Source organism: Stutzerimonas stutzeri (assembly GCF_000952685.1).
In the GTDB taxonomy this organism is placed as follows: domain Bacteria; phylum Pseudomonadota; class Gammaproteobacteria; order Pseudomonadales; family Pseudomonadaceae; genus Stutzerimonas; species Stutzerimonas stutzeri_E.
The window spans coordinates 170,106-227,776 of record NZ_JYHV01000014.1 but is presented as its reverse complement, the minus strand read 5'-3'; the positions used below and the strand labels follow the sequence as shown (position 1 = coordinate 227,776).

The 57,671-nt window shown below is 58.9% G+C and carries 49 protein-coding genes (2 of these 49 cut by a window edge); 7 read left to right on the top strand and 42 right to left on the bottom strand.

Annotated elements, in window-relative coordinates:
- Positions 1–289: the 3' portion of a 3-hydroxyacyl-[acyl-carrier-protein] dehydratase FabA gene (gene fabA / locus UF78_RS07850; RefSeq protein WP_045161538.1), read on the top strand. 227 nt of this gene lie to the left of the window's left edge; the window shows 289 of its 516 coding nt (coding positions 228–516); its start codon lies off the left edge, out of view; it ends in the stop codon at positions 287–289.
- An 11-nt stretch (positions 290–300) separates the two neighbouring features.
- Complete coding sequence (gene fabB, locus UF78_RS07845) at positions 301–1,518, top strand: beta-ketoacyl-ACP synthase I (RefSeq protein WP_045161537.1); 1,218 nt, start codon at positions 301–303, stop codon at positions 1,516–1,518.
- A 76-nt stretch (positions 1,519–1,594) separates the two neighbouring features.
- Here the strand turns inward: fabB and sstT are convergent, their stop codons facing one another.
- The 18 genes from sstT to sdhC all read right to left on the bottom strand — a co-directional run bounded on the left by sstT (position 1,595) and on the right by sdhC (position 24,214).
- Entirely contained in the window at positions 1,595–2,833 is a 1,239-nt protein-coding gene (gene sstT / locus UF78_RS07840) for a serine/threonine transporter SstT (RefSeq protein WP_045161536.1), read from the bottom strand.
- A 202-nt stretch (positions 2,834–3,035) separates the two neighbouring features.
- Positions 3,036–4,661: a methyl-accepting chemotaxis protein gene (locus UF78_RS07835; RefSeq protein WP_045161534.1), complete on the bottom strand. Its 1,626-nt coding sequence runs from the start codon at positions 4,659–4,661 to the stop codon at positions 3,036–3,038.
- A gap of 181 nt (positions 4,662–4,842) precedes the next feature.
- The gene (locus tag UF78_RS07830; protein ID WP_230623583.1) at positions 4,843–5,859 is read right to left on the bottom strand and encodes an amidohydrolase family protein; all 1,017 of its coding nucleotides are present in this window, start codon (positions 5,857–5,859) and stop codon (positions 4,843–4,845) included.
- Between the two features lie 230 nt (positions 5,860–6,089).
- Positions 6,090–7,997, bottom strand: a complete 1,908-nt coding sequence (gene htpG, locus UF78_RS07825) for a molecular chaperone HtpG (protein WP_045161532.1) — start codon at positions 7,995–7,997, stop codon at positions 6,090–6,092.
- Positions 7,998–8,138: 141 nt separating this feature from the next.
- Complete coding sequence (locus UF78_RS07820) at positions 8,139–9,389, bottom strand: hypothetical protein (protein ID WP_045161531.1); 1,251 nt, start codon at positions 9,387–9,389, stop codon at positions 8,139–8,141.
- A gap of 48 nt (positions 9,390–9,437) precedes the next feature.
- On the bottom strand, positions 9,438–9,884 hold the full coding sequence (locus UF78_RS07815) for a PaaI family thioesterase (protein ID WP_045161530.1): 447 nt from the start codon (positions 9,882–9,884) through the stop codon (positions 9,438–9,440).
- Entirely contained in the window at positions 9,881–10,339 is a 459-nt protein-coding gene (locus UF78_RS07810) for a PaaI family thioesterase (RefSeq protein WP_045161529.1), read from the bottom strand. Before UF78_RS07810 ends, UF78_RS07815 begins: the two co-directional genes overlap by 4 nt.
- 56 nt (positions 10,340–10,395) lie before the next feature.
- Positions 10,396–11,121 carry a DUF599 domain-containing protein gene (locus UF78_RS07805; protein WP_045161528.1) on the bottom strand — a complete coding sequence of 242 codons (726 nt, stop codon included), beginning with the start codon at positions 11,119–11,121 and terminating at the stop codon, positions 10,396–10,398.
- Between the two features lie 49 nt (positions 11,122–11,170).
- Complete coding sequence (brnQ, locus tag UF78_RS07800; RefSeq protein WP_045161527.1) at positions 11,171–12,520, bottom strand: branched-chain amino acid transport system II carrier protein; 1,350 nt, start codon at positions 12,518–12,520, stop codon at positions 11,171–11,173.
- Positions 12,521–12,795: 275 nt separating this feature from the next.
- Entirely contained in the window at positions 12,796–13,683 is an 888-nt protein-coding gene (sucD, locus tag UF78_RS07795) for a succinate--CoA ligase subunit alpha (protein WP_045161526.1), read from the bottom strand.
- On the bottom strand, positions 13,683–14,849 hold the full coding sequence (gene sucC / locus UF78_RS07790; RefSeq protein WP_045161524.1) for an ADP-forming succinate--CoA ligase subunit beta: 1,167 nt from the start codon (positions 14,847–14,849) through the stop codon (positions 13,683–13,685). The genes sucD and sucC overlap by 1 nt, the downstream gene beginning before the upstream one ends.
- Positions 14,850–15,027: 178 nt before the next feature.
- Entirely contained in the window at positions 15,028–16,464 is a 1,437-nt protein-coding gene (gene lpdA / locus UF78_RS07785; protein ID WP_045161523.1) for a dihydrolipoyl dehydrogenase, read from the bottom strand.
- A 95-nt stretch (positions 16,465–16,559) separates the two neighbouring features.
- On the bottom strand, positions 16,560–17,786 hold the full coding sequence (gene odhB / locus UF78_RS07780; RefSeq protein WP_045161521.1) for a 2-oxoglutarate dehydrogenase complex dihydrolipoyllysine-residue succinyltransferase: 1,227 nt from the start codon (positions 17,784–17,786) through the stop codon (positions 16,560–16,562).
- Positions 17,787–17,854: 68 nt separating this feature from the next.
- Entirely contained in the window at positions 17,855–20,686 is a 2,832-nt protein-coding gene (locus UF78_RS07775; RefSeq protein ID WP_045161520.1) for a 2-oxoglutarate dehydrogenase E1 component, read from the bottom strand.
- A gap of 288 nt (positions 20,687–20,974) precedes the next feature.
- Positions 20,975–21,679: a succinate dehydrogenase iron-sulfur subunit gene (locus UF78_RS07770; protein WP_045161518.1), complete on the bottom strand. Its 705-nt coding sequence runs from the start codon at positions 21,677–21,679 to the stop codon at positions 20,975–20,977.
- 10 nt (positions 21,680–21,689) lie between these two features.
- Positions 21,690–23,462 (bottom strand): succinate dehydrogenase flavoprotein subunit, encoded by a 1,773-nt coding sequence (gene sdhA / locus UF78_RS07765; protein ID WP_045161517.1) that lies wholly within the window; start codon positions 23,460–23,462, stop codon positions 21,690–21,692.
- A 3-nt stretch (positions 23,463–23,465) separates the two neighbouring features.
- Positions 23,466–23,834 (bottom strand): succinate dehydrogenase, hydrophobic membrane anchor protein, encoded by a 369-nt coding sequence (sdhD, locus tag UF78_RS07760; RefSeq protein WP_045161516.1) that lies wholly within the window; start codon positions 23,832–23,834, stop codon positions 23,466–23,468.
- Positions 23,828–24,214, bottom strand: coding sequence for a succinate dehydrogenase, cytochrome b556 subunit (sdhC, locus tag UF78_RS07755; RefSeq protein WP_196298642.1), 387 nt, complete (start codon positions 24,212–24,214; stop codon positions 23,828–23,830). Before sdhC ends, sdhD begins: the two co-directional genes overlap by 7 nt.
- 350 nt (positions 24,215–24,564) lie before the next feature.
- Here sdhC and gltA point away from each other — a divergent pair, with 350 nt between their 5' ends.
- On the top strand, positions 24,565–25,836 hold the full coding sequence (gltA, locus tag UF78_RS07750) for a citrate synthase (protein ID WP_045161514.1): 1,272 nt from the start codon (positions 24,565–24,567) through the stop codon (positions 25,834–25,836).
- Between the two features lie 198 nt (positions 25,837–26,034).
- On the opposite strand, the gene UF78_RS07745 is transcribed toward gltA, so the two are convergent.
- Together UF78_RS07745 and UF78_RS23095 are read right to left on the bottom strand one after the other, a co-directional pair.
- Positions 26,035–26,652 (bottom strand): START domain-containing protein, encoded by a 618-nt coding sequence (locus tag UF78_RS07745; protein WP_045161743.1) that lies wholly within the window; start codon positions 26,650–26,652, stop codon positions 26,035–26,037.
- Between the two features lie 28 nt (positions 26,653–26,680).
- Complete coding sequence (locus tag UF78_RS23095) at positions 26,681–26,932, bottom strand: YkgJ family cysteine cluster protein (protein WP_080890569.1); 252 nt, start codon at positions 26,930–26,932, stop codon at positions 26,681–26,683.
- Positions 26,933–27,083: 151 nt separating this feature from the next.
- Between UF78_RS23095 and UF78_RS07740 the strand changes: the two genes are divergently transcribed.
- A complete protein-coding gene (locus tag UF78_RS07740) occupies positions 27,084–27,425 on the top strand; it encodes a DMT family protein (protein ID WP_045161513.1) in 342 nt (113 codons plus the stop codon).
- A gap of 115 nt (positions 27,426–27,540) precedes the next feature.
- Entirely contained in the window at positions 27,541–27,822 is a 282-nt protein-coding gene (locus UF78_RS07735) for a pyrimidine/purine nucleoside phosphorylase (protein WP_045161512.1), read from the top strand.
- A gap of 138 nt (positions 27,823–27,960) precedes the next feature.
- Here the strand turns inward: UF78_RS07735 and fliT are convergent, their stop codons facing one another.
- From fliT to moaA, 21 genes are all read right to left on the bottom strand, one after another.
- Positions 27,961–28,254 (bottom strand): flagellar protein FliT, encoded by a 294-nt coding sequence (fliT, locus tag UF78_RS07730; protein ID WP_045161511.1) that lies wholly within the window; start codon positions 28,252–28,254, stop codon positions 27,961–27,963.
- Between the two features lie 74 nt (positions 28,255–28,328).
- Complete coding sequence (fliS, locus tag UF78_RS07725) at positions 28,329–28,715, bottom strand: flagellar export chaperone FliS (RefSeq protein ID WP_045161509.1); 387 nt, start codon at positions 28,713–28,715, stop codon at positions 28,329–28,331.
- A gap of 132 nt (positions 28,716–28,847) precedes the next feature.
- On the bottom strand, positions 28,848–30,269 hold the full coding sequence (gene fliD, locus UF78_RS07720) for a flagellar filament capping protein FliD (RefSeq protein ID WP_045161508.1): 1,422 nt from the start codon (positions 30,267–30,269) through the stop codon (positions 28,848–28,850).
- 65 nt (positions 30,270–30,334) lie between these two features.
- Positions 30,335–30,694 carry a flagellar protein FlaG gene (locus UF78_RS07715; protein WP_045161506.1) on the bottom strand — a complete coding sequence of 120 codons (360 nt, stop codon included), beginning with the start codon at positions 30,692–30,694 and terminating at the stop codon, positions 30,335–30,337.
- 72 nt (positions 30,695–30,766) lie between these two features.
- Positions 30,767–31,930, bottom strand: coding sequence for a flagellin (locus tag UF78_RS07710; protein WP_045161505.1), 1,164 nt, complete (start codon positions 31,928–31,930; stop codon positions 30,767–30,769).
- 504 nt (positions 31,931–32,434) lie between these two features.
- Complete coding sequence (locus UF78_RS07705) at positions 32,435–37,618, bottom strand: glycosyltransferase (protein ID WP_045161504.1); 5,184 nt, start codon at positions 37,616–37,618, stop codon at positions 32,435–32,437.
- Positions 37,619–37,677: 59 nt separating this feature from the next.
- Entirely contained in the window at positions 37,678–38,424 is a 747-nt protein-coding gene (locus tag UF78_RS07700) for a cephalosporin hydroxylase family protein (protein WP_045161503.1), read from the bottom strand.
- Positions 38,421–39,128 (bottom strand): metallophosphoesterase family protein, encoded by a 708-nt coding sequence (locus tag UF78_RS07695; protein ID WP_045161502.1) that lies wholly within the window; start codon positions 39,126–39,128, stop codon positions 38,421–38,423. The genes UF78_RS07700 and UF78_RS07695 overlap by 4 nt, the downstream gene beginning before the upstream one ends.
- On the bottom strand, positions 39,125–40,111 hold the full coding sequence (locus UF78_RS07690) for an ATP-grasp domain-containing protein (protein WP_045161501.1): 987 nt from the start codon (positions 40,109–40,111) through the stop codon (positions 39,125–39,127). The genes UF78_RS07695 and UF78_RS07690 overlap by 4 nt, the downstream gene beginning before the upstream one ends.
- The gene (locus UF78_RS07685) at positions 40,101–40,976 is read right to left on the bottom strand and encodes an NAD-dependent epimerase/dehydratase family protein (RefSeq protein WP_045161500.1); all 876 of its coding nucleotides are present in this window, start codon (positions 40,974–40,976) and stop codon (positions 40,101–40,103) included. The genes UF78_RS07690 and UF78_RS07685 overlap by 11 nt, the downstream gene beginning before the upstream one ends.
- Positions 40,976–41,701, bottom strand: coding sequence for a class I SAM-dependent methyltransferase (locus UF78_RS07680; protein WP_045161499.1), 726 nt, complete (start codon positions 41,699–41,701; stop codon positions 40,976–40,978). Before UF78_RS07680 ends, UF78_RS07685 begins: the two co-directional genes overlap by 1 nt.
- Positions 41,698–42,426: a WbqC family protein gene (locus UF78_RS07675; protein WP_052679279.1), complete on the bottom strand. Its 729-nt coding sequence runs from the start codon at positions 42,424–42,426 to the stop codon at positions 41,698–41,700. The genes UF78_RS07680 and UF78_RS07675 overlap by 4 nt, the downstream gene beginning before the upstream one ends.
- A complete protein-coding gene (locus UF78_RS07670; RefSeq protein WP_045161498.1) occupies positions 42,423–43,547 on the bottom strand; it encodes a DegT/DnrJ/EryC1/StrS family aminotransferase in 1,125 nt (374 codons plus the stop codon). Before UF78_RS07670 ends, UF78_RS07675 begins: the two co-directional genes overlap by 4 nt.
- Positions 43,544–44,767: a class I SAM-dependent methyltransferase gene (locus UF78_RS07665; RefSeq protein WP_045161497.1), complete on the bottom strand. Its 1,224-nt coding sequence runs from the start codon at positions 44,765–44,767 to the stop codon at positions 43,544–43,546. Before UF78_RS07665 ends, UF78_RS07670 begins: the two co-directional genes overlap by 4 nt.
- On the bottom strand, positions 44,764–45,321 hold the full coding sequence (gene rfbC, locus UF78_RS07660; RefSeq protein ID WP_080890568.1) for a dTDP-4-dehydrorhamnose 3,5-epimerase: 558 nt from the start codon (positions 45,319–45,321) through the stop codon (positions 44,764–44,766). Before rfbC ends, UF78_RS07665 begins: the two co-directional genes overlap by 4 nt.
- Positions 45,312–46,388, bottom strand: a complete 1,077-nt coding sequence (gene rfbG / locus UF78_RS07655; protein ID WP_045161496.1) for a CDP-glucose 4,6-dehydratase — start codon at positions 46,386–46,388, stop codon at positions 45,312–45,314. The genes rfbC and rfbG overlap by 10 nt, the downstream gene beginning before the upstream one ends.
- The gene (rfbF, locus tag UF78_RS07650; protein WP_045161495.1) at positions 46,385–47,155 is read right to left on the bottom strand and encodes a glucose-1-phosphate cytidylyltransferase; all 771 of its coding nucleotides are present in this window, start codon (positions 47,153–47,155) and stop codon (positions 46,385–46,387) included. The genes rfbG and rfbF overlap by 4 nt, the downstream gene beginning before the upstream one ends.
- Positions 47,156–47,353: 198 nt before the next feature.
- Entirely contained in the window at positions 47,354–49,705 is a 2,352-nt protein-coding gene (ligA, locus tag UF78_RS07645; protein WP_045161494.1) for an NAD-dependent DNA ligase LigA, read from the bottom strand.
- Positions 49,706–49,882: 177 nt separating this feature from the next.
- Positions 49,883–50,698, bottom strand: a complete 816-nt coding sequence (gene zipA / locus UF78_RS07640) for a cell division protein ZipA (protein ID WP_045161493.1) — start codon at positions 50,696–50,698, stop codon at positions 49,883–49,885.
- A gap of 180 nt (positions 50,699–50,878) precedes the next feature.
- Complete coding sequence (gene smc / locus UF78_RS07635) at positions 50,879–54,367, bottom strand: chromosome segregation protein SMC (protein WP_045161492.1); 3,489 nt, start codon at positions 54,365–54,367, stop codon at positions 50,879–50,881.
- A 389-nt stretch (positions 54,368–54,756) separates the two neighbouring features.
- Positions 54,757–55,752, bottom strand: coding sequence for a GTP 3',8-cyclase MoaA (gene moaA, locus UF78_RS07630; protein WP_045161491.1), 996 nt, complete (start codon positions 55,750–55,752; stop codon positions 54,757–54,759).
- Between the two features lie 233 nt (positions 55,753–55,985).
- Here moaA and UF78_RS07625 point away from each other — a divergent pair, with 233 nt between their 5' ends.
- Both UF78_RS07625 and UF78_RS07620 read left to right on the top strand, forming a co-directional pair.
- Entirely contained in the window at positions 55,986–56,837 is an 852-nt protein-coding gene (locus UF78_RS07625) for an ion transporter (RefSeq protein WP_045161490.1), read from the top strand.
- Between the two features lie 148 nt (positions 56,838–56,985).
- Positions 56,986–57,399, top strand: coding sequence for a CopD family protein (locus UF78_RS07620; RefSeq protein ID WP_045161489.1), 414 nt, complete (start codon positions 56,986–56,988; stop codon positions 57,397–57,399).
- A gap of 68 nt (positions 57,400–57,467) precedes the next feature.
- Here UF78_RS07620 and UF78_RS07615 read toward each other — a convergent pair whose 3' ends face one another.
- Positions 57,468–57,671, bottom strand: partial view of a DUF2231 domain-containing protein gene (locus UF78_RS07615; protein ID WP_045161488.1) — the 3' end only. 261 nt of this gene lie beyond the right edge of the window; 204 of the gene's 465 nt are visible here — the last part of the coding sequence; its start codon lies beyond the right edge, outside the window; the stop codon is at positions 57,468–57,470.

Sequence of the window (57,671 nt, the reverse complement as noted above, 5' to 3'; positions counted from 1 at the left end):
CATGCCCGGCTGCCTGGGTCTTGACGCCATGTGGCAGCTGGTCGGCTTCTATCTCGGCTGGCAGGGCAACCCCGGCCGTGGTCGTGCGCTGGGTTCTGGCGAAGTGAAGTTCTTCGGCCAGGTCCTGCCGACCGCCAAGAAGGTCACCTATAACATCCATATCAAACGCACCATCAGTCGCTCTCTGATCCTCGGCATCGCCGATGGTACCGTCAGCGTAGATGGTCGCGAGATCTACAGTGCCGAAGGTTTACGCGTCGGCCTGTTTACATCTACCGATAGCTTTTGAAGGACTTCCGCATGCGTCGCGTCGTGATCACCGGCCTGGGTATCGTTTCCTGCCTCGGCAATGACAAAGACACCGTTTCCGCCAACCTGCGCGCCAGCCGCCCTGGCATTCGCTTCAACCAGGCTTATGCGGACATGGGTCTGCGCAGCCAGGTTTCGGGTTCGGTCAATCTGAACCTCGAAGAGCTGATCGACCGTAAGGTTCTTCGCTTCATGGGCGATGCGGCGGCTTATGCCTATCTGGCCATGCAGCAGGCGTTGGAAGATTCCGGCCTCAGCGCTGATGATATTTCCAATCCGCGTATCGGCCTGATCGCCGGCTCAGGTGGCGCTTCGACCATCAACCAGATGGAAGCCATCGATATCCTGCGCGACAAGGGCGTCAAGCGCATCGGCCCATACCGCGTGCCGCGCACCATGAGCAGCACGGTATCCGCCTGCTTGGCCACGCCGTTCCGGATCAAGGGCATCAACTACTCCATCGCCTCGGCTTGCGCCACCAGCGCGCATTGCATCGGCCATGCGATGGAGCAGATTCAAATGGGTAAGCAGGACGTTGTTTTTGCCGGTGGCGGCGAAGAAGAACATTGGAGCCAGAGCTGCCTATTCGACGCCATGGGCGCGCTCTCCAGCCAATACAACGCAACGCCGGAGAAGGCTTCGCGGGCCTACGACTCCAAGCGTGACGGTTTTGTCATCGCGGGCGGCGGCGGCATGGTCGTGGTCGAAGAGCTGGAACACGCGCTCAAGCGCGGGGCCAAGATCTACGCGGAAATCGTCGGTTACGGCGCCACTTCAGACGGCTACGACATGGTTGCACCAAGTGGTGAGGGCGCGTTGCGCTGCATGCAGCAGGCTATGGCGACGGTCGATGGCGACATCGACTACCTCAACACCCACGGTACCTCCACACCGGTGGGCGATGTCGCCGAGAGCAAGGCCGTGCGCAACATGTTCGGCGACAAGGTCCCGGCCATCAGCTCGACGAAGAGCCTCTCCGGTCACTCACTGGGCGCCGCAGGTGTTCACGAGGCGATCTACTGCATGCTGATGATGCAGGGCAACTTCATCGCAGGCTCGGCCAACATCGAAGAGCTGGATCCGGAAGTTGCTGACATGCCGATCGTTCGTGAAACTCGTGAAGATGCCAAGATCGACACCGTCATGAGCAACAGCTTCGGTTTCGGTGGCACCAACGCCACGCTGGTCCTAAAGCGCTGGAAAGGCTGATCGACAAGCGGTTAGAACAACGGCGCCTTAGGGCGCCGTTGTTGTTTGTGCGTTCTGTTGCCGATTTCAGGTCCGATCAGGGTCGTGCTCCGTCTTCACCCACATCACCATGAGCGATACATGAAGCGGCGGTGAACAGCGCGTCGGTGGATGAGTTCAGCGCAGTTTCGGTCGAATCCTGCACCACGCCGATGATGAATCCGACCGCCACCACCTGCATGGCCAGATCATTGGAGATGCCAAACAGGCTGCACGCCAGCGGAATCAGCAACAGCGAACCGCCCGCCACGCCGGATGCACCGCAGGCGCAGATGGCCGCGAGCAGGCTGAGCAGGATGGCAGTGGGTATATCGACGACGATACCCAGCGTATGGACGGCCGCCAGGGTCAGCACCGTGATAGTGATCGCCGCCCCGCCCATGTTGATGGTCGCACCCAGTGGGATCGACACCGAATAGGTGTCCTTGTGTAGCCCGAGACGCTCGCAAAGCTGCATGTTGACCGGGATATTCGCTGCCGAACTGCGTGTGAAGAATGCGGTGATCCCGCTTTCACGCAGGCAGGTCAACACAAGCGGATACGGGTTCTTGCGAATCTGCCAGAACACGATCAGCGGATTCACGACGAATGCCATGAACAGCATGCTGCCGACCAGCACCAACAGCAGTTGCAAGTAGCCGGCCAGTGTCGTGAAGCCGGACTCAGCGAGCGTCCCGGCGACCAGGCCGAAAATGCCCAGCGGTGCGAAGCGAATTACAACCTTGACGATCAGCGTCACCCCTTCCGATATATCAGCAATCAGATCGCGCGTGCTTTCGCGGGCGTGGCGAAACGCGACACCTAGACCGATGGCCCACGCCAGGATGCCGATGAAGTTGCCTTCGATAAGCGCGTGCACCGGATTGTCCACCACGTTGAATAATAGGGTTTGCAGAACGGCGCCGACCCCGGACGGTGGCGCGACGTCGTTGGCCTGACTGATCAATGTGAGGCTGGTGGGAAACAGCGTACTGGCGATAACCGCTACCACGGAGGCGCTCAAGGTTCCCAGCGCATAGAGCACCAGGATCGGCCGGATGTGCGTTGGCTGTCCGCGTTTATGGTTGGCCAGAGACGCGGTTACCAGCACGAAGACCAGAACTGGTGCAACGGCCTTCAAACCCGACACGAACAGATCTCCTAGCAGGCTGACCGAGTTCGCGGTTTGTGGAGACAGCCATGCCAGCAGGCAACCGGCGACCAGCCCGACAACGATCTGCGTCACCAGACTGACACGGTTATAGGCTCTAAAAAGGCGACTTGAGAGGTTGAGCATTGGTAGTCTCGGCGTAAGAGGCTGGACCGGGCGCAACGCCTTGACGCTGATGAGCGCTACGGCGATGGCCGATTAAAAACGCCGGATAGTACGCATATCAGTCCCCAATGCCCAGCACCGAGGCAAACGGAACGCTGCCGCAATGGCGCTAACAGCGCCATACAGCTCGCCCCGAACAACGGGGCGCGCTGTTGGTTCACCGTCAGATACGGAAGCGCGCCACCAGCTCGTTCAGGCTGACAGCCAGCCGCGCCAGTTCCTGGCTCGCGACGCTGGTCTGATTGGCACCCGCCGAGGACTGCAACGACAGGTCTCGAATGTTGATCAGGTTACGGTCGACTTCACGAGCCACTTGAGCCTGTTCCTCCGAAGCGCTGGCGATAACCAGGTTGCGCTCGCTGATCTGACTGATCGCTCGTGCGATGTCATCAAGCGCTTCACCGGCAGTACGCGCGACACCCAGCGTGCTACGTGCCCGCTCGTTGCTGGCTTGCATGGCTTGTACCGCTTTATCGGTGCCCTGGTGAACGTCCCCGATCATCTGCTCGATCTCCTGAGTAGATTGCTGGGTGCGGTGCGCCAGCGCCCTCACCTCATCGGCTACCACCGCAAAACCGCGGCCAGCCTCGCCAGCACGAGCCGCCTCGATGGCAGCGTTGAGCGCCAGCAGATTGGTCTGCTCGGCAATCGAGCGAATCACATCCAGAACCTTACTGATGTCCCGTACCTGACCGGCCAGTTGCTCGACCTGATTAGCGGTAGTGGTGACATCCTCTGCCAGCAGATCTATCGACTCGACGGTTCTGATCACCTGCTGGCGACCATGTTGCGCCGTCGTGTCCGACTCACGTGAAGCCTCGGAAGTCGCCACCGCATTGCGGGCTACCTCGTCCACAGCCGCCGTCATTTCATTCACCGCCGTGGCGGCCTGCTCGATCTCATGGTTCTGTTGATGCAGTCCGCGAGTCGAATCCTCGGTAACGATGTTGAGCTCTTCAGCCGCCGAAGCCAGCTGATTGGACGAATCGGCAATGCCCTGGATGGTATTGCGCAGATTTGTCTGCATGGCCTTCAGCGCAACCAGCAAGCGCGCCGGCTCGTCGTTGCCTTCTATGGCAAAGTCCCGAGTGAGATCACCAGCAGCCACCGCCTCGGCCACTTCGACCGCCTGATTCAAAGGCCGAACGATGCTCTTGGTGAACAGAACAGCCAGCGCCACAGTCACAAGCGCCGCCATGATGATGGTGATAATCACCCAGCTGAACGCCGTTTCGTACGCCGTCAGCGCGCGGCCCGCGGCAAGACCCGCTTCGTCGGCATTGATGCGCTGCAGATCGGCCAACGCTTTGGTCATTGCATCAGCATGCTCGCTGATGCTGCCGTTCATGACATCCAGTGCTTGCTCCCGCGCACCCCGGATGGCGAACTCGACCACCTTGCTCTGCTCAACCATGTACTGAGCCTGAGCGGTTCTAAAGCGTTCATATGCCGCCTTTTCATCTGCTGTCGTCAGCATCCGTTCGTATTCGGCTTTCATCGAACCGACGTCATCGGTCAGCTTGGTAAGCATCTGACTGGTCGAGGTACGTGCTTGGTCGGTGTTCAACATGATCAAGCGCATCGTCAGCGCACGCGTACGTTGCATGCCGGCGTTCAGGTCCCCCAGGCTGACGAGGCTCGGCAGCCAATTCTCGTCAACTTCACGGGATTGCTTGCGCATCTCGGCCATCTGGTTCACAGCGAACAAGCCCAGGGCCAGAACCATGAGACCAATCAAGCCGAAGCCAACTGCAGAGCGGCTCGAAATATTCAAACGTCGGATCGACATAGGACCTTGTACTCCAAGAGATGTGCTGCACTCATCGCAGCAGTAACAGCCCTGATATCGGAGTCGGAACCAATAGCTTGAACAATTGACGTCAAAAAACAGCGCTACACGGCGGAGTTTCGACGAATGGCAAAATACCTAGCAGATAGCCACTAATGCCCGCTGATTTCTGCGCGCTCAGCTATTTCTGATGCGATTTGCGAGGCAAGACAGCCAAAAAGTTTTCGCGTGCGACCTGATGAGCAACAGGCTCAGGCAAGGCATCAAGGAACGGATCGAACGCATGGATGTTTTCGGCCAAGCCATCGAACCGTCCAACCACGTCAGTACCGATCATGAAGCGCGTGGGATGGCGCTCGATCAGTGCCAACCAATCCTTGTCCGGCACGCCAGCCTCGTCCATGAGATAGGGCCTGAGCATCGTCCAGGACAGATCGATGTATAGATTGGGATAATCATCTAGCAGACGGCTGACCGTCGGAAGCAAGAACTCGAGCTTTTCCTGATGTCGGTGCAGCTCCATGCTGGTGCCGGCATGTGCCCAGATGAAGCGGGTATGAGGGTGATTGCGCAGTGGCTCTTCCAGCTCTGCCAAATAGAGAGGATTGCGCTCGCGCTTGGAGGTGATGTTGGAATGCAGCATCACCGGTAGATCGAACTCGGCTGCCAGGTGATAAACCCGGGTCAGCGCCTCGTTGTTGGCGCGAGGCGTATCGCCTTCGGTCAAGGCGGTCACGTCGTCGTGACGAGTGAATACCTCTCCCAGCCCCTGCCAGAGACCCGGATCAAGATCGAGCATTCGCCGGATGTGCGCATCGGCATTCTTGTCGTTGGGATTGAAGCCAGACAGGAACGGATGGAATCGGCGACGTTGCTCTTCGTTCAGCTCCTTCAATGCCGCAGCAACCACCACATCGGTTGCGCTGTACCAATAAACCGGCGCGTCGTCACCGGCATAGTAGCGAGGTCGCTTGGGCTCGTTCTCATGCCATTTCTTGGCAACCGGAATACCGCTGATCATTACATGATCGATATCACCGGCGTCCATGGCCTTGAGCAAGTTGGCCATGCCATCGCTTTCTTGAAAGAAATCAACGAAATGCAGATGCGCATCGCTGTAGTGATAGTCGCGCGCATACGCCGGTGCACTTGAAGCAACCAGGCACAACGCGACAAAACAGTTTCGTAAGGTGAACAACCAATGACCTCCTGACAGCCAAGCGGATAGACCGCCCCGCCGCATGGCGGTTCAGTAGTCGCTGTCGTTTCGCCTGTGTATTGGTGACTGAACCTGTTTTGCCAATCGCCTCTTGCCAGTCGTATCGAGAGCGTATCGGCGCTACCGGCTGGCCCAAACTCACGGTGAGAACGTCGGGCTAAACGCAAAAGGGCCCGTCATTGACGGGCCCTTTTGCGAGCGGCTGCAAGTTACGCAGAAAGCTCAACAAGCAGTTTGTTCAGACGCTGTACGTAGGCAGCTGGATCTTTGAGGCTATCGCCAGCGGCCAGCGCAGCCTGATCGAAGAGAATGTGCGACAGGTCGGTGAAGCGGTCCTCATCCGGCTCAGCGTCCAGCTTCTCGATCAGTGGGTGTTGCGGGTTGATCTCGAAGATCGGTTTGGACTCAGGCACCTTCTGCCCGCTCGCCTCGAGAATCTGGCGCATCTGCAAGCCCAAGTCCTGTTCACCGATAGCGAGGATCGCCGGTGAGTCGGTCAGCCGGTGCGATACCCGCACCTCGGCCACGACGTCGCCGAGCGAGGTCTTGAGACGCTCGACCAAGCCTTCCTTGGTCTTGGCGATTTCCTCCTGGGCCTTTTTGTCCTCTTCGGTGTCCAGCTTGCCGAGATCCAGATCCCCACGTGCGACATCCACGAACTGTTTGCCGTCGAACTCGGTGAGATAGCTCATCAACCATTCGTCGATGCGATCGGTCAGCAGCAGCACCTCGATACCCTTCTTACGGAAGACTTCCAGGTGCGGACTGTTCTTGACCTGAGCATAGGATTCGCCCGTGAGGTAGTAGATCTTGTCCTGACCTTCCTTGACACGTCCGAGGTAGTCGACCAGCGATACGCTCTGCTCGCCCGAGGCGTCATGGGTGGAGGCGAAGCGCAGGAGACCGGCGATTTTGTCCTTGTTGGCGAAATCTTCTGCCGGGCCTTCCTTGAGCACCTGGCCGAACTGCTTCCAGAAGTTTTTGTAGTCCTCAGGCTTGTCTTTGGCCAACTTGTCCAGCATGTCCAGAACACGTTTGGTAAGAGCCGACTTCATCGAGTCGATGATCGGGTCTTTCTGCAGGATCTCGCGCGAAACGTTCAACGACAGATCATTTGAGTCGATCACGCCCTTGATGAAGCGCAGATACAGCGGCAGGAATTCGTCCGCCTGATCCATGATGAAAACGCGCTGCACGTAAAGTTTGAGGCCCTTGGGTGCTTCGCGCTGGTACAGATCGAACGGCGCGCGGCCTGGTACATAGAGCAATGAGGTGTATTCGAGCTTGCCCTCGACCTTGTTGTGGCTCCAGGCCAGCGGATTCTCGAAATCATGGCCGACGTGCTTGTAGAACTCCTGATACTCCTCGTCCTTGATCTCGGTACGAGGACGCGTCCAGAGCGCGCTGGCGCGGTTGACGGTCTCCCATTCAGGCTCCGCCGGCTTGTCTTTCTCTTCGCCATGAAACTCTTTTGGCAGCTCGATCGGCAGGGCGATATGGTCGGAGTACTTCTTGATGATGTTGCGCAGACGCCAGCCATCGGCAAATTCTTCTTCGCCCGACTTCAAGTGCAGCACGATGCGGGTGCCGCGCTCCGGTTTGTCGATAGTGGCGACTTCGAACTCACCCTCGCCTTTAGACGCCCAGTACACGCCCTCAGCGGCAGGCGTGCCCGCGCGACGGCTGAATACCTCGACCTGGTCGGCGACGATGAATGCGGAATAGAACCCCACACCGAATTGACCGATCAGGTGCGAGTCTTTTTTCTGGTCACCCGTGAGGTGCTTCATGAACTCGGCGGTACCGGATTTGGCAATAGTACCGAGGTGGGTGATGACATCCTCACGGTTCATGCCGATGCCGTTATCGTCGAGGGTGACGGTCTTGGCGTCCTTGTCGAAGCTGACACGGATCTTCAGCTCGGCACCGCCCTCGAGCAGTTCGGGCTTCGCCAATGCCTCGAAGCGTAGTTTGTCAGCCGCATCCGAGGCGTTGGAAATCAATTCACGAAGAAAGATTTCCTTGTTCGAGTACAAGGAATGGATCATCAGATGAAGCAGTTGCTTCACCTCGGTCTGGAAGCCCAGGGTTTCTTTGTTTTGAGTCTCCACACTCATCGTCTTGCAAACTCCACATCGTCAATGGCACGGACCGCGACTGCGGTGATGTCAAGCAGATGGGGGCTTGATGCAGGAATTCAAGTGCGCCGGCTTACCAGCACTGCACTCCGTCGAGCCGGCCGTTCGAGCTGCTCGACGCTATGGTTCGAGCAGCTCGAGCAAAACGATATCGCTCGGGGCGAGATTGTAAGTGGCCTCTCCCGGCCCCTTGAGCATGCGCCGGATGGCCACGTTACCGTCACGATCAATGCCGACGAAACGCCCTTCCGCCACCCCGCCACGCTCCGTATGCGCCCGCACCAGCAAATGTTCATAGCGCGCCGGATTGCGCAGCAACAGCGCCAGGGAAAACCGCTGTCGACGATCGACACGAGGTGATGGCGCACTGTCTGGGAGAGATTCCGGCTGGACGGCGATTACCTTGGCTGGCGTTTCGATCGCCTCAGGCAAAGGTGGGTAGCTGTCGTCGTCTACCGCCCAGCCTTGGTCGCCCTTGTGAACATCCATCTCGAATTGGCCTGGCGTACCCTTTACCTTCGCCTGCACCCTGAGTTTCATGGCAAAAGCGGGAAAATTCACCGGAGCCAGCGATTCGATGGTTACCGCTCGCGTCTCGAAGCGTCGCTGCAAATGGTCCCTGGCCAGATGAATGAGCGTATCCGCCGAGTCGTGCGTCAGATCTACTTGACCTGAGCGATAACGTAAGTCGTCGGTGAATAGCTCGACATGGCCGCTGAGGCTGGTGTGGTAGTGCGCTGGCAGGACCAGATGAAAGTCGCCAGCCAACTTGTTCGGCGGAACCGGTTGCAGATCCAGATGCAGGGTATAGCCGCTACTGACTCTGCGTGCTTCGGGCAGTTCCTGCTCGGGGCGCATCCAGTTGATTTCCACCTCCGGTACCGGGCTGACATCCTGGGGCAGCACGTCGACCCGTAATGCACCGGGAGGGGTCGTGCCGAGGCGAATGCGGACTTCTTGCCTGGCGAACAGATCGTCCCCTTCACGTAGTGTCAACACGCCATTCATGAAACTGCCGACCCGTGGGCTGAATGGGCGTCCATCGAGCTCCCCCCGTAGCCCTATAGCCAGATGGCGGCTCTGCATCTGCTCGTCCGGCTCGAGCCACTGCAAGCTGGCGATCGCCGCCAGCCGCTCCGGCTGTTGGCTGGCAAGCATCGTGAATCCGACAATCAAAGGGATGAACCCCAACCCTGACAAGCCAATGGCCTTTCGGGCGACACTCCAGTGTCGAACGACGAAGAGCAAGGTAACGGGAGGAAGCAGGCTTCCGACGCCCCACAACAAGCCCTTACTGAAAGCCAGAACGATCAACCAGACGAGGCCCGCCCCTATCAGCAGCAGCCCGCCCAGTATCAGCAACGCATCCATTCAACACCCTTGAAGCAACTACATTGAGGAGTGGTAGCCGCCGGACGATCAGGGCTCGTTGACTTTGAAGTGGCAACGGGCAGTGGCGATGGGCTCGGCCTGATTCGTTTGCCAGGCCGTAACCGCGACGTTTGCTACACGGCGCCCCTGGCGCCAGACCTGGCAGGCGGCAAAGGTGTCACGATAGTGACCCGCCCGAAGATAATCTATCGAGAAGTCGATGATTTTGGGCAAATGTGGCGCGCCCATGAACATCAATAAATGGAGCATCGCCGCGTGCTCCATGAAGCCGGCGATCACCCCACCGTGGATCGCAGGCAGCGTGGGATTACCGATGTTGTCCTGGTTCTTGGGCAGCCGGAACACCATCTCGTCACCGAGCCGTAAACACTCGATGCCGATCAGCCTGGCATACGGCACCATCTGCAGGAGCGCATCGTAGTTGTTGCTGGTATGGGCCTCGCGAACCAGCGCATCAAGGTCCAGACTGCTCATCGACGCACCTGCGATGCTGATACCAGCGTGCTTTTGCCCATGCGCATGAAAGTGCCCACTACATGCGCGATCGGTTCGTTGATATCACGCTGATACGCCACGCCACGGGTGAAAATCACTGTCGGCGTGACGCGGTAGCATTCAGCAAAACCAAACACGTCATGATTCGGCTCCGCCGGGTGCATGTAATCGATACGCAGATCCAGCGTCGGGCAGATCTCCATTTCGGGCAAGGCGCAGGCCGTCGAGATACCGCAGGTCGTGTCCATGAGTGTGGTGATTGCACCACCATGAACGAGCCCGCTTTCGGGATTGCTGACGATCTTCTCGCTATAGGGGAGGCGCAGTGTGAGCCCCTTGGCATCGGCGTGCTCGACGCTCATGCCGAGGACCTGACAATGACGTAACAAGGAAAGGAAGCGCTGGGTGCGCTCCAGTATCTGACTATCGCTCATGCGAATTCTCGAATGTGAAACAAGCCGAGCACATTAACCTGCTCGCGGACGCGGCCCTATTCCTTGGGAGTTTCGATAGGCAAGGTTGGCGTAAACACCATCACTTCGAGTACGTCGGAATGAAATTCGCGGCGATATAAAATGACCACCACGCCCGCCGTCACGCCCATGAAGAACCAGGGGTGAATAAACCAGGCCAGTGTAGCCATGCCGAAATAGTAAGCACGCAGCCCGAAGTTGAATTGGTTCGCGGCCATCGAGACCACCCGTGCAGCGCGCTCGGCGAATGACTTCCGCTCCAGGTCGCTGACGTTGCGCTCACCTGCCATAGGTGCAGAGGCGACCAGCACCGCAGCAAAATTGTATTGCCGCATGCACCAGCTGAAGGTGAAGAACGCGTAAACGAATACCACGGCCAGGGCGAGCAGTTTGATCTCTGAAAGGCCTCGACTCACGGGCTGCGCGAATGGCAAATCGGCGAGCAGCGAGACCGCTCGCTCAGAGGCGCCCAGCGCCGTAAGAATGCCAGCCAGGATAATCAAGGTGCTGGAAGCGAAAAAGCCGGCATTGCGCTCTAGATTGCCGATTACGTTGGCGTCAGCGATCCGGTTGTCACGCAACAGCATGCGCCGCATCCAGTCTTGCCGGTACAGATGCAGTACGCTGGCCAGGCAAGCAGTGTCCCTGGCGCGCCAACTGGCGTACCGGGTATACCCAACCCAACACAGGACAAACCAGACGACAGCTATCAGGTGCGGTAGAAGATGATTCGGAATCGACATAACGGTCCCCTGAAAACTCGCATCTGATTATAGCGGGTCAACGCTGAGCTTAGTCCTTCGAACGGCTCGCAGCTTTCGACGCGCTCGATTCATTACGAGCTCGAGCGGGGCCGAGCAACCGGTCGATGATCACTGCAATGACCAGAGTGACCAGTACCGGCACTAACCAGCCCATGCTTTGGGCAGCCAGCGGCAAGGTCGTGAAGAGCCCCGGTACCCAATCCGTAAAACCCGCAGCCAAGAGACCATCCGCTACGCCAAATACAAGCGTCACAGCCATCACCGGAACGAACACTCGACTTGGCGAGACCCAGCAGCGATCGAGCAGACTCAGTGCAACCAACATGATCGCCAGCGGATATAACCCGACCAGCACCGGCACCGAAACACCGATCAATTGGGTAAGCCCTTGATTCGCTACCATCAGGCTGAACAAGGTGAACACGATCACCACCGCGCGGTAGCTGACCGGCAGAAGGCCACTGAAGAACTCGCCACAGGCCGCAGTCAGCCCGACCGCAGTGGTCAGACAGGCCAGCGCTATCACCACCGCCAGCAACAGACTGCCGGTAGTACCGAACGTATGCTGTACGTAAGTCGTCAAAATCTGCACACCGTTCTGAGCATCGCCGGCGATCCCCTGGCTGGTAGCCCCGAGATAGAACAGCGCCAGATAGACGAGCGAAAGCCCAATGGCCGCAATGCTCCCGGCAATCATCGAATAACGCGTTACCAGTGCCGGCTCCGACACCCCACGATCACGAATGGCGGTGGCAATGACAATACCGAACACCAAAGCACCCAGCGTATCCATCGTCAGATAGCCTTCGAGAAACCCTTTGAGCAAAGGGCCGTTGCGGTAGCTTTCGGCGGTTGCACCAATCCCCCCAGCGGGCGCAAAAAGCGCTGCCCCGCCTAGCACCAACAAGGCCGCGAGAAGCACCGGTGTGATGAATTTGCCCACCCGGTCGACCAATTGACCAGGATTTAGCACGAGAAACAGCGTCGCAGCAAAGAACGCCGCTGTGTAAGCAAGCAGTGGAATGGCCGAGTTTCCCGTGAAGGGTGCCACGCCCATTTCGAACGAGACCACCGCAGTGCGCGGTGTCGCAAATAGCGGCCCGATGGCAAGATAAACCGCCATGGCCAGTAGCGTTCCAGCACCTCGGCCGAGGGGCGCGGTTAACCTGTCCATCCCGCCACCCACGCGGGCCAGCGCCACCACCGTGAGCAGCGGCAACCCAACGCCGGTCATCAGAAAGCCTGCCGCCGCGGGCCAGATTGCTTGCCCCGCGGCAAGCCCGGCGCTGGGTGGAAAAATAATATTGCCCGCACCCAGAAATAGCGCGAACGTCATGAATCCGAGAGCCAGCAGATCCAAGCCTTTCAAACGAGTCATCGGTTAGTCACCACTGCAGGAGGGTCTGGTACGGCGAACGCACCGGGTGTGTTTCCCCGAAGTCGGACACTATCCATGTCGAGCCGCCCGAGAAAAAAAGCACGCACCTTACTGGAATTCCTCGCTCAGAGCGAGGAGCCAGGCCGTTCTGGCATGATGGCGTTAGGGCTCATCTTGTAGACGCCACATTGACGAGTGCCAGACGAGCTGCCCTCGCCAGAAACAAAAATGCCAGTCAGGCAGGCTGACTGGCATCTGGTGTCGCAGGTCAAAGATCAGCCCTGCTTGACTTCCCACCCGGTCAGCTCCGCAAGCGCCTTGCCGATATCGGCAAGCGAGCGCACGGTCTTCACACCGGCATCCTGCAGCGCGGCGAACTTCTCGTCTGCGGTGCCCTTACCACCGGAGATGATCGCACCGGCATGGCCCATGCGCTTGCCAGCAGGCGCGGTCACACCGGCGATGTAGGAAACCACCGGCTTGGTCACGTTGGCCTTGATGTAAGCCGCGGCCTCTTCTTCGGCAGAGCCACCGATCTCACCGATCATCACGATCGCTTCGGTCTGCGGGTCTTCCTGGAACAGCTTGAGGATGTCGATGAAGGTCGAACCGGGGATCGGGTCGCCGCCGATACCGACGCAGGTGGACTGACCGAAGCCGGCGTCAGTGGTCTGCTTGACCGCTTCATAAGTCAGCGTACCGGAACGCGATACGATACCGACCTTGCCTGGCAAGTGAATGTGGCCAGGCTGGATACCGATCTTGCATTCGCCGGGTGTGATCACGCCCGGGCAGTTCGGCCCGATCAGACGCACACCCAGCTCGTCGCACTTGATCTTCACTTCAAGCATGTCGAGGGTCGGAATACCCTCGGTGATGCAAACGATCAGTTTGATGCCACCGAACGCGGCTTCAAGGATCGAATCCTTGCAGAACGGCGCAGGGACGTAGATGACCGATGCATCAGCGCCGGTCGCTTCTACGGCTTCCTTGACGGTGTTGAACACCGGCAGGCCGAGGTGCATGGTGCCGCCCTTGCCCGGCGTCACGCCGCCAACCATCTTGGTGCCGTACTCGATCGCCTGTTCGGAGTGGAAGGTACCCTGCGAGCCGGTAAAGCCCTGGCAGATGACCTTGGTGTCTTTATTGATCAGGACGCTCATTACTTGCCCTCCGCGGCTTTGACGACTTGAATGGCCGCATCGGTCAGGCTGGTCGCACCGATGATGTTCAGACCACTTTCACTCAGCTTCTTGGCGCCGAGTTCGGCATTGTTGCCTTCCAGGCGAACCACGACCGGGACCTTCACGCCGACTTCCTTGACCGCACCGATGATGCCTTCGGCAATCATGTCGCAACGCACGATGCCACCGAAGATGTTGACCAGAACGGCAGCAACGTTTTCATCGGAAAGGATGATTTTGAAGGCTTCGGTCACACGCTCCTCGGTCGCACCACCGCCGACGTCGAGGAAGTTGGCGGGTTTGCCGCCATGCAGGTTGACGATGTCCATGGTACCCATGGCCAGGCCGGCACCATTGACCATGCAGCCGATGTTGCCATCGAGCGCCACGTAGTTCAGTTCCCACTTGGCTGCGTGCGCTTCGCGCGGGTCGTCCTGAGAAGGATCCTGCATGCCGCGCAGCTTGGGCTGACGATAGATAGCGTTGCTGTCGATGTTCAGCTTGGCATCCAGGCAGTGCAGATTGCCGTCTTTCTTGATCACCAGCGGATTGACTTCGAGCAGTGCCAGGTCGTAATCGACGAAAAGCTTGCCCAAGTTCACGAAGATATGGGTGAACTGCTTAACCTGGTCGCCTTTCAGGCCCAATTTGAACGCCAGCTCACGGCCCTGGAATGGCTGAGCGCCAACCAGCGGATCGATCGTGGCCTTGAGAATTTTTTCAGGTGTGTCGTGAGCGACCTTTTCAATGTCCACGCCACCTTCGGTGGACGCCATGAACACGACTCGGCGGGTGGCGCGATCGACTACGGCGCCCAAATAGAGCTCCTTGTCGATGTCTGTGCAAGCTTCGACCAGAATCTTGCTGACCGGCTGGCCGTTGGCGTCGGTCTGGTAAGTCACCAAGCGCTTGTCCAGCCATTGCTCGGCGAATGCACGTGCTTCGTCCTTGCTACGAACCAGTTTGACACCACCTGCTTTACCGCGACCGCCAGCATGCACCTGAGCTTTGACCACCCATTCGGTGCCACCAATGTGGTCGCAAGCCTCAGCCGCTTCCTTGGGGCTATCGACCGCATAGCCTTTGGAAACCGGCAATCCGTATTCGGCAAACAGTTGCTTACCTTGATATTCGTGAAGATTCATCTTAGCTACCGTTCGGTTTGATGTGCATCAGACGTTGCATGTATGCCGCGTCGCCTCAAGTCGCTGAAAACTATCGCAAAACACCTTTCAGAGACCTGTCATACCTTGCGTTGAAGGTATCGACGGCTCGCGAGGGCCCCAGTTGAACCGACGCGAACCGTCTTCTACCGCAGCGCTATCAGCGCTTCTTGCGGTTGGCAATGTGAATGGCGTGGCCATTCACTGCCAGTGCTGCTTCATGCAGCGCTTCGGACATGGTCGGATGCGAGAAGACCATCATGCCGAGGTCTTCGGCACTGGTACCGAACTCCATGCCAATTGCGCCCTGCTGAACCAGTTCAGCTGCAGCCGGCCCCATCACATGAACGCCCAACACTCGGTCGGTCTTGGCATCGGCGATCACCTTGACCAGCCCGGCGGTGTCGTTGGCAGCCATAGCGCGGCCGCTAGCGGCAAACGGGAAAGTACCGACGTTGATTTCAACGCCCTCGCCTTTCAGCGCCTGCTCGGTCTTGCCAACCCATGCGATTTCCGGATGGGTATAGATGACCGACGGAACCAGGTCGTAGTTCATTTGCGATTTGTGGCCAGCGATGCGCTCAGCCACCATCACGCCCTCTTCCGAGGCCTTGTGGGCGAGCATGGCACCCCGTACCACGTCACCGATGGCGTAAACACCTGGGACGCTGGTAGCACAATAGTCGTCGACGAAGATGAAGCCACGCTCGTCCATGTCGACGCCGGCGTCGGCCGCCAACAGGTCGGTGGTCACCGGACGACGGCCAACCGCCACGATCAGCTTGTCGAAGGTTTGCTGCTGCTCGCCTTCGGCGTTGGTGAAGTTGACGGTGACCTGGTCGCCCTTGACTTCGGAACCGGTCACGCGCGCGCCCAGCAGGATCTTCAGACCCTGCTTGCTGAGCACCTTGAACGCCTCCTTGGAGATCTGCTCGTCAGCGGCCGGCAGGAACTTGTCCATCGCTTCCAGCACAGTGACTTCGGCGCCCAGGCGCGCCCATACCGAACCCAGCTCCAGACCAATCACACCAGCGCCGATCACACCGAGCTTGGCCGGGACGCTCTGGAAATCCAGCGCACCGGTGGAGTCGACGATGATCTTCTGGTCGACCGGCGCAGGCGGAATATCCACCGGTTTGGAGCCTGACGCGAGAATCACGTTTTCGGCGCCCAGCACCTGAGTGTTACCGTCGAGGCCGGTGACTTCGACTTGCTTGCCGCTGAGCAGCTTGCCGTGACCTTCGAAAACGGTCACACCGTTAGCCTTCATCAGGCCTGCAACGCCGCCAGTGAGGTTTTTGACGATCTGGTCCTTGCGAGCAACCATCGTCGGAACGTCCATGGCCACTTCGCCGGTGCTGATGCCATGCACCTTGAAGCTCTCGTGCGCCTCGTGAAACTTGTAGGAGCTGTCCAGCAGCGCCTTGGACGGAATGCAACCGACGTTCAGGCAAGTGCCGCCAAGCGCGGTCTTGCCTTCCTTGCCCTGGTACTTCTCGATGCACGCGGTCTTCAAACCCAATTGGGCTGCGCGAATGGCTGCTACATAACCGCCGGGGCCGGCACCGATGACGACGACGTCGAATTTCTGGCTCATTGCAAATCCTCTTGAGTACGTGCAGCAAAAGTCAAAGGCCGCAATCAACAAGCCCGGCTTACGCCTAGCCTGTCGGCTGCAGCCCGTGACGCTTGTTAGATATCCAGCAGCAGACGGGCAGGATCTTCCAGCAGGTTCTTGATGGTCACGAGGAAGCTGACCGCCTCCTTGCCATCGATCAGACGGTGATCATAGGACAGCGCCAGATACATCATCGGCCGGATGACAACCTGACCGTTGACGGCCATCGGACGTTGCAAAATGTTGTGCATGCCGAGGATGGCAGCTTGCGGCGGGTTGACGATCGGGGTCGACATCATCGAGCCGAAGGTACCGCCATTGGTGATGGTGAAGGTGCCGCCAGTCATTTCCTCGATCGACAGTTTGCCGTCACGAGCCTTCTTGCCGAAGGTAGCGATGCCGCTTTCGACTTCGGCCAGACTCATCAGCTCGGCATTGCGCAGGACCGGTACGACCAGACCACGGTCGCTGGACACGGCAACGCCGATATCTTGGTAACCGTGATAGACGATATCGGTGCCGTCGATCGAGGCATTGACTGCCGGGAAGCGCTTCAGCGCTTCGACAGATGCCTTGACGAAGAAGGACATGAAGCCCAGGCGCACACCATTGTGGGTCTTTTCGAACAGGTCCTTGTACTTCGAGCGCAGGGCCATGACTTCGGTCATGTCGACTTCGTTGAAAGTGGTCAGCATCGCCATGTTCGACTGTGCTTCGACCAGACGTTCAGCGACCTTGGCGCGCAGACGGGTCATCGGCACGCGCTTCTCGGTACGATCGCCGGCAGCAGCAACAGGCGCAGCAGCGGCGCTGGCAGCAGGCTTGGCGGCGGCCGGAGCGGATTTCTTGGCCTCGATGGCGGCGACCAGATCTTCCTTGGTGACGCGGCCGTCCTTACCGGTGCCCTTGACGCTGTTGGGGTCGATACCGTTCTCTTCGGCGAGCTTGCGCGCCGCCGGAGCGAGAATGGCATCTTCACCGCCGGCAGCAGGTGCCGGCGCAGCAGCAGCGGGCGCAGCAGCTTCTGCCGGGGCCGCGGCAGGCGCGGAAGCACTGGCAGCACCACCGGCTTCCAACTTGCCGAGCAGCTCGCCACTGAGCACGGTGTCGCCTTCATTCTTGACGATTTCGGTCAGCACGCCGTCCGCTTCGGCCAATACTTCCATCACGACCTTATCGGTCTCGATGTCGACGATCAGCTCGTCGCGCTTGACCGCGTCGCCCGGCTGCTTGTGCCAGGTGGCAACGGTGCCGTCAGCAACCGATTCCGGAAATTGGGGGGCTTTGATCTCGATAGCCATTAGCTGGGTCCTATTTGATTCGATTTCTACATCGAGGCCGCGCGATCGCGGCCTCTTGCAAGAATGATTTAAACGGTGAACGCGTCCTGCAGCAGTTTCTCCTGCTGCTCGGCGTGCATGGAGGCATAGCCGACCGCAGGCGCAGCAGAGGCTTCACGACCTGCGTACTGCAGGAACAACTCCCTCTTGTGCGCGACGGCAACACGACGCATATGGTGCTGACTGCAATACCAAGCGCCTTGGTTCATCGGCTCTTCCTGACACCAAACGATGCTCTTGAGGTTCTGATACGGCGCGAGCACCTCGGCCAGATCATCTTCCGGGAACGGGTAGAGCTGTTCTAGGCGGATGATCGCGATATCTTCCCGGCCTTCGTTGCGGCGCTTATCCAGCAGATCGTAATAGACCTTGCCGCTGCACATGATCAGGCGTTCGACCTTGCTCGGCTCGATCTGATCGATTTCCGGAATCACGGTCAGGAACGAGCCCTGAGTCAGCTCTTCCAGCGTCGAGGTCGCTAGCTTGTGACGCAGCAATGACTTCGGAGTCAGGGCCACCAGCGGCTTGCGCAGCGGGCGGATCGCCTGACGACGCAGCATATGGTAGACCTGCGCCGGCGTGGTCGGCACGCACACCTGGATATTGTGCTCGGCGCACAACTGCAGATAGCGCTCCAGGCGGGCGGATGAATGCTCCGGTCCCTGCCCTTCATAGCCGTGCGGCAGCAGCATGGTCAGACCACAAAGACGGCCCCACTTATGCTCGCCACTGGTGATGAACTGGTCGATGACGACCTGCGCCCCATTGGCGAAGTCACCGAACTGGGCTTCCCAGACCACCAGCGCGTTGGGCATGGTGGTCGCATAACCGTATTCGAATGCCAGCACGGCTTCTTCCGAGAGGAAGGAGTCGTATAGATCGAACCGTGGCTGCCCTTCGTACAGATGCTGCAACGGAATGTAGGTGCTACCGTCTTTCTGGTTGTGCAGCGCGGCATGGCGGTGCGAAAAGGTTCCGCGACCGACGTCCTGACCACTGATACGCACCGGGTGGCCTTCGAACAACAGCGTCGCGTAAGCCAGCGTCTCGGCATAGCCCCAGTTGATGGCCAACGCACCGGCACCCATCCTCTGACGATCTTCAAGAATCTTCGAAACCTGACGCTGAACCACGAAACCTTCCGGAATGGCCAGCATCTTGTTGGACAGTTCCTGCAAGGCTTTCAGATCGAAGCGCGTATCGTGACGAGCGGTCCAGGTGTGTCCCAGATACGGGCGCCAATCGACAAACAGCTCCTTGTTGGGCTCTTTGACCAAGCTCTTAACCACATGCAGGCCGTTGTCCAGCGCAGTACGATACTCGTCGACCTTCTCCTGAACCTGCGCTTCTTCCAGCACTTTCGACTGGGTCAGCGAGTCGGCATACAGCTCACGAGTGGTGCGCTGCTTGGCGATCTTTTGATACATAAGCGGCTGAGTACCACTCGGCTCATCGGCCTCGTTGTGGCCGCGGCGACGGTAGCAGATCAGATCGATGACGATGTCGCGCTTGAACTGCATGCGGTAGTCGACCGCCAGCTGCGTGACGAACAGCACCGCCTCGGGATCGTCTGCGTTAACGTGGAAGATCGGTGCCTGGATCATCTTCGCAACGTCGGTCGCGTACTCGGTGGAGCGCGCATCTTCCTGCTTGTTTGTCGTGAAGCCGACCTGGTTGTTGATCACGATCCGGATAGTGCCGCCAGTCCGATAGGCTCGGGTCTGGGACATCTGAAAGGTTTCCATGACCACGCCCTGACCCGCGACGGCGGCGTCGCCGTGGATGGTTACCGGAAGCACTTTGTCACCGGCCGAATCGGAACGACGGTCCTGACGCGCGCGAACGGAGCCCTCGACCACTGGCGAAACGATTTCCAGATGGGACGGGTTGAATGCCATCGCCAGATGTATTTCACCACCGGGGGTCATGACGTTCGAGGAGAAGCCCTGATGATATTTGACGTCGCCGGAGCTAAGCCCTTCTACCTTCTTGCCTTCGAACTCGTCGAAAAGGTCGCGCGGGTTCTTGCCGAACGTGTTCACCAGGACATTGAGGCGACCGCGGTGGGCCATGCCGATCACGATTTCTTTCGTGCCGTACGAGCCGGACCGTTGGATGATCTCATCCAACAGGGGAATCAGACTCTCACCCCCCTCCAGACCGAAGCGCTTGGTACCCGGATACTTGGTGCCCAGATATTTCTCGAGACCCTCGGCAGCGGTCAGACGCTCGAGCAGATGACTCTTGATTTCCGGTGAGAATGTCGGCCGACCACGGACGCTTTCCAGGCGCTGGATGAACCAGTTGCGCTGATCCGAATCGACGATATGGGTGAATTCTGCGCCAATGGTGCGGCAATAAGTCTCTTGCAGCGCCTGGTGAATTTCACGCAAGGTAGCCTGATCTTTGCCCATGGCAAGATCACCGGTACGGAAAACCGTATCCAGGTCTGCATCGGTCAAGCCATAGTTGTTAATGGCCAGATCAGCCGGAACCGGGCGCTGCTGCAAGCCCAGCGGATCGAGCTGAGCAGCCTGGTGGCCACGCATCCGGTACGCTTGGATCAGACGCAGGACTTCAACCTGCTTCTTCTCATGCTCGCTACTGACGCTACCCGCAGAAACCGGCTGGGCGCGGCGCTGGTTCTTGGCCAGCAGGACGAAGTGATCGCGGATTGTCGAATGCGAAACATCGGCTGCAGCGCCGCCATTGACAGGCAGCTTCTGGAAGTAGGTGCGCCACTCTTCGGGCACAGCGTTGGGATCGTGCAGGTAGAGCTCATAAAGCTCTTCCACATAGGCAGCGTTACCACCGGATAGGTGGGCACTGTCCCACATGCGCTGCATTACGCTTTCTTGCATGTCTGGTCACCTTCGATAAGGAGACACCACCAGCGTGGAGACCGCAGCATGACTTCCCAAGTTCTGAAGCAGCGACCCGGGTAAAGCCACTACGGACCGCGCAGATAGTTTCCGAGAACCACCCCGGATGCTCCTGCTGGTCATCAAATTTTCAGAGCGAAACCCCGGCCTTGTAAGCTGGGATTCCTACTAAGACTACGGCGCCGAGTTCAAACTCTGGCGCCGTAGGTGTCGCGGTGAAGCATTAAGAGCCTGTAACTACGGATAACCACAGGCGCCTAGAGCACATCAGGTTGCGCTCTGCAGCAGCATGTTGCGCACATGACCAATCGCTTTGGTTGGGTTCAACCCTTTCGGGCAGACACTCACGCAGTTCATGATGCCGCGGCAGCGGAACACGCTGAACGGATCGTCCAATGCAGAAAGCCGGCTCTCGGTCTCTGTGTCGCGACTATCGGCCAGAAAGCGGTAGGCCTGAAGCAACGCAGCGGGGCCAAGGAACTTGTCCGGATTCCACCAGAAGGACGGGCAGCTGGTCGAACAGCAAGCACACAGAATGCACTCGTACAGACCGTCAAGCTTCTCCCGATCTTCCGGGCTCTGCAGACGTTCGATAGCCGGAGCCGGCGTATCGTTCATCAGATAAGGACGAACCTTCTCGTACTGCTTATAGAAGATGCCCATATCAACCGCCAAGTCACGAATAACGGGCAAACCAGGCAACGGACGAACCACAAGCTTGTTGCCTTTGACGACGGACGACAATGGCGTGATGCAGGCCAGACCGTTCTTGCCGTTCAGGTTCATACCGTCGGAGCCGCAAACCCCTTCACGGCAGGAGCGACGATAGGAGAAGCCTTCGTCCTGCTCTTTGATGAGGGCAAGCACGTCCAGCACCATCAGGTCCTTACCATCGGTATTGACCTGGAAGTCCTGCATGTACGGCTTTTCATCTTTATCCGGGTTGTAGCGATAAACGCTCACTTGCAACATATCGGCGACCTCAGTAAGTCCGGACCTTGGGTTCGAAAGTCGGAACTGTCTTCGGAGAGAAGTTCACGGCCCGCTTGGCTACACGCTTTTCACCTGGGAAGTACAGGGTGTGGCACAGCCAGTTCTCGTCATCACGCTCTTCGAAATCCTCACGGGCATGCGCGCCGCGGGACTCTTTGCGATTTTCTGCTGCGATAGCAGTCGCTTCAGCGACCTCAAGCAAGTTCTGTAGCTCCAGTGCTTCAATACGTGCGGTATTGAAGGCCTGGCTCTTGTCAGAAATCTTGACGGTAGCGATGCGCTGACGCAGATCGGCAAGCTGAGCGATACCCTTCTGCATGTATTCGCCAGTACGGAACACACCGAAGTAGTTCTGCATGCAGTTCTGCAGTTCTTTGCGCAACGAAGCGACATCTTCGCCAGTAGTCCGCTCGTTCAGACTGGACAGGCGGTTCAGGGCAACGTCCAGATCGGTGTCGGTAGCACCGCGAAGCTCGATACCTTCCTTCAGCGCTTTCTCCAGATGCAGACCGGCCGCACGACCGAACACGACCAGATCCAGCAGCGAGTTGCCGCCGAGACGGTTGGCGCCATGCACGGATACGCAAGCCACTTCGCCTACCGCAAACAGGCCGTCGATGATTTTGTCGTTGCCGTTGGCATCCTGGGTGATCGCCTGGCCATGAATGTTGGTGGCGACACCACCCATCATGTAGTGACAGGTCGGAACCACAGGCACCGGAGCAGTGACCGGATCGACGTGCGCGAAGGTCTTCGACAGTTCGCAGATGCCTGGCAGACGGCTGTGCAGCACTTCCTCGCCCAGGTGATCAAGCTTCAGCATCACGTGGTCGCCATCCGGACCACAGCCATTGCCAGCCAGGATCTCCTTGACCATGGAACGCGCGACCACGTCACGACCCGCCAGGTCTTTCGCGTTCGGCGCGTAACGCTCCATGAAGCGCTCGCCATGCTTGTTGATCAGGTAGCCACCCTCGCCGCGGCAACCTTCGGTCACCAGTACGCCAGCGCCGGCGATACCGGTCGGGTGGAACTGCCACATCTCGATGTCCTGAACCGGCACGCCCGCACGCAGCGCCATGCCGACACCGTCACCGGTATTGATCAGGGCGTTGGTGGTCGACGCATAGATGCGGCCCGCACCACCGGTAGCCAGAACCACAGCCTTGGAGCGGATATAGACCGTTTCGCCGTTTTCGATGCAGATAGCGATGATGCCAACGATGGCCCCATCCTGGTTCTTCACCAGATCCACGCCATACCATTCGTTGAGGAAGGACGTGCCCGCCTTCAGGTTGGCCTGGTAAAGGGTATGCAGCAGCGCATGGCCGGTACGGTCAGCAGCCGCACAGGTACGAGCGGCCTGCCCGCCCTTGCCATAGTCCTTGGACTGACCACCGAACGGACGCTGATAGATGCGGCCTTGCTCGGTACGGGAAAACGGCAGGCCCATGTGCTCGAGCTCAAACACGGCCTCCGGACCGACGGAACACATGTATTCGATAGCGTCCTGGTCACCGATGTAATCGGAGCCTTTGACGGTATCGTACATGTGCCAGCGCCAATCGTCGTTTGGGTCAGCCGAAGCGATGGCACAGGTGATGCCGCCCTGGGCGGATACGGTGTGCGAGCGAGTCGGGAAAACCTTGGTCACCACCGCAGTTTTATGGCCACCCTGGGCCAACTGCAGCGCAGCGCGCATACCCGCGCCGCCGCCACCAATAATGATGGCGTCATAAGAAAGAGTACGAATGCTAGCCATGGATCAGATACCCCAAAGAATCTGCACACCCCAGACGAAGAACGTGAACATGGCGATGCCACACACGGCCTGGAAGAGGAAACGCACACCGGTAGCCCACTTACCGATTGCCATGTTGGTCAGGTAGTCAGTGGAGATAGTCCACATACCAACCCATGCATGCACACTCAGGGCGACCAGCGCCAGGAGACTGAAGATGCGCATCCAACTGGCCGAGAAGAGCCCCTGCCACTGGGAATATTCCAGCCCCGGATTCGCGATCAGATACCCGATCAGGAACAGAAAATAAGCCGCGAGAACAACTGCAGAAACACGCTGAGCCATCCAGTCATACAGACCCGAACGCGAAAAGTTCGTGACGTTGGTTACCATATCCACACTCCCGCCAGCACGATCAGCACCGCCGAAACGGCCAGAACGATTTTCGAGCCCAGCTTGCCGCCTTCCAGCGTCTCACCATGCCCGGTATCCATGACCAGATGACGTACACCGGCCACCAGGTGATACAGCAATGCAGATAGCAGCACCCAAATCACCAACTTGGCCAATGGGCTACCGAGATACGCCTTCACCTCTTCGAAGCCTTCGGCAGAAGAAAGCGAGGTATCCAGCGCAAGCAGCAGAATGGCCACACCCACAAAAAGAATCACACCAGAGATGCGGTGAAGGATTGAGGTGTAAGCAGTGATCGGGAGTTTTATTGTCCTAAGATCTAGGTTTACAGGTCGTTGGCTTTTCACGGCTTTTTTCACACTTGAGAGCCCCTAACACGCAGGGCAAAGTTGTTGGGAAGAGTACGCAGCGGTACCCGCCACCCACGAGTGACAACCCACAGGAAACTGCCTGTTAGGCCCCTGCCGGTCGGTCGCCGAGTATAAACAGTTAGGTCGCTAATGACAATGTGGTGAAGTGCCACTAAAGGCGGATGGCGCGTCGAATTATAAATGCCGTAAATAGGCTCTTCTGTGTTGCGAATTCACCCGTAAAACCCCTCTGCCGCAGGCGGCCCGCGCAAATTGACTTTGAGATTTATCTCACTATAGTGATGCGGGCCCTGCGTGGGGGGCCATGATGATTCCAAGCATAAAACAGGAGGCCATACATGGCTGACAACAAAGCGCAGTTGATCATCGAAGGCGCAGACGCCATCGAACTGCCCGTTTTAACCGGCACCGTAGGGCCTGACGTAATCGATGTACGAGGCCTGACCTCCACGGGTCGCTTTACCTTCGATCCCGGCTTCATGTCCACCGCCTCTTGCGAGTCCAAAATCACCTATATCGATGGTGACCAAGGCATTCTTCTGCATCGCGGCTACCCAATCGAACAACTGGCCGACAAGACGGATTATCTCGAGACCTGCTACCTCCTGCTAAATGGTGAACTGCCCACCGCCGAGGAAAAGGCGAAGTTCATCAGCACTATCAAGAACCACACGATGGTTCACGAGCAGCTCAAGTCCTTCCTCAACGGTTTCCGTCGCGATGCGCACCCGATGGCCATCATGTGCGGCGTTGTTGGCGCGCTCTCGGCCTTCTACCACGATTCCCTGGACATCAACGACCCGCATCACCGCGAAATTTCCGCAGTACGCCTGGTCGCCAAGATGCCGACCCTCGCCGCCATGGTTTACAAGTACTCCATGGGCCAGCCGATGATGTATCCGCGTAATGACCTGAACTACGCGGAGAACTTCCTTCACATGATGTTCAACACACCTTGTGAAGTGAAACCGATCAGCCCGGTTCTGGCCAAAGCAATGGATCGCATCTTCATTCTGCATGCAGATCACGAGCAGAATGCCTCCACTTCCACCGTTCGCCTGGCAGGCTCCACTGGCGCCAACCCATTCGCCTGTATTGCTGCAGGTATTGCGGCGCTTTGGGGGCCGGCACACGGCGGCGCTAACGAAGCCGTTCTCACCATGCTGGACGAGATTGGCGACGTGTCGAATATCGAGAAGTTCCTGGCCAAAGCCAAGGACAAGAACGATCCGTTCAAGCTGATGGGCTTCGGTCACCGCGTATACAAAAACTTCGATCCGCGCGCCAAGGTCATGAAGCAGACCTGCGACGAAGTACTGGGTGAGCTGGGCATCAACGATCCGCAGCTGGAGCTGGCGATGAAGCTGGAAGAGATCGCGCTGAACGATCCCTACTTCGCCGAGCGCAACCTGTATCCGAACGTGGACTTCTATTCAGGCATCATCCTCAAGGCCATCGGCATCCCGACCAGCATGTTTACCGTGATCTTCGCCCTGGCGCGTACCGTTGGCTGGATCTCGCACTGGAAGGAAATGATCGCGATGGGCCAGAAAATAGGTCGCCCGCGCCAGCTTTACACCGGCCACCCGCAGCGCGACCTGCCTCGCTGAGCCGCCTGGGAAACAAAAATAGCAGGCTGCACTTGCTGCTAAAGAAACCCCGCTCAATAGGCGGGGTTTCTTTTTATACCTTTTTATACCTTTGCTTTCGCGCGCGGCTTGTTCGGAGGTGCAAATAGCTTCCTATTTTCCGCTCGACGTAGCACAGCGGCTTGCTTTCGTAGCAGCGGACGACATCAAGATCCTCCCTTAACGATATTCTGCTCGTTTGCGCAGATCCCGCAGTGTGTTGTACGGCGCCTCGACGACAAACTTGTTTGCTAGCCATGACGGCACACTGCCACCCGGCTCCGTGTGCATCTGATAGGTGACCCGCACTCCACCCTCGCCCATCGGCTCGAACAGCCAAAAGCCTTCGACCTTGGTGACTCTGACGAAGCCTTCATTCTCCGCCACATAATCTGGAACGCCATTCAGCTCCCGCCGAAGCGCACCCCCCTCAAGTTCTCTACTCGTAACCTTCACCACTAAGTCGCGAGGCGCTACAGGCCATGGCGAGCTGAACTGGATATAGCTCCAAGCGTTAGCTCCCTTGATATGCAACAGTTCCTGCTTCATGCACTGATGGATCCAGGCGCAGGCGTCGACCACATCTTCCTGCAGAGCACGCAACGTACCGAGGTCGGATTGGATTGTCGTAACGCCACGATACGCTTTATAGGCAGAGCCCGAGACCGGCTTCAAATACACCTGAACTCCATCCTTGTCCTGAGCCAGGCGCCATTTCCCCTCCGCATGAGCTATCGAAGCACAGACCAACCCCATCGCCAGCCAACGAACAAACGCCCTCATACACAGGCTTCCCATTTCCAGAATGTTCAAGCGCTCCGATATATCAGGCAGTGACCTGTTCCAGCCAGCCAAGCAGCCGAATCGCATCCTCCCGATTATCGCCACAAACACTAGGGTCAGCCTGGAAAGCGGCACATACCGCAGGCCGTGAAGGAAGACCAAACAGCTCGCACCGATTCGATTCGGAGAGATGTAAACAGCGTTCTCCAGCTGGCTTACCGGACGGCATGCCAGGTACCGGTGAGCTGATAGAAGGAGCGATGCAGCAGGCACCGCAACCGGGGCGGCAATTCATTCCAATCACCCGAAATGAAAAAACGGGGCGGCGATAATAATGGCTGCCTGAATAAAAGACACTAGTACCAGGACACGAGGCGCTTAACAGATACTTGCGGGACCGTGCGGCGGCCAAATAGGATCCGTCGTCGTCCTTCCGAGAATCCTTCATGCCCATCTGGCTTCAGACCGCTGCCCTGCTCTGCGCTTCGAACCTCTTCATGACCTTCGCCTGGTACGGGCATTTGAAGACACTCAACGGCAAACCCTGGCTGATCGCTGCGCTGATCAGTTGGGGGATCGCCCTGTTCGAGTATCTGATCATGGTGCCGGCCAATCGCATCGGCTACACCGAACTGTCGATCGGCCAGTTGAAGATCATGCAGGAAGTGATCACCCTCGCCATCTTCGTTCCGTTCAGCGTGCTGTACATGCAACAGCCGCTGAAACTCGATTACCTATGGGCCGGGCTGTGCTTGCTTGGGGCGGTATATTTCATTTTCCGATCATGAGCGCGACTCGCAGAACACAACGTCATCAGCCTTCAGCCGGCCGCCGAGACCTGATGACGCCACCACAGCGCTTCGGCATACTGGCCGCCCTTTCCGCACCTTCAAGAGGTTTCGAATGTTCAAGGTCAACGAGTACTTCGACGGCACAGTCAAATCCATTGCCTTTGATATGGCGGCAGGCCCAGCCACCATCGGCGTCATGGCCGCGGGCGATTACGAGTTCGGCACCAATCAATTGGAAATCATGCATATAGTGGCCGGCAGCCTGGACGTAAAGCTCCCTGGCAGCGAAAACTATCAAACCTTCGGGGCGGGCAGCCAATTCACCGTGCCAGCCAACAGCAAGTTTCAGCTGAAGGTGGCAACGGATACGGCTTATCTGTGCGAGTACCGCTAAACGGCAAGACCAGGCGCGGAAAACACACGCTCGTTACATGGAGTCCACCTTAGGTACCCTAGGGTGGATGGCCTCCGTGGAATATCGCGGAGCGTTTTCATCGAAATTTTGCAGGAAGTCTCTCGGTCTGAGAGAGGCTCAATCCAGCGCCTTGTAGGCTTGATTGACCTGCCTGGACTGATTCAAGCGTGTCAACTCCCCAGCCACACGCGAGCGCTCCGCGTTGCCGGACTGCTGAAGACAGTCATACAAGCGCGACAGTTGTACGAGTTGCTCATGCAGACCGGCATCGGAAGCATCTTCGTCGCGCAGTGTCGCTACCAGAGCGCGGCACTCCAGGTCCAATATCGTTACCGCTTCCCAATCGGTCGCCTCCAGCGCGCCGCGCAGCTTGTCAGTCAGCGTAGCGAATGCCTGTTTGCGTGACTGCATGTGCATCCTCGAAGAAAGCGAATGGGTAAGGCGTAAATGTAGCGCAAAGTAAACAGTGCGTCGGACAGGTCGGATTATGGCCGTGGTGCGATTTGATCCCAGGCCAGCTTGATTTCGCCCAGCAACCTGCCCACTTCGTTCAGCTTGTCGATATCGTTATGCCGGCTCGCCTCGAACAGACGCATCGTCATGTACTCATAAAGGCGGTCCAGATTCTCCGCCAGCTCGCCGCCGACGCTCTTATCAAGCGCATCGCGCAAACCACCAATGATGTTGATGGCCTTGCCAACCAGCACACCCTTTTCCGCGAACGCATCACGTTCCATGGCGCCTTTCGCCTGCGCAATACGGTCCAGGCCACCCTGCATCAGCATCTGGATCAAACGGTGCGGATCAGCCTCGTTGACCTGAACCTTAACGCCGACCTGCTGATACTGCTTCATTGCTGCCATAGCATTCATTTGGATGAGCCCCTTGCCACATCAGTTCGTATATCCAATGTATCGGACGAGCGCGGGCGAACTTTATGGCTGGACGAGCTTTTTAACGAAGAAAGCCGCCTGGGCAAGGCGGCTTTTCAGTTTCACGAAACGCTACTTTTTAGAGTTGCTGGCTGCCCAGGGCAAGTTCTCCAACGACGCGAGCAAGCTGTTGGAGGTGTTGCCTAATTGGCCAACAAGTAGATCCATTGCGTTGAATTGCTTGTAGAGACGCTCCTGCAGCGAGGTGATACGACGGTTCAAATCCTCCTTCTGCTTGTCAATACCAGAGATGGTTTCGGTCATTACCTTATTGCGCTGCTCAAGAATACCGCCAGTTTCGGTGTACGGCTTGAGCCTGTTATCAAGACGAGTTGCTAAGCCGCTCTCGCCAGCGAACAATGCAGACAGCCCCTCGAAGCTATTGTCCATGACCTTGGTCAGCTTTTCGCTATCCACTTTGAGCGTGCCGTCTCTCTGGGTGGTAATACCGATATCGCTAAGCGCACGGATTCCATTCGCCCCGTCCACTTTTGCCAACTCGCTGCGAATGGTATTGAGCAAATTGCGAGCAGTCGCATCTCCAACCAGCGCGCCGGTTACCGGGGTTTTACCGTCACCTACCGGAGTAACCTTGGTTTGGGCATTAACAACGCCTATAAGCTTGTTGTATGCATCGACGAAGCTCTGGATCTGCTTCGTCACTCCAGCCTTATCCAAACTCACACCGACCGTGATCGGCTTGTCGGCCTCCGTAAGGCCTTTCAACTCCAACGTCACACCTTCGATGGCCGTCCCGACTTTGTTGGTCTTGCTGCTGACATTCAGCCCATCGATTGTGAGCTCGGCGTTGCTGGCTTTCGTGATCACACCCGCCGAACCATCGTTACCCGGCGCGGCTGTTCCCCCAGCAAATGCGAGTTTGGACAAATCGCCGCTTTCGCCTGTGACAGCGACCGTGATGTCCTCGCCTGCACCTGTAGTCGAGCTATTGAGCACCAAACGTGAACCAGAACTGTCGGTCACTATGGTCGCGCTCAGGCCCTTCTCAGCGCCGGCTTTGTTAATTGCATCCCGGATCCCCGCCAGTGTGTTGTTGCCCTCAGCCACCGTGATAGCAGGCAGCGCAACATTACCGACGCTGACAGTGAGAGTCCCGCTACCCAAGGTTACCGGCGATTTCGGATCATCAACTATTGCCTGAAGCGCTACCTTGCTTCCAGCCGCAAGCTGGCTGACTTCAACCTTATAGCTGCTGGCACCAGCGGATACGCCTGCCGTTACCGCAACGAGATCAGTATTAGAAGAGGTTGCAGCTCTGGCCTGAAAAACATCGGGCTTGCCAAGCTTACCCAAGGCAGTCTGAAACTCGCTTATGGCACTTTTCAGCGTGCCGATCGCCGTAATCCGCGTCGTGGTTTTGGCCTCAAGCCTGCTGAGTTGCGCATCCTTCGGCGCACGCTCCGCCGCAACCATGCTGGCCACCACGCTATCGATATCGAGACCGGAACCGCCTAGACCCGTTATGCCTGCCATAGCCTTACCTCGTCAAAAAACCATCGTTACAGTGCGATCCGCATAGCATTCAATAAACGTGCCGCTCACGCCTTGGTCTCGAATAGCAGGCTGCGCATCTCGTCAAGCCGTTCGGCTAACCGAAGGATCTCTTCGGAAGGGATTTGCCGAACTACCGTTCCCGACTCGCCATCGACTACTCGAACGACCAGGTCGCCTGTTGAATCATCAATACTGAAACTTAAATCGCGTTGGGTACTTTGCATTTGTGCAAGCAATTTCTCCACCGCCTCGCCCACAGCCGTCGGCTGGGCAGCTTGGTCATCACTAGGTGCAGCTACCTCTTGCCGATCAGACGACGAAAACCCAGGCTCCTTGGAGAGTCTGGGTGCCGTACTGAGCGGGTTCAACGCGGGTCCAATCCAGGTTGCTTTTGCGACGTCCATGATTCACCTCGAAATGAATCGATGGGGAAGTGCAAGCACTCCCCCATCCTTACGCCATATCAGAGCCGCGTGTTACTGCAGCAGACTCAGGACTGCCTGTGGCAGCTGCTTGGCCTGCGCGAGAATCGCGGTACCGGCCTGTTGCAGAATCTGGTTCTTGCTCAGGTTAGCGGTTTCCGCGGCGAAGTCCGTGTCCTGGATACGACCGCGGGCGGCAGAGACGTTCTCAGCGATGTTCTGCAGGTTACCGATAGTGTTCTCGAATCGGTTCTGAACAGCACCAAGGTCAGCACGTTGCGAATCGATATCTCGAATGGCCTGGTCGATCACCATCACAGCCTCTTGAGATCCCTGCACCGTGCTTACATCAATCGCCGATACTTTGGTTTCTGTTGCCGATGTAGCTGCAGTATAAGCCGCACCAGCTGTCAGACCCGTAGGCAGCGCACTTACAGACAAAGCGGTGAGCGCGTTCGCCGAACCATCAGTATCTAGCGAGGAGATGATCTTGGTATCTCCACCTTCAGTTACAAAGGCGCCCAAGCCCACGTTCGCATCGTTGATCGCGGTCGCGATTTGCTGAGTTGCATCGGCGGCTGAAGTACCACTCGCAATGGTGGTAGTCACGGTGAAGTCTTCACCGTTAACGGTTCCACTCACAGTAACGGTACCCGAAGCGCTCGCGGTTCCGGCTGCGGCAGCAACAGACCCTTCGAAGGACTTACCTTTGAGAGAGTCGGTGCTCATTTCGTCAATCTTGACGCTAATGGTTTCGTTAGCCGCGCTACCCACCTGGAAGGTGGTGGTCTTGAAGCTGCCATCCAGCAATTTCTTACCACCGAAGGTGGTGGTGTTCGAAATACGATCCAGTTCTTTTTTCAGCTCACTCACTTCCGAGTTCAGTGCCTTGCGCTCGGAGTCACTGTTGGATCCGTTTGCAGATTGCAGAGCCAGATCACGCATACGCTGCAGCAGGTTTGTGGACTGCTGAAGGGCACCTTCGGCTGTTTGAGCCATCGAGATGCCATCGTTGGAGTTCTTCACAGCAACACCCAGACCATTCACCTGGCTGGTCAGACGGTTCGCGATTTGCAGGCCGGCGGCGTCATCTTTTGCACTGTTGATCCGGCTGCCCGTCGACAGACGCTGCATAGAAGTAGCCAGCGAGTTGGACGAGTTGTTCAGGTTGCGCTGAGTATTCAGGGAAGCAACGTTGGTGTTTACTGTCAAAGCCATGATGTTTGTCCTCCATCGGACCTAGCTTGTATTGCCTGGGTTGCGACCCTAGCCTGCAATGCTCAGGCAACCAGAGAGTTCGCATTCATCTCTTGTATCGGCGCTTCGTCTGGGACCTTTAGCGGCTGCTCACTTTTTTTTTGAAGCTGCCCATGCGTGCCGACTCAAGAGTTTGTACGACCGGTAACCGAGCCGAACGGAATCTATATCGACCAAAGGGCGAAGTACTTTAAAGCTGGAGAATTTACTGCCGCGGATTGCTACGGAAGGAAGGCGAACGCCTGGTTTGTATCGGGATGGGGCCCAAGGTGACTTGTCCGCAGCTCAGCTTAGTAATGACGGGATTTGCTTTATAGCAACTATAAGAAAAGAGCTATGCCCGGTCAGAACTCTTGAGGTCACCCTTGTACTCGCTGGGTTTCGCCCAGCCAACAAAGCCCACAGGGGCTCAGAAGGCTAGGCTCAGATCGCAAGATCACCTTTTAACACGATGCGAACTCGAGGTTAGCGTCCCGTCCAGGCCGCGAGCCACTGATCCACCGGATCGCCGGTTAGCAGCCAATCACGATAAACCAACGTACGAAGCTCATCACCTAGACGTTCGGTAGCCTCGCGCTCGGCCATGTGACCGCGGATGGCGTCTACCCATTCGGAGAATCGATTCCTGACTCGCGTCACGGGCATAGCGCCACGATACGGTTCTATGTCGGTACACACCACCGGATAACCACAGGCACCATACTCCAGGAGTTTCAGGTTGCTCTTGCAAACGTTGAATGCATTGTGTTCCAACGGTGCGATAGCCAGATCCAGATCCAACGACGCCAGCGTTCGCGCGTAATGCTCGATGCTTACGCCCCGGTGCCATTCCTTGACATAAGGCTGAAGTGACTCAGGGCACATGCCAAAGAAAATCCAGTCAACCTCACCTGCAAGCTCTTTGACGACATCGGCGATTATCCCCAAATCACCGGTGTGGCTGGATCCCCCTGCCCAGCCGACCCTCATGCGGCCGCGAGGAAGCCCCTTACGCTCGAGCCCTCCCCAGACTTCGGCTGGCAAACGATTCGGCATTACCAGGATATCGGAGTGGAAGCCCCTGAACGCATCGGCTAACGGCTCAGTGGAAACGACGAAGCGATCAACGAAACCAAGCCCTTGGCGAAGAGACCGGACAATATCCTTCGGCATTTGTGTTCGATGAACACTCTTAACTGGAAGGTTCGGTAGATAATCGTCGAGCTCATAAACCTTGAACGCTCGCGAAAAGGCCTGAATCCTACGCATCGCCTCCAGACGATCTGCTCCGATCTGCCGTTGCAGAATAATCGCATCCGGCTCGTATCGCTCCAGATCCGTGGGGTGCATCAGACCGACCGACACTGCGCCTTCAGCCAGTCCGCTGGACTGCATCGCCTGGAAGGGATAAATCATCCGGTAGTGCCCGCAACCGAACATGTCTCCAGGGTGAACCAATATGTTCGGCAATGGCTTCCAAGAAGACATAGGACGCCAGGAGATTGCGTTATCGGCAAGCTTGAAACCACCGGGCTTGACCAACGACAGATTTCGGTTGTACGCCGGGTCGCGTGCCAGAACGGGTAGCCAGCGGCTATACAGGCGATCCTGTTCAACCGTACTCAACGGCTCATCCGCGCGATCTTTCATTACGCTGACGTGCGGAGTCCAGACATTGAGATAGCCGGCCTGTTGGGCCTTTAAGCAAAGGTCGAGGTCAGCCCAGTTTTCCGCCTCACCCGACTCGTCCAACCCACCCAGTTCCAGGAACTTCTCGCGAGCAATCATCAAGCACGCGCCACTGACCGCGCTGTAGTTCTGGTCGACTTCAAGGCGATTCATGTAACCCGAAGCATCCAACTTCTCGCCTATGAACGGAGAGCAAGCGGGCCCCTGCAGACCAAGCACGATACCGGCGTGCTGAATTGCCCCAGCCGAGCTGACCATCTTGACGCCAACGGCGCCTACTTCCGGCCGTTGAGCATGATTCAGCATTGAGGTGAGCCAATCCTCCATCACGACCGCCGTATCCGCGGTGATGAAAAGCAGATAGTCCCCTCGTGCTTGCTGAACCGCGTAGTTTTGCGATGCCCGTAACCCTTTGGCCGCGCATTCGTCCAGCACACGCACGTTGGCTTCGCCCATAGCCTTCAAGCCATTCAGCCAAGTGACCATCTCATCGCCCTGCTCCTTTCTAGGAACAAGCAACAGCTCATAAGGGACATCCCGCGTCATTTCCAGGATGCTTTCCATGCACCGTTGAAACGCGGCCAGAGGCGCAAAAGCCGGAATAACGATCGAGACGCCTGGTGCCGTGGCATGCCCATATTGCAACCGATAACGTCCTGGCAGAAACGGTACGATCTCGGCCTGCGCGTATCCTCTGGTTCCCAAATGTTTTCTGACGGCCCTCACTTCATCGTCGCTATGTTCCAGTTGCAGCACAGGCGTCATCAACAGTGGCTCGGACACATGCCCAAGCCCAGCCAGGCCACCTTGTTCGATAAGGCGCAACACCAACTCGAATTCGAGCGCACCTGGATAGGAGCGATCGAACCCGCCAGCAGCTGTGAATACGTCACGTCGAAACAACCAGTGCCGCCCCATGCTGGCCGGAAAGCTCAATAGCAAATCGAGGTTGAAATCTGGTCGCAAGATAGGCAGCAGCTCACCGTTAGAGGCAATTTGAATCTCGTCGGTATATATCGCACGGCAGTCTGGCGCTGCGACAAGATCAAGTGCAGCGATCAGCAGACCGCTTGCTGTAAAACGCTCTCCGGCTTGCACTAGCAAGCACCACTCACAATCCAGCTGCGCCGCGACCTGGTTAAGCGCCGTTACGTAGTTTTCCAGGGTTACCCGGATGGGCACGTCGCCAGAAAGCGCATCACCGCCGAAATCACCGACGGTCAACACCTTTGCTTCGATGTGCCGATACCCTTGCTGATCGTCCCGCAGGCTGGCTAGCGTCTGCGTGACAGACTCAACGTGGCCCTGTAGATCAAGCACCAGAACACCGATGCGTGGTCCACCCTGATTGTCCTCGAGGTGTTCTTCGATCAATCGTTGCTGCAAAGGATTCGGCAGACGCGCCGCGAGCCATGTCCGAACAATATCCCCTGGACTCCCGCTGGACATCTGTCCGAGCTGCGTTAATTTGGCGGCACGCTGGCTTTTGATGCTGGCATCGTCCAAATCCGAATGCCGCGAATACAGTTCACGGTACAGCGCTGGGTAATCTTTAAAAGCGTGCAGGGAGCGACGATCGGGCGCGGCGTCACCGACGCGCATGCGCACCTGTACCGTTTCTCGCTGCACATGGTGGAAAGGTAGCTTTATCGCCAATCGCAGCAGGAAATCCCAGTCCTCCAGGCCCGATAGCGTCTCGTCAAATTCGCCGACCTCGGCGGCCACTGCACGTGGCCAGGCAAACGTGTTGACAGGTATATAGTTGTCAACGAACAAGCGCTCGCGCGAATAGCTGTCATGCGGATACCGTCGCTCCTCCTGAAGGCTGTGGCGCACACCGTTTTCGATTCTTTCAGCCACGAACAACGCATCGCTGTAGACCACCTCGCCCGGGTGCTCCTGCAGTGCGTCAGCCAGAGTCTGTAGATGATCCGGCAGGAAGATGTCGTCGTCATCCAGATACACAACATATCGTCCGCGAGCCACGCGATGCGCTGCGTTTCGTGCGGCGGCCGGCCCTCGATTCCGGCCTTGGCGAATATAGGTGATGCAATAAGGGAAGCGCGCCAGCAACGGCTCCACTTCCTCACCATGATCGTTGACCAGAATCGCTTCAAAATCGCGGAACTGCTGCTTTTCAAGGCTTGCTAGCGCATCCAACAGAAGTTGCGGGCGATTGAAGGTAGTCAGCACGACGCTGAAGAACGGTTCATAGCGGCTGCCGGACAGGCGTTCAAGTTCCCTAATCCGGTCTTGATCAGCGACGCCCAGTGCCTGCGCACGATAGGCGGCACGCAACGCCTGCGCCGGCTCGCCCAGTTCCTGGTGGATATGCGAAACCCGCCATAGAGCCGCACCCTGCCCCTGCGAATCGTCACTCAGGTCAGGGAACAGTCGGCTGGGGGAGTAACGCTCAACCATGTCCTGCGCGACCTTGGCTTCGAAAGCACGGGTCTTGGCACTGGAAAGACTTTCACCGTGCTGACGCCAGTGGCAGACGATGTTGTCGACCTTCTTGAAGCGGGCACTATCGGCAAGTCGAGTCCACATGTGGAAATCATGGCAGCGGACGAAGGCGACATCGTAGCCACCGTAGCGTTGGTATAGCGACCGACGCACAGCCGTGCCAGGGTTGGGCAGGCAGTTGCCACGGATCAACCGTGGCAACAGCGCCTCGCCATAGAAATCTGGATATTCGGTACGCCACAGCTTATCTGGACGGGTGTCGTCGAATATCTCCAAGTCGCCGTAATATACATCGGCGTCCGGGCAGGCCTGTATGGTCCTACGCAGCGCGGCCAGTGCGCCCGGCGCTTGCCGATCGTCGCTGTCAATCCAGACGATGAACTCGCCGCGCGCAGCATCGATGCCCGTGTTGCGCGCCGCCGCGCCGCCACCGTGCTGGTTGCGCAACAGCCGCAGTCGCGGATCGTCGATCTCGCCTACAATATCCAACGAACGGTCAGTGGATCCATCGTCGACGACGATTAGCTCAAAGTCCGGATCGCCCTGCGCCAGCACCGATTCGATCGCTTCTTTCACGTAGCGCTCGCGGTTGTACATGGGCATGACAACGCTGAAGAATGGCACGGGCGAGGTCGCCGTCTCCGCGACAGCCCGAGGCGCCGGAGCCATTGTCTGCGGAGCCGGCGCCGTTTCGCTGAATAGCTGGAAGCGCTTGTTCAGCCAATTCAGCACCTGCCCGATCAGCTCCAGTTTTTGCTCTGAGGCGATGGCTCGGTGCGTGGTGATGCTGTGCACAAATAGCTCAGCAAGCTGATGGTAGTGAGCGGCGCTCTTGCTACCGGTCATGCGCTCCATCGCCGTCGTGTCGCGCTTGCGGATCTCCCGGCGAATATATAGCGGCTTTTCGATGCGGGCGAAGGGCCCATGAGCGGCCAAGTGACAGAGGAAGGCCAGATCGGCGCTCACCACCGGGCGAAAATCCAGATCAATGAAGGAGCGACGGATTAGCTGGTTGACCGCCTCGCAACGATCCAGTGCGTGCAATAACTTGAGATAGCGCTCGTGGGGCGCCAACGGCTCGGCGAATATGTAGTTGCCGCCGTTGGTCTGGCCGAGCACCCTACCGGTGTCGTCAATCCACTGGGTCCGGCTGTAGACCAGGCTTATCCGATCATCGTCTTGCATCCGTGCATAGGCTTCGGCGAGGAATTCGGGAGCCAGCACGTCGTGCCCCCCGAGCCACATGAAGAACTCAGACGTAGTGTGTTCGAAGCAGTAGCGGAAGTTGGCGGAGGCACCGACGTTGCGTTCGTGGCGCACGTAGTGGAAGCGAGAGTCGCGCGTGCAGAACTCCCGGCAAATGTCACCCGTTCGATCGGTGGAGGCATTGTCGGCCACCAGCACCAGGAAGTCGGAGTGAGTTTGGGCAGCGAGCGACTCTAGTGTTTCCAGGACGTAGGCCCCCTCGTTGTACACCGGGACACTGACCACTATCCTGTTTTCAAACTTGTGCATGCACACCCCCACATCCTGATTCTTCACGCCCCGGCTAGGCCGGGGACCCGTAATTCTTGTCAGACCCGCTTCAGGTAGCCTTCCGGCGCCACGCTGATCAGCAACTTGCTGTCCATGCGCGCGTCCACCTGAAACTCTGGATGAGCATGCAGATATTCGCGTACCGCCGACTTCGGACTGTTGCCCTTGCCCCAAGGCCGTTCGGCCTGCAACTCGTCAGGCGTGTCCTCCACCACGGTGTCGAACACCACGCAGTAGCTGCCCGGCGATACCAGCGGCGCATAGGCCTTCAACTCGGCCAGCACATGATCGTGGGTGTGGTTGCTGTCCAGCGACACCAGCACCCGCTTGCCCTGAGCAGTCTGGCGCACGTGCTCAACCACTTCGGAGGCAATACTCGAACCCTGAATCATGTCGATGCGCCGTGACATGGGATGTGCCTCTATGGCTTCGCGGTTGTGCTGGCGAATATCGATGTCGATACCCAGCACTCTGGCATTCTGCGGGCCACCGCAGGCCGCGTTGAGTTCCAGCAGCGAGGCGAACAGGATCAGCGAACCGCCATGGGCGATACCAGTCTCGACGATCAGCTCCGGCTGAACGGTCCACACCAGCTCCTGCATGGCTACGATGTCCTGCGGATACTGAATGATTGGCCGGCCCAGCCAGCTGAAGTTGTAGGAGTAGCGATACTTGCCGCCCGCCTCCAGCATCCAGTCCAGAGAACGTTCCTTGAGTCCCTGGTCCTGGCCGGCGGCCTCGATATTGCGTTGCACTTCCGCTTGGAACTCGTCGTTTGCGCTCACTTTGTGTGCTCTCGCTCGATGATTTCGATCTTGTCGATGCGCCCACCGATCTGGGCGCCGATGTAGAGGTTTTCCCATAGCCGCGGCTCGTCGTAGCCGGCACTGCGCATCGCAGCAGCCGTCTCGTCGATATCGTAGGCCACCCGTTGCAGGACGATGCTCGTGCCGTCGAACAGGGCGAAGGCAGCACGAGGGTCGCCATCGCGCGGCTGGCCAACAGAACCGGGGTTGCAATAGATTTTCTCGCCCAGCGAAGCCAGCACCTGAACATGGGTATGCCCCGAAAAGTAGTAGCGCCACGGGCCACTCAGCTTGTCCGGGGAAACGCGATAGAGATACTGGTCGCGAGGGTCTTCCCAACCGCCGTGCACGAAGCAAGCGTCGCCCTCCTCGTACTGAGAGCTCAAGCCAGCCAGCATTTCGACCTGGTCCCGGCGTACCACCCGAGCCTGATGTTCCAGCAGCGATGACACCAGCCGCGAGCGAGGACAGCCTGTGCCTTCCACCAAGTAGCTATCGTGGTTGCCGAGCAGCTGTACGGCGCCGCGCTCCGCCAGTAGATCAATGCATTTGTCCGGCTCGGCGTAGTAGCCGGTCACGTCGCCCAGGGATATCACTCGCGAACAGCCGAGTCGATCCGCCGCCGCCAGTACCGCGCGTAGGGCCGGGAAATTGCCATGAACATCCGATATCACTGCGATCATAGGTACTCGATGTGGTCCTCGATATAGCGGCTGCAAAGCGCCGTATGCCAGTTGGCGGATACCGGGCGCTGCCCTCGGCAAAAATAGTCAATGCTCATGGCCGCCTCGTTGAAGCCGAGCGCCGCACGCAGCGATACCGAAGCTGACAGGCGTGGATTGATCTCCAGCAGCCAGGCACGGCCATCGGCCTTGCGGAACTGGTAGTTGGTCGGACCCACCGGCTGAAAATGTGCGGTCAGCGCCTCGCAGGCGCTCTCGATCAACTCATCGCCGTCGATGCTCCGGGCACGCCAGGTGGCGCCACCCGGGCCTAAGGTTCGCTGGAGGATGGCTGGGCGGCTGGACTGGCCGTCACCGTAGCCGAACAGGCCGACTGTATATTCCTCGTCGTCGCTGCCGATCACCCGCTGTAGCATGAAATTGTCGCCCTGCTTACGCGCCTGATAACGCAGGTCTTCCTCGTCCTCCACCAACGCCTGACCACGGCCACCCGACCCCCGGCGCGGTTTGCACAGAAGCGGCGCTGGGCCGAGCTGCGCCAGTACCTGTGCCCAGTCGGTCGAAAGGCTGGTAGGAATCGTCGGAAGACCGGCCTCCAACAACGCCAGGTGCAGGCCCCACTTGTCCCGCGCCAGGTTGATCAGGCGACTGTCGTTAAGTGCCACGGCCACTCCCGCAGCATTGAAAAGCTCGCGACGGGTGTCGAAGTAAAAGACGTCCTGCTCGATGCAAGGGAGTACCAAGTCGATCGCTTCCCGCTCCAGCAATTGCAGCAGAAAACGGTCGTAGGCCGCGTCCGTCTCCGCCATCGCCGGTTTGAAATGGAATGCGTCGCAGGCGTGACGCCCGAAGGCTTGCGGATCGCGGTCAAGACCGATGATTCGAACGCCCGGCAGTTGACGCAGCGACTTGGCTACACCCTGACCGATGATCGCGCCTACGCCCGTCACCAGCACTCGCACCGTAGCGGCTTCAGGCGACATCGAACACCTCGAAGCACGCAGCATGGCCACCGTCTCGGATGCCACGCAGGCCATCCGTCATCGGCGTGAAAACCAAGCCCAGCGCCGCCAATTCAGGTGATGCCGGAGGGAAGTAGGCCGGCCAGAAGGGCGTCTTCTCCTGAGCGATCTCAATCCCTCCGCCTTCGTCGAAAACGGCGTAGGCCTGGCGGGCGATTTCCAGATAGGTCTCGCCCATGGGGTGGCAGACATGCAGAACGCCAAGCATGTGCGCCTCGCTGGCGACAACCATCAAAGCGGCTGCGTCTTGCACGTGAACGAAATTGCGTGGCGCGTCGCCCGGAGGCAGACGCAAAATACGGCCGCTGCGAGCGTGGCTGACGATGCGTCCGAACCAGCGTTGATGCCGAACGCATTCGCCCCGCTCATCGTATAGCTGGGCAAAGCGCAGGCTAATGAAATCCTGACCGCTCTGCGCCAGCCCCCACGCCAATATTGCTTCCGCGCGTGCCTTTGACGCGCCATAGCTGCTGGCAAAGGTCGTACCCTCGCGCCGCGCCGACGAAGTACTCCCGGCGTACACCACCCGCCGACATCCGACCGCACGCGCCAGGGCCAATACCTGATGGGCACCGAGCACATTGACGCGGTCGTTCAGCCACGCGCCGTGCGGCGAGTCATCACCGAAGGCCGCCGCGCAGTGGAACAGCACATCCACCTTGATATGCGGAAAATCGGTGCGCAGGGCTTCGCTACCCAATTCCAGCGGTATCTCGCAGTCGCCCGAGCGCCCCGCGCCGATGACCTGCCAGCCCCGCGTACGCAAATGCTCACTCAGCCTACTGCCGAGCATTGAGCTTGGGCCCACCACTAATGCACGCGGCATCAGACCGCCTGTACTTCCATCAGAAGGCCGACGCAGAGGTCAGGAAAGTCTACCCCTACCTCGCACATGGCTAGCAAATTTTCCTCGAACTCAGGCATGGGCTGCATGTAACCAAGCGGCAGCGGCTTGAGGTAGATGCCTTCCTCCCAGGTGACTTCATAGCCCTCCGCCTGCAGCAGCGCCTTAAGTGTGTCGCGACAGAACTGGCGCTGATGACCCAACGCATGGTCATTGGCGTTGAGTTCGTAGATGTCGCCTATTTTGCCCATGGCCAACCCCAGACGACGGTTCAGCGACTTGGCGTTGGGCACAGCCACGTAGAGCCGACCACCGGGGCGCAGATTGTCATGGAAGCGACGCAGGATAAGACTGGGATCGTCCACGTGCTCGAGGATGAAGCCCATCAACAGCACATCGAACTGCTCGCTGCTATCGAAGTGCTCGAAATAGCCTTCCACCAGCTCGATGTTCAGTCCCGGATAGTTGTCCCGAAACAGATCTATCACGACCGACGACCCCTCGAGCACTACATGACGTTGGAAATGGCGATTGAACAACGCGGTGGTGTAGCCGTGCCCCAGTCCCAATTCCAGTAGCGAACTCGGCGATGCCCCTTCGAGACGGCGCAGGATGCGCGGCGGATACCAGTTGAGGATCAACTCGTTCTCCAGAGAGGTTGCCGCCCCGGGTTTGTACTGCGAAGTCACTTCGTTCAGCTTGTTCATACCTGATCCCTTGCTGCCAGCGCCTGGCGCCAATGGGTCACATCCGAATCGATGAAAAACCTTCCGTCTCTCCCGCAGTTGGCCACCAGATCGAGAACGGTGACGTAGGGTGTGAACGGCGGAAACTTCTGAGGGTACTCACGCTTGCGGTAATCCATGTAGCAGACCTTGATGCCAGCCTGCTCCATGGCTGCGTGGTTCAGATAGCTCAAGGCTCCCATGCCGGTCACGTAGCGGTCGCCGCCCAGGCGCGATACCAGCCCCTGGATCAGATCGCTCTTGCGCCCCGTCACCGCCAGTTGCGAGGAGCGATGCAGGCGTTTGCCTTGCAGCAGGCCGAAGTAGTCCGCTACCACCTGCATACCTTCGATGAGTAGCTCGCAGAAGCCCAGATCGCGGCGCAGCAGCACCGATTCGGCCAGCCCGAGCGCATCCTGCAGATGCGGAGCGCCAGCCAGCGCCAAGGCCAGCGTACGCAAGTGCTTGTCGCGCCAGCCCGAGTCTTCAACACATTCCAAATCGCAGATCCGCGCGTCGCGGCTGTGCTGGCGCAGAGGCACGGTCAGCCAGGCGCTGCCGTTGGGGGTCTTGTACTGCACCCGGTTGATAAAGCCGCGAGCGAATTGCACGTCGTCGAAGAACACGAAGTCATCGGCCAGCCGCCACTGCTCGAACATCCCAACCCAAGGGAAATACATGGGCTGAGAGATCACCACCGTACTCACCGTCCCGCCTCGTCGTGCAACGCCTCGACCACAGCGCAGACACGGTCAATATCCAAGTCGCGCATGTCGTGAAAGCTTGGCAGATTGATGGCTCGCTCCGGGATGCTAGCGGAATGGCCACCGGCAGCCGGTACGCGGCCTTGGAACATCGGCAGTGCAGAGAGCGGGTAGAAGAACACCCGCGCATCGATATTGTTCTCGGCGAAGCGCTCCAGCAATCGCTCCCGGGTGATGCCGAGGGCAGCATCGAAGACCACCGTGGGCATCCAAGCGCCGATGCGCGTTCCCTCGGGTTCAGGATTCAGATGCAGGCCATGCAGGCCACCCAGGCGCTCACGATAGGCCGCCATGATGGCCTGCTTGCGCTCGATCAGCTCGCCGATACGCTCGATCTGGGCACAGCCGAGCGCGGCCTGCAGGTTGGAAATCTTGTATTTGAAGCCCAGCAGGTCGGGCCAGAACTGGCGCGTCTGCCCCTTTATCCGGCCGTGGTTGGACAGGCCGAGGACATACTCGAACAACTCGTTGTCGTTGGTGACAAACATGCCACCTTCACCGGTGGTCATGGTCTTGGTGCCGTGGAAGGAAAACACACCGAAGCGGCCCATGCTGCCCGCACGTTGTCCATGCCACTCGGCGCCGATGGCTTCAGCCGCGTCCTCGATCACCGGAACACCATGCCGCTCGCCAATGGCCAGCAGTTCATCCATAGCGCAGAGGTTGCCGTACAGGTGGACGCCGATGATCGCTCGAGTACGAGGCGTGATGGCTGCCTCTACCTGCGCCGGGTCCAGGCACCAGCTGTCCTGGCAAATATCGACGAATACCGGGGTCGCCCCAAGGTGCACGGCTGGTGCCACAGAGGCAATCCAATTGGTGTCGGCGAGAATCACTTCGTCGCCTGCTCCAATGCCAAGCGCCGCCAGCCCCATGTGAAGGGCACCGGTGCAGCTTGATGTCGCGATGGCGTATTTCACCCCGAGGTGTTGTTTGAAGGCTTCTTCGAAGCGTTCGATGTACTCGTAGCAGCGCGGTCCCCAACCGTGACGAGCCGCATCGGTCACATACCGCACTTCCAGCTCGGAAATGGACGGTTGGGTGTACTGGATGCGCGGCTTCATTTCACCTCCAGACGAGGAACGGCAGTGATGAAACGGCCACCCCATTCACGGATTCGCTCGTTCTGCTTCATCACTTCTTCGGCGATGTTCCAAGGCAGCACGAGCAGCAGATCCGGACGTATCTCGTCCAAATCCCGAGGAGATCGGATCGGCACGTGGCTGCCTGGTAGATATTTGCCCTGCTTCGACGGTGCAGCATCGAACACGCAAGGTAACAGGTCGGGCTTGATGCCAGCATAGTTGAGGATGGTGTTGCCTTTGGCGGCAGCTCCATAGGCTGCAACCCGCCGGCCCGCGCGCTTCTGCTCCAGCAGAAAGCTCAGCAGATCATTCTTCACTCGGTCCGCCCTGGCCTGGAATCCGCTGTAGACAGCCAACTCGCGGAGACCAGCATTGGCCTCCGCTTGCAACACGACATCCACCGCAGCCGCACGAGAACGTGGGTCATCTCCATGGCACGCGAAGATGCGCAGGCTGCCGCCATGAGTGGTCAGCTCTTCGGCATCGTAGATGCGCAGACCAACAGCTTCGAGAATACGCTGGACGCTGTACAACGAAAGGTAAGAAAAATGCTCGTGATAGACGGTATCGAACTGCACCCGTTCGATCAGGCGAAGCAGGTGAGGAAACTCCAGCGTCAGGGTGCCGCCGGGCTTGAGCGCAGCCTTGAGGCCGCGGGAAAAATCGTTGATGTCCGGCACGTGAGCGAACACATTGTTGCCCAGCAGCAGATCGGCCTGCCTGCCCTCTCCGGCCAGCCGACGGCCGAGCGACTCCCCGAAGAACTCACGCAGCACCGGAACACCCAGGCGCTGGGCAGCATCGGCGGTGCTAGCGGTCGGCTCGATGCCCAGGCAGGGCACGCCGGCCTCGACAAAATTGCGTAGCAGGTAGCCATCGTTAGAAGCCACCTCGACCACTAGGCTGTCCGCCCCCAGCGCGAGCGTCTTTCGCATGCGCTCGGCGTAGTCACGGGCATGCGCGAGCCAGCTGCTGGAGGTGGACGAGAAATAAGCGTAGTCCGCGTCGAAAAGCTCGCCGGCCTCGGCATAATCCTCGGTCTGCACCAGCCAGCAGTGCTCGCAAACCCACAAGCGCAGCGGGTAGTAGCGCTCGGGCCGATTCAGATCCGCCTCTGTCAGATAAGCGTTCGACGGTGGTGCATGGCCCAGGTCGAGGAAGGCATATCGCAGCCGCGCTTCGCAATGACGGCAGTTCATGGTGCCAGCCCGATGAAATCTGAGGTGATCAGGGGATGCTGCTGATCGCGCGCCGACATATCCCGCGCCGGCAGGGGCCAGTCGATCGCCAGCGCCGGATCGTCGTGGCGCACCCCGCCTTCAGCATCGGGCCGGTAGAACTCGGTGTGCAGATAGAGCATTTCGCTGTCCTCCTCCAACACCTGAAAACCGTGAGCGCAGCCTTCCGGGATAACCAGCATGCGCTGGTTTTCGGCGCTCAGGCGTTCTGCGTGCCAGCACAGAAAAGTCGAAGAGTTGCGGCGCAGGTCCACTACCACATCCCACACTTGGCCACGGATACAGCGCACCAGCTTCATCTCGGCATGAGGAAAATGCTGAAAGTGAAGACCGCGGAGGGCACCAACCTGCCGAGTGACCGATTGATTGACTTGCACGATTCGACGCTCGCCCAGCAGCGAAGCCAGCGCCTCAGCACAAAACAAACGGGTGAAGGAACCGCGCTCGTCACGTCGGGAATCGCACTTGACGCATAGCAGGTCATCAATGGGCGTCGCGACCGGAATCAAGCCCATACGCATCCTGCCGCTTTTGCCGCTTCACTGAACGAACCCAACTGCGCCCGAGTGCAGACCTCACCGCGCTCATGGAAGTGGCGGTACCAGTCAGCGGTAGCTTCGAGGGCAGTCGACAATTCCCATACGGGAGCCCAGCGTAGCCCCGCACGCGACTTAGCGTTGTCCAGATAGAGCAGCTGCGCTTCGTGCAAGCCATCGCCAGGTGAGACCTGCCAGGTCACCGCCGGCCAGTGCCTCTGCAAGGCGCGGAGAACATCTGCCACGGAGCGGTTAGCCTCCGGCGACGGGCCGAAGTTCCAGGCCTCGGCGAAGGTACGGTCGCCCTCTAGTAGGCGTTGCCCTAGCAGCAAGTAGCCGGAAAGACACTCCAGCACGTGCTGCCAGGGCCGGGTTGCAGTGGGCGAACGGATTTCCAGAGTCTGCCCCGCCTGCACTGCACGTACTAGATCGGGTATCAGACGGTCTTCCGCCCAGTCACCACCACCGATGACGTTTCCCGCCCGAGCCGTTGCCAGCAGAGGGCCAATCTCGCTCCAGAAAGACTTTCGATAGCTGGCGCAAAGAAGCTCGACGGCCGCTTTAGAGGCGCTATAGGGGTCATGTCCGGCCAGTTCGTCGCGCTCACGGTAGCCCCAAGGCCATTCATGATTTGCGTATACCTTATCGGTTGTTACGACCACCACGGCGGCAACGCTAGACGTTTGTCGGCAGGCCTCTAGCAGATTGGCGGTGCCCAGCACGTTACTCGTCCAAGCCTGCAGGGGTTGCCGATAGGACGGCCGCACCAGCGTCTGGGCGGCGAGATGGAATACGATTTCCGGACGATGTGCCCCAATCACACGGTGCAGTTCGCCCGCATCGCGGATATCGCCGCGCAGGTCGGGTATCTGGAGCCCCAGCCCATCCCAATGGCTAACTTTTTCCTTTGGGTCGCTTGGCAGTGAAAAACCGACCACATCGGCGCCGAGCTCAACCAACCATGCTGCGAGCCAACTACCCTTGAAGCCGGTATGCCCTGTCAGCAATACCTTGCGCCCCCGGTAGCACTCCGCGAATTGGTTCATTGCCAAACCTTCCACGGCGCATTGCCGCTCAGCCAGAGGTCGTTCAGTTGATTCTTATCCCTCAGCGTGTCCATCGCCTGCCAAAACCCGCGGTGACGGAACGCCATTAATTTTGACTCATCCGCAAGCTGCATCAGCGGACCGCCCTCCCAGCTGCTCTGGTCGCCATCGATATAATCGATGACCGAAGGGTTGAGAACGAAAAAACCTCCATTAATCCAGGAGCCGTCGCCTGCGGGTTTCTCTTGGAAGGCACCGACGCGGTCTCCGTCCATGTCAAGCGCCCCGTAACGACCAGGTGGCTGGATCGCCGTCACCGTGGCCGGCTTGCCATGGGATTTGTGAAACTCGACGAGTGCACTAACGTCGATATCCGCAACACCGTCGCCATAGGTAAAGCAGAACGGATCGTCACCCAGGTGCTCGCGTACTCTGCGCAGCCGGCCTCCCGTTAGTGTGTCGTCTCCAGTGTTGACCAAAGTAACTCGCCAGGGCTCGACGTAGCGTTGGTGCACTTCCATGGAGTTGGTCGACATATCGAACGTCACGTCTGACATATGCAGGAAGTAATTAGCGAAATATTCCTTGATCACATAGCCTTTGTAACCCAGGCAGATCACGAATTCCCTGATGCCGTGATGGGAATAGATCTTCATTATGTGCCAAAGAATTGGCTTTCCGCCGATTTCGATCATCGGCTTGGGCCTGAGATGGGATTCTTCGCTGATGCGCGTACCCAATCCGCCAGCAAGAATAACTGCCTTCATCGCAACGCCCTCGACTTCGGATGCTGAACCAACTGTCAATTAAGCGACATTTTTGTTCTTCAGTATTCGACTTCAGCAATAAGCAGGCCATTCCCTTTAGCCTGGTGCAAACCCTGCTCGGTGACCTGCCGCAACGCTCAGAACTTGAAGTTCCTCGTAGGCAGATTTACCGAGACGACTCCAGCACCTGGATGTCGTTCAGGCGAGCATACGCACAAGCGCTTGTTCATCCATGACTTTTACCCCCAGTTCGGTCGCCTTGGCCAGCTTCGACCCTGCCCCTGGCCCTGCTACCACACAGGCAGTTTTGGCCGAAACGGAACCAGCGACCTTCGCTCCCAACGCTTCCAACCTGGCCTTGGCCTCGTCGCGGCTCATGCTTTCCAGGGTGCCGGTGAGCACCCAGGTTTGGCCCGCCAAAGGGAGTCCTTGCGCGGCCTTCCGTTCGCTTTGCCAATGCATCCCGAACTCACGTAGTTGGGCTTCGATAGTGCGGGCGCGCTCGGCGTTGGCCGGATCGTCAAAGTAGTCGCGTAGCGCACGGGCGGCCTTTTCATTGAGGCGTTCGACCTGGCGTAGATCGAGCCAGTCGGCCTCGATGATGCCGTCGAGACTGCCGAAGCGGTCGGCAAGACGCTGGGCACCGGTACTGGCGATGAACGGAATGTTGAGCCGATCGAGCAGGCCGGAAAGCGTTGCGCAGGCCGCAAACTCAGGATGCACCTCGCCCTCCTCCTGCAACTGCACCCCGCGCTCGCGCAGCTGCTGGATGACAAGCTGGTTATGCTCGTCCTCGAAGAAGCTGTGAATTTCGTGGGCGACTTCCAGACCGATATCCGGCAGATAGACCAGCACGTCCGGCATCGCTCGACTGATGCGATCGAGCGATCCAAGAGCACGCGCCAGCAGCTTGGCAGTGCCCTCGCCGACATCCGGAATTCCCAGGGCAAAGATGAAGCGTGCCAGGGACGGCGTACGACTCGCATCGATGGCTTTGAGCAGGTTGCGGCTCGACACCTCGGCGAAGCCTTCCAGCGCCAACACCTGCTCGAAGGTCAGGCAGTACAGATCGGCTGGCGAGCCGACCAGCCCGGTATCCACAAGTTGCTCGACGATCTTGTCGCCCAGGCCGTCAATGTCCATGGCCCTGCGGGAAACGAAATGAATAATCGCCTGCTTGAGCTGCGCCTGACAGGCCAGACGGCCGACACAACGGTAAATTGACCCTTCGCTGATTGATTCCCGGCCCTTGCTGCGTTTGATCAGCTGGGTGCGCTCCACGGCCGAGCCGCAGACCGGGCACTGTTCAGGTACCTGGACTTGGCGCGCGTGTTCGGGCCGACGCTCAGGAATCACCCCGAGGATCTGTGGAATGACGTCACCGGCACGACGCACAATGACCGTGTCGCCAATCATCACACCCAGGCGAGCGACCTCGTCCATGTTGTGTAGCGTGGCGTTGGAAACCGTCACGCCGGCGACCTGTACGGGCTTCAGCCGCGCGACGGGCGTGATGGCGCCGGTGCGACCAACCTGGAATTCCACATCGAGCAGCTCGGTGACTTCCTCACGGGCGGGGAACTTATGCGCGATGGCCCAGCGCGGTTCGCGAGCACGGAAGCCCAGCTCGCGCTGCTGAGCAGTCGAGTTGACCTTGAACACCACGCCGTCAATTTCATACGGCAACGCATCGCGCTTCTCGCCGATGGCGTGGTAGTAGTCGCGACATTCTTGCACCCCCTTGGCCAGCTTGAGCTCACGGCTAATCGGCAAGCCCCAAGCTTTCAAGGCCTGGAGAATGCCGATATGGGTGTCCGGCAGCTCGCCATCGCTGCGGCCCACGCCATAGGCGCACAGCTCCAGCGGCCGGTTGGCGGTAATCTTCGAGTCAAGCTGGCGCAGGCTGCCAGCGGCGGCGTTGCGTGGATTGGCGAAGGGCTTGCCACCCGCTTCCAGCTGGCGCGCGTTGAGCGCCTCGAAGCCGGCCTTGGGCATGTAGATTTCACCGCGCACTTCCAGCACGGCGGGCCAGCCGCTACCGTGTAGCTTCAACGGAATATTGCGAATGGTGCGCACATTGGCACTGATGTCTTCGCCCGTACTGCCGTCGCCTCGAGTGGCACCACGAACCAGTTTGCCGTCTTCATAGAGCAAGCTCACGGCCAGACCGTCGAGCTTTGGCTCGCAGCTGTATTCCAGCTCGACGCCGTCACCCAGAAGATCCGCCGGCAAATCCAGCCCCTCGCGCGCGCGTCGGTCGAAGTCGATCAGATCCTGCTCTTCGAAGGCATTGCCCAGGCTCAGCATTGGTATTTCATGACGGACCTGGCCGAAGGCCGCCAACGCGGCGCCACCGACCCGCTGGGTTGGCGAGTCCGGGGTGACCAACTCCGGATGCTCGCCCTCAAGCGCCCTGAGCTGTTTGAATAAGCGGTCGTATTCCGCGTCAGGGACGCTGGGCTCGTCGAGTACGTAGTAGCGGTAGTTGTGGGCGTCGATTTCGCTGCGCAGTTCGGCGATGCGCTCTGCGGCGGTTTGGGCGGAAGGCATATGACGGAGCCGTAGCTGTGGCAATGCTGATCAGACAGTATCAGCGCGCCTTGGTTGATATCAGACGCGGGATTCTAGCCGATCCTGTGGCGGCCGGCAGGTGTGGACTGGCTTTCAGGCGGCTTCGAGAGGGATCGGCAGGCCATAAAAAACCGCTCCAGGGAGCGGTTTTTTTGATCAACGTTTGGTGGTCATTTGCCGGCGTTCGTAATCGACGATGCGCTGGCGGTAGTGCTCGATGGTCTGTGCGGTCAGTACGCTGCGCTGGTCGTCTTTCAATTCGCCGTTCAGTTCCTGCGACAACTTGCGTGCAGCGGCGACCATCACATCGAAGGCTTGCTTGGGATGGCGCGGGCCAGGCAAACCGAGGAAGAAGCTCACGGCCGGCGTCGTGAAGTGGTCGATGTCGTCCAGATCGAAGGTCCCGGGCTTGACTGCGTTGGCCATGGAAAACAGAACCTCGCCATTACCCGCCATGCTTTCATGGCGATGGAAGATGTCCATTTCACCGAACCGCAGACCGCTCTCCAGAATATTCTGCAGCAACGCGGGCCCACGGAAACCGTGCGGATCTCGGGAAATCACGTTGATGACCAGTACTTCCTCAACCGGGGGCAGATCCTGATCAGATTCGCTTGCCCTTTCATCGTCACCCGCTACCGGATCCAGCAGGGTTGGAACCGGTTCATCATCGGAGAAATGCAGGTCGCCCTGCTGGGGATCGCTGTTGCGGCGCTTGCTCGTCTCGCGCGCGCTCATCGATGGAAGATCGGTTTCGTCCAAGGCTGGCTCGTTGTTGCGGCTCACGACTCGCGGCGGCCCCAGCAGCTCGTTGGACTCGTCATCGTCTGGCAGATTGCTCGCAATATTGCGGTCCAGCTTGAATTTCAACTTGCCCTTGCTACCGCGCATCCGTCGCCAGCCATCGAAAAGAATGCCGGCGATGACAATGATGCCGATGACGATCAGCCATTCGCGCAGACCGATATCCATTAATGCTTAAACCCCTGAAATCGATGATAAAGACGCAGATTCAAAGCCGCTGAACAGGCTCATCCGCGCATCGTAAAAATTGCGCTCTAAACTAGCACGACGAACGGTAGATTTGCACCGCCCGACGCGGCTCTTTTATTGATCTCCGTTTAACTCGACCTTGCTCGAAACAGGCGCGGCTCAAGCCTCCGCGAGCGCCACTGCCTGCTCCACGTCGACCGCTACCAGCCTCGAACAACCCGGCTCGTGCATGGTCACCCCCATTAGCTGGTCGGCCATTTCCATCGCGATCTTGTTATGCGTGATGTAGATGAACTGCACCTTCTCAGACATTTCCTTGACCAGACGCGCGTAGCGTCCAACGTTGGCGTCGTCCAGGGGAGCGTCCACCTCATCGAGCATGCAGAATGGCGCCGGATTGAGCTGAAAGATCGCAAACACCAGCGCCAGAGCGGTCAGAGCCTTCTCCCCACCCGATAGCAGGTGGATGGTGCTGTTCTTCTTGCCCGGCGGACGCGCCATGATCGCCACCCCGGTATCGAGTAAATCTTCTCCGGTAAGTTCCAGATAAGCGTTGCCACCGCCGAAAACCTTGGGAAAAAGCGCCTGCAGGCCACCATTGATCAGGTCGAACGTTTCCTTGAAACGGTTGCGAGTTTCCTTGTCGATCTTGCGGATGACGTTTTCCAGCGTATCAAGCGCCTCGGCGAGGTCGTCGTTCTGTGCATCGAGGTAGCGTTTGCGTTCCGACTGCTGCTGAAACTCATCGATCGCCGCAAGGTTAATCGGGCCCAGACGCTGAATGCGCCCGCCTAGGCGCTCCAGCTCAGCCTCCCACTCCGGCTCGCCAGCTCCGGCAGGTAGTGTGGCGAGCACACCGTGCAAATCGAAGCCGTCTTCATGCAACTGGTCCTGCAGCGCCTTGCGTCGGACGCTGAGCGCTTGCCACTCCATCCGCTGCTGTTCGAGCTGGCCGCGTAACAGCTGCGCCTGTTGCTCGGCTTGAGTCCGGCGTTTTTCGGCGTCGCGCAGATCACGATCGGCATCTTCGAGCGCCAGGCGAGCCAGCTTGAGCTCGTCCTCGACGCCCATGCGCCGCTCCAGCAGCTCTTCGAGCTTCATGCGCAACTCTTCGAGTGGCGCCTCACCCTCTTCCAGATTCAAATTGAGCTGCTCGCGCCGCTCCACGGCACGCTCGAACTGCTGCTCGAGGCGCTCCAGTGCCTGGCGAGTCGAATCGAACTGTGCTTTCAGCGAGCCGACTCGTACGGCCAACTGGTGTGCATGATCCTTGTGCTGACGTGCTTCCTGTCGAATGCGATCAAGCTGCTCACGGATGCCGTCGCGGCTCGCCAATAATGTCTCGCGCTGTTCGGTATCAAGCGCCATGGCGTCGAGCGCATCCTGCAGATGCAGTCGCGCCTCGCCCAGTTGTTCGGTTTCCAGCGCCCGCTGTTCGGACAGTTCGGCCAGCTCTTCCTCCAGACGACGACGGCGCAAGCTCAACTGCTCCAGCCTGGCCTGGCTGGCGGAAAGGCGCGCATTCAGCTCGCCTTGTTGACGAGACAAATCCTGGTGACGGCGACGTTGCTGCTCGCGCCGATCTTCTTCTTCTCGTTGCGCCTCGCGAAGCTGGCCGAGCTGCTCGCCTAACAGCTCCAGGCTGGCCTCGCGTTCGTCCCGTTCGGCCTGCAGCCGTTCCAGCTCCTGCCCGCGGGCGAGCAATCCGGACTCGGCCTCCCCGGCCCGCCGGACCCTCAGAAAGTGCCGGCCTACCCAATAGCCGTCGCGGCTGATCAGGCTCGCGTCAGCGGCCAGCGAACCACGCTGCGCGAGGGCCTGGTCGAGATCCTCGACTGGCCGTACCCGCCCCAGCCAGGGAGAAAGGTCGACGGCTGACGTCACCTTGTCCAGCAGGCTGCCGCTGACCGCCCCGCCCGCTGGAGAAGGACTGGCCAGACGTAGATCACCCAGTTCGAAGCCACTCATATCAAGCTCGTCGAACGAATCCAGCAACACCGCCTGCAGATCAGCGCCCAGTACGGTTTCGACCGCCAGCTCCCAGCCCGGCTCGACGCGCAGTCCTTCGGCGAGACGCGGCCGTTGATCGAGACCTCGTTCCTGTAGCCACTCCGAAACGCCCTTGCCCGGATCCATCGCAGCCTGCTGCAAGGCTTCCAGCGATGCGATGCGGCCGTTCAGTCGCTGAAGCTCACCTTGCGCTTGCTGCTCGGCCCGAACAGCCTGCTGCAATCGCTCGTGCAGTTGCTCGAGGCGCTGCTCAGCCTGTTCCTGTGCAGCCGACAGCTCTTCGAGATTCAACTCGCCGACCGCCAGCAATTCACCCATCTCAGCGACGGCTGCGTCTTCCGGGTCGACGGCGAGCGACGCACGCTCATCTTCCAGTCGGCGCTGGCGTTCGGCTAGACGCTCCAGGCTCTGTTCCAGCTGCTGTATACGTGACTGCTGCACCTCGGCTGCGCGATGTGGCTCGGCGCTCTGCTGGTTGAAGCGTTCCCATTGCTCCTGCCAGGTCTGCATGGCTGTTTCGGCTTCTTCGAGCTGCGCAGCCGTTTCCTCGGCCGCCGCGCCCGCGATGTCCTGCTCGGGCTCGAGCATTGCCAGCTCCTCGCCGAGGGTGGCGAGCAAGGTACGGTCGTGGCCCAGGTGCGACTCGGTCTCCAGGCGTGCCTGTTCCGCTTCGCGTAGGTCGTCCTGCAGCTGGCGCAAACGCTGCTGACCGTGCTGGATGCTCTGCTCGACCCGTGCGATATCCCCGCCGACCGAGTAGAAGCGTCCCTGGACAAGATTGAACCTCTCGGACAGCTCATGATGGCCGTCGCGCAGCCGCTCGATACTGGCATCCGCGTTGCGCTGCTCGGCGACCAACGCCTCGAAACCGACCTCCTGGTCGCCGATGACCTGCTCGCGCTGGCCGACTTGGTCATTCAGCGCTTGCCAGCGCAAGGCCGACAGTTGCGCCTTGAGCTGGCGCTCCTCGGCCTTGTATTCCTGATATTTCTCCGCCGACTGGGCCTGGCGGTGCAGGCGCTCGAGCTGGCGTTCGAGCTCTTCGCGCAGATCTGTCAGACGCGCCAGGTTTTCGTGGGTGCGGCGAATCCGGTTCTCGGTTTCTCGACGACGCTCCTTGTACTTGGAGATACCCGCCGCCTCTTCGATGAAATTGCGCAAATCCTCCGGCTTGGCCTCGATCAGTTTGGAAATCATGCCCTGCTCAATGATCGAATAGCTGCGCGGGCCCAGACCGGTGCCAAGGAAGATATCCGTGATATCGCGGCGGCGGCATTTCACGCCGTTAAGAAAATAGGTGTTTTGCGCGTCGCGCGTGACTCGCCGACGGATGGATATCTCGGCAAACGCCGCGTATTCGCCCGTCAGGGTGCCGTCGGAATTGTCGAAGATCAGTTCGATGCTGGCTTGGGTCACCGGTTTGCGCGTATTGGAGCCATTGAAGATGACGTCGGTCATCGACTCGCCGCGCAGATTCTTCGCCGAGCTCTCGCCCATCACCCAGCGCACCGCATCGATGATGTTGGACTTGCCGCAGCCATTCGGCCCGACGACCGCCGCCATGTTGCTCGGAAAACTCACCGTGGTGGGATCGACGAAGGATTTGAAGCCGGCAAGCTTGATGCTTTTCAGTCGCATGTGGGCCTATCCATGGCATCAGCGTGAGGATGAACAAGCAGAGTCGCCGCGAACATCGGGATTCCTGGCATCGAGTGGGTGCTGCACGAAACGCCGGAGTTTATCATGCTGCCTAACGGCCATCGCGGGGATGGATGCGCACTTTCGGTGACTGGGATGTGCATGCGGGTGGGCTGAAGCGGAGCGCTACCAGGTCATCCTACTGGGGCCGCCCAACCCACCAGTGGCGGCAATGTTTACGCGGCGACAACCAAAATCGTGCAGGAGCGAAACCGATCAAGTGTGAAGGATGCCAGCTCCGTTCCGGTGCGGGCTGGAATCTGGAATGAAGCGGGATGCCGCCCAGCCCACCCTACTCAATTATGGCAGTGGAGCATCGCATGTTCGCTTTAACCGCCCGTCATGCTCATGAAGCGCACCACCTGGACCTGCTCGTCGGTACGAAACTCGTGCTTCTCCGGCTTCAGTTGCAGTGCGTCGATCAGCGCCTGGCGCAGCCGCTCGCTGTCGCCCGGATAGCGCCGCATCAGGGTCTTGAGATCGAGCGCGCCCTCGTGCCCCAGGCAGAGCACCAGCTTACCTTCAGCGGTGACGCGCACACGGTTGCAACTGCCGCAGAAGTTATTGCTGTGCGGTGAGATGAAGCCGACCTGGGTATCGCTGCCGGCAACTTGCCAATAGCGCGATGGGCCGCCCGTGGTGTGGCTACTGCGTATCAGTTGGTGCCCCACCTCGATTCGTTCACGCACCTCCTCGCTGGAACAGAAGGTGATTTCCCGCTCGTGGCTGGAGATGTTGCCCAGGGGCATTTCTTCGATGAAGCTGATATCGAGCCCGCGGTCCACGGCGAAATTCACCAGGTCGAGCACTTCGTCGTCATTGCGGCCTTTCTGAATCACACTGTTGAGCTTGATTCGGCGGAACCCGGCGTTACGCGCCGCATCGATGCCCTCGATGACCTGGTCGAGCTTGTCACGGCGGGTAAGCTCGGCGAAACGTTCTCGCTTGAGGGAATCGAGACTGATGTTCAGACGCTTGACGCCCGCATCGCGCAGCACCGGTGCGAGAGTCGGCAATTGTGAGCCATTGGTGGTGATCGCCAGATCTTCCAGTTCCTCACGCGCGCCCAGACGACTCAACAAAGTCGGCAAGCCTTTGCGTACCAACGGTTCGCCACCGGTCACACGAATGCGCTTGACGCCTAGCCTGATGAAGGCGTCGGCCACGGCGTAGAGCTCTTCCAGCGAGAGGATCTGCGCACGCGGAGCGAAGACCATGTCCTCGCTCATGCAATAGGTGCAGCGAAAATCGCAGCGGTCGGTAACCGACAGCCTAAGGTAGGTGATGCGTCGGCCGAACGGATCGACCAACTGGGAATCTGGCATGTCGCTCTCCGAGGCCTGATACGCATGCCTAAGACTATGCCGGAACGTGGCGCGAGGCAAAGGTGCAGAGCTGAATGGTCACCACGAAGTGACGCCGCTTAAACAGCCCACCCAACCAAGGCAGAACGACTCCGTCCGATATTTTTGCCATCCGGGCCGCAACGATGCTTTGCGGCTACGGTTCGAACACTGGGATAATTTTCGAATTCACCGATTTCCGGGAGCTTCCGCAAATGGACAACGACGCCCTCCGATCGATGGGCTGGCGCGAGCGCCTCTACGTCATCATCTTCTTCACCAATACATCGGCGGGCAGACGCTTCGATACCTGGCTTCTGTTCGTTATCCTGGCCAGTCTCTTGGTTGTCATGTTCGACAGCGTGGCTGTTTACAGCGATCGGTATGGTGTTCTGCTGGACGGACTGGAATGGTTGTTCACCGGAATCTTTCTAATCGAGTATCTGGTCCGCATTTACTGCCATCCGGAGCCACGCAGATACGTATTCAGTTTCTACGGCGCGATTGACCTCCTGTCGGTGGTGCCTGCCTTTATTGCGCTGTTTTATCCAGACGCCGAATATCTGCTGGTGGTGCGCGCTATTCGGATGCTGCGAGTGTTCCGGGTACTGAAGCTAACTCAGTATCTTAGCCAGGCCAACTTCCTACTGGTTGCCCTTCGTGGAAGCAAGCAGAAGATCATTGTTTTCCTGCTCAGCGTGACCACTATGGTGCTGATCTACGGCACGCTCATGTACGTCATCGAGGGCCCTGAAAACGGCTTCACCAGCATCCCCATGAGCATCTACTGGGCCGTGGTGACCATCACCACGGTGGGCTTCGGCGATATCGTCCCGCACACACCGTTGGGCAAGGCTCTCGCCACCCTGGTAATGATCACCGGCTATTCGATCATCGCGGTACCGACTGGCATTTTCACGGCCGAACTGGCTACCGCCATGCGGACCGACAGCCTGCAGCACCGCTGCCCGACCTGCGAAAAACTCAGCCATGAACCCAATGCGGCCTTCTGCAGCCGCTGCGGGAGCCAACTCTTCAAGCGGGCAGAACACGGCGCCGACAGCTGACACCGGCTCGTCCTTCGCTCAATTGCCCAGGAGGCCTCGCGCTCTTACCGCCACAACTGGGCAGCCATCATCAGCGCGCGCCATCCGAACCGCCTCGGCGGAGGGTTGTCACAACCTCTGACTTGCCGCGGGCCGGATGGAGACGCGAATGCCCCTGCTCAAACTGCTGCACTTCGCGAGCCTGCTGTGTTGGTGCGGCACGCTGCTGTACCTGCCTGCGCTCGTCGCCGCTGGCACCCGGCAAACCAGCGCCCTCTTCTATCGGGACCACGCGCATCTGACACGCATGGTCTTCACGCTCATCGGCACACCCGCCGCGCTTATCACGATCGGCTCAGGCACGGCGCTGTTTTTGCGTGATGGGATTCTGGCCGGCTGGTTGATCGTCAAGCTCAGCACTGTCGCTGGCATGGTGCTGTGTCATGCCCTATGCGGGGTCATGGTGCTGCACATCGAGCGGGAGCCGGAACAGAGCGTGAACCTCCGTTGCCTGTTTCTTGGCGCGGCCATAGCGGCCTTTATAACCGCGACACTCTGGCTGGTACTGGCCAAGCCGTTCTAGCCCAAACCGTTCGACAGAACCGAATGATGCTCATGACCGAACGACCCAAGCTGAATGTATCGCCCGGATCAGACCTTTTCCACGTCGACCCCGACGGCGTGCTCGTACACCAACCGTCCGCCGAGATAGGCAGCCAGGGCGATCAGCGCCGCGGTGACGGCCGACAGATACAAAGCCCAAAGCTCCATGCCGCCTCCCTTGTTCTGAAAACGCAACAGCCAGTTGAGCGAGGCCAGCGAGAGCATCATCACGGCCAGGATCGCATGGCACCA

Coding starts and splice junctions, on each gene's coding strand:
- fabB (WP_045161537.1), top strand. CDS start 301: ATGCGTCGCGTCGTGATCACCGGCCTGGGTATCGTTTCCTGCCTCGGC.
- sstT (WP_045161536.1), bottom strand. CDS start 2,833: ATGCTCAACCTCTCAAGTCGCCTTTTTAGAGCCTATAACCGTGTCAGT.
- UF78_RS07835 (WP_045161534.1), bottom strand. CDS start 4,661: ATGTCGATCCGACGTTTGAATATTTCGAGCCGCTCTGCAGTTGGCTTC.
- htpG (WP_045161532.1), bottom strand. CDS start 7,997: ATGAGTGTGGAGACTCAAAACAAAGAAACCCTGGGCTTCCAGACCGAG.
- UF78_RS07820 (WP_045161531.1), bottom strand. CDS start 9,389: ATGGATGCGTTGCTGATACTGGGCGGGCTGCTGCTGATAGGGGCGGGC.
- UF78_RS07815 (WP_045161530.1), bottom strand. CDS start 9,884: ATGAGCAGTCTGGACCTTGATGCGCTGGTTCGCGAGGCCCATACCAGC.
- UF78_RS07810 (WP_045161529.1), bottom strand. CDS start 10,339: ATGAGCGATAGTCAGATACTGGAGCGCACCCAGCGCTTCCTTTCCTTG.
- UF78_RS07805 (WP_045161528.1), bottom strand. CDS start 11,121: ATGTCGATTCCGAATCATCTTCTACCGCACCTGATAGCTGTCGTCTGG.
- brnQ (WP_045161527.1), bottom strand. CDS start 12,520: ATGACTCGTTTGAAAGGCTTGGATCTGCTGGCTCTCGGATTCATGACG.
- sucD (WP_045161526.1), bottom strand. CDS start 13,683: ATGAGCGTCCTGATCAATAAAGACACCAAGGTCATCTGCCAGGGCTTT.
- sucC (WP_045161524.1), bottom strand. CDS start 14,849: ATGAATCTTCACGAATATCAAGGTAAGCAACTGTTTGCCGAATACGGA.
- lpdA (WP_045161523.1), bottom strand. CDS start 16,464: ATGAGCCAGAAATTCGACGTCGTCGTCATCGGTGCCGGCCCCGGCGGT.
- odhB (WP_045161521.1), bottom strand. CDS start 17,786: ATGGCTATCGAGATCAAAGCCCCCCAATTTCCGGAATCGGTTGCTGAC.
- UF78_RS07775 (WP_045161520.1), bottom strand. CDS start 20,686: ATGCAAGAAAGCGTAATGCAGCGCATGTGGGACAGTGCCCACCTATCC.
- UF78_RS07770 (WP_045161518.1), bottom strand. CDS start 21,679: ATGTTGCAAGTGAGCGTTTATCGCTACAACCCGGATAAAGATGAAAAG.
- sdhA (WP_045161517.1), bottom strand. CDS start 23,462: ATGGCTAGCATTCGTACTCTTTCTTATGACGCCATCATTATTGGTGGC.
- sdhD (WP_045161516.1), bottom strand. CDS start 23,834: ATGGTAACCAACGTCACGAACTTTTCGCGTTCGGGTCTGTATGACTGG.
- gltA (WP_045161514.1), top strand. CDS start 24,565: ATGGCTGACAACAAAGCGCAGTTGATCATCGAAGGCGCAGACGCCATC.
- UF78_RS07745 (WP_045161743.1), bottom strand. CDS start 26,652: ATGGGAAGCCTGTGTATGAGGGCGTTTGTTCGTTGGCTGGCGATGGGG.
- UF78_RS23095 (WP_080890569.1), bottom strand. CDS start 26,932: ATGAATTGCCGCCCCGGTTGCGGTGCCTGCTGCATCGCTCCTTCTATC.
- UF78_RS07740 (WP_045161513.1), top strand. CDS start 27,084: ATGCCCATCTGGCTTCAGACCGCTGCCCTGCTCTGCGCTTCGAACCTC.
- UF78_RS07735 (WP_045161512.1), top strand. CDS start 27,541: ATGTTCAAGGTCAACGAGTACTTCGACGGCACAGTCAAATCCATTGCC.
- fliT (WP_045161511.1), bottom strand. CDS start 28,254: ATGCAGTCACGCAAACAGGCATTCGCTACGCTGACTGACAAGCTGCGC.
- fliS (WP_045161509.1), bottom strand. CDS start 28,715: ATGAATGCTATGGCAGCAATGAAGCAGTATCAGCAGGTCGGCGTTAAG.
- fliD (WP_045161508.1), bottom strand. CDS start 30,269: ATGGCAGGCATAACGGGTCTAGGCGGTTCCGGTCTCGATATCGATAGC.
- UF78_RS07715 (WP_045161506.1), bottom strand. CDS start 30,694: ATGGACGTCGCAAAAGCAACCTGGATTGGACCCGCGTTGAACCCGCTC.
- UF78_RS07710 (WP_045161505.1), bottom strand. CDS start 31,930: ATGGCTTTGACAGTAAACACCAACGTTGCTTCCCTGAATACTCAGCGC.
- UF78_RS07705 (WP_045161504.1), bottom strand. CDS start 37,618: ATGCACAAGTTTGAAAACAGGATAGTGGTCAGTGTCCCGGTGTACAAC.
- UF78_RS07695 (WP_045161502.1), bottom strand. CDS start 39,128: ATGATCGCAGTGATATCGGATGTTCATGGCAATTTCCCGGCCCTACGC.
- UF78_RS07690 (WP_045161501.1), bottom strand. CDS start 40,111: ATGTCGCCTGAAGCCGCTACGGTGCGAGTGCTGGTGACGGGCGTAGGC.
- UF78_RS07685 (WP_045161500.1), bottom strand. CDS start 40,976: ATGCCGCGTGCATTAGTGGTGGGCCCAAGCTCAATGCTCGGCAGTAGG.
- UF78_RS07680 (WP_045161499.1), bottom strand. CDS start 41,701: ATGAACAAGCTGAACGAAGTGACTTCGCAGTACAAACCCGGGGCGGCA.
- UF78_RS07670 (WP_045161498.1), bottom strand. CDS start 43,547: ATGAAGCCGCGCATCCAGTACACCCAACCGTCCATTTCCGAGCTGGAA.
- UF78_RS07665 (WP_045161497.1), bottom strand. CDS start 44,767: ATGAACTGCCGTCATTGCGAAGCGCGGCTGCGATATGCCTTCCTCGAC.
- rfbC (WP_080890568.1), bottom strand. CDS start 45,321: ATGGGCTTGATTCCGGTCGCGACGCCCATTGATGACCTGCTATGCGTC.
- rfbG (WP_045161496.1), bottom strand. CDS start 46,388: ATGAACCAATTCGCGGAGTGCTACCGGGGGCGCAAGGTATTGCTGACA.
- rfbF (WP_045161495.1), bottom strand. CDS start 47,155: ATGAAGGCAGTTATTCTTGCTGGCGGATTGGGTACGCGCATCAGCGAA.
- ligA (WP_045161494.1), bottom strand. CDS start 49,705: ATGCCTTCCGCCCAAACCGCCGCAGAGCGCATCGCCGAACTGCGCAGC.
- zipA (WP_045161493.1), bottom strand. CDS start 50,698: ATGGATATCGGTCTGCGCGAATGGCTGATCGTCATCGGCATCATTGTC.
- smc (WP_045161492.1), bottom strand. CDS start 54,367: ATGCGACTGAAAAGCATCAAGCTTGCCGGCTTCAAATCCTTCGTCGAT.
- moaA (WP_045161491.1), bottom strand. CDS start 55,752: ATGCCAGATTCCCAGTTGGTCGATCCGTTCGGCCGACGCATCACCTAC.
- UF78_RS07625 (WP_045161490.1), top strand. CDS start 55,986: ATGGACAACGACGCCCTCCGATCGATGGGCTGGCGCGAGCGCCTCTAC.
- UF78_RS07620 (WP_045161489.1), top strand. CDS start 56,986: ATGCCCCTGCTCAAACTGCTGCACTTCGCGAGCCTGCTGTGTTGGTGC.